At 64.8% G+C, this 52,169-nt stretch carries 61 protein-coding genes, 1 pseudogene and 1 riboswitch (2 of these 63 only partly in view); of the genes and pseudogenes, 26 read left to right on the top strand and 36 right to left on the bottom strand.

Annotated elements, in window-relative coordinates:
- From cckA to AC1RUR_RS27180, 4 genes are all read left to right on the top strand, one after another.
- On the top strand, positions 1–2,348 hold the 3' portion of the coding sequence (gene cckA / locus AC1RUR_RS27195; RefSeq protein WP_492849718.1) for a cell cycle histidine kinase CckA. 238 nt of this gene lie to the left of the window's left edge; only the last 2,348 of its 2,586 coding nucleotides appear in the window; the start codon falls outside the window, past its left edge; the stop codon is at positions 2,346–2,348.
- Between the two features lie 350 nt (positions 2,349–2,698).
- Positions 2,699–3,712 carry a Tim44 domain-containing protein gene (locus tag AC1RUR_RS27190; protein WP_492849716.1) on the top strand — a complete coding sequence of 338 codons (1,014 nt, stop codon included), beginning with the start codon at positions 2,699–2,701 and terminating at the stop codon, positions 3,710–3,712.
- Between the two features lie 148 nt (positions 3,713–3,860).
- Complete coding sequence (locus AC1RUR_RS27185) at positions 3,861–4,550, top strand: lectin (RefSeq protein ID WP_492849714.1); 690 nt, start codon at positions 3,861–3,863, stop codon at positions 4,548–4,550.
- Positions 4,551–4,760: 210 nt separating this feature from the next.
- Positions 4,761–5,465, top strand: a complete 705-nt coding sequence (locus AC1RUR_RS27180; RefSeq protein ID WP_492849712.1) for a glutathione S-transferase — start codon at positions 4,761–4,763, stop codon at positions 5,463–5,465.
- An 82-nt stretch (positions 5,466–5,547) separates the two neighbouring features.
- Here AC1RUR_RS27180 and AC1RUR_RS27175 read toward each other — a convergent pair whose 3' ends face one another.
- Both AC1RUR_RS27175 and AC1RUR_RS27170 read right to left on the bottom strand, forming a co-directional pair.
- A complete protein-coding gene (locus AC1RUR_RS27175; RefSeq protein WP_492849711.1) occupies positions 5,548–6,222 on the bottom strand; it encodes a methyltransferase family protein in 675 nt (224 codons plus the stop codon).
- A gap of 72 nt (positions 6,223–6,294) precedes the next feature.
- Positions 6,295–7,416, bottom strand: a complete 1,122-nt coding sequence (locus AC1RUR_RS27170) for a helix-turn-helix transcriptional regulator (RefSeq protein WP_492849709.1) — start codon at positions 7,414–7,416, stop codon at positions 6,295–6,297.
- Positions 7,417–7,486: 70 nt separating this feature from the next.
- On the opposite strand from AC1RUR_RS27170, the gene AC1RUR_RS27165 reads away from it, so the two are divergent.
- Positions 7,487–7,612 carry a hypothetical protein gene (locus AC1RUR_RS27165; RefSeq protein ID WP_492849707.1) on the top strand — a complete coding sequence of 42 codons (126 nt, stop codon included), beginning with the start codon at positions 7,487–7,489 and terminating at the stop codon, positions 7,610–7,612.
- Positions 7,613–7,827: 215 nt separating this feature from the next.
- Here AC1RUR_RS27165 and AC1RUR_RS27160 read toward each other — a convergent pair whose 3' ends face one another.
- Together AC1RUR_RS27160 and AC1RUR_RS27155 are read right to left on the bottom strand one after the other, a co-directional pair.
- A complete protein-coding gene (locus tag AC1RUR_RS27160) occupies positions 7,828–8,001 on the bottom strand; it encodes a hypothetical protein (protein ID WP_492849705.1) in 174 nt (57 codons plus the stop codon).
- A 155-nt stretch (positions 8,002–8,156) separates the two neighbouring features.
- Positions 8,157–8,636, bottom strand: a complete 480-nt coding sequence (locus tag AC1RUR_RS27155) for a hypothetical protein (RefSeq protein WP_492849704.1) — start codon at positions 8,634–8,636, stop codon at positions 8,157–8,159.
- Positions 8,637–8,758: 122 nt separating this feature from the next.
- On the opposite strand from AC1RUR_RS27155, the gene AC1RUR_RS27150 reads away from it, so the two are divergent.
- The 3 genes from AC1RUR_RS27150 to AC1RUR_RS27140 all read left to right on the top strand — a co-directional run bounded on the left by AC1RUR_RS27150 (position 8,759) and on the right by AC1RUR_RS27140 (position 11,048).
- Positions 8,759–8,962 carry a hypothetical protein gene (locus AC1RUR_RS27150; protein ID WP_492849702.1) on the top strand — a complete coding sequence of 68 codons (204 nt, stop codon included), beginning with the start codon at positions 8,759–8,761 and terminating at the stop codon, positions 8,960–8,962.
- Positions 8,963–8,984: 22 nt separating this feature from the next.
- Positions 8,985–9,191, top strand: a complete 207-nt coding sequence (locus tag AC1RUR_RS27145) for a type II toxin-antitoxin system RelE/ParE family toxin (protein ID WP_492849700.1) — start codon at positions 8,985–8,987, stop codon at positions 9,189–9,191.
- 201 nt (positions 9,192–9,392) lie between these two features.
- Positions 9,393–11,048, top strand: coding sequence for a fumarate hydratase (locus tag AC1RUR_RS27140; protein ID WP_492849698.1), 1,656 nt, complete (start codon positions 9,393–9,395; stop codon positions 11,046–11,048).
- 156 nt (positions 11,049–11,204) lie between these two features.
- Here the strand turns inward: AC1RUR_RS27140 and AC1RUR_RS27135 are convergent, their stop codons facing one another.
- The 6 genes from AC1RUR_RS27135 to AC1RUR_RS27110 all read right to left on the bottom strand — a co-directional run bounded on the left by AC1RUR_RS27135 (position 11,205) and on the right by AC1RUR_RS27110 (position 15,463).
- Entirely contained in the window at positions 11,205–12,125 is a 921-nt protein-coding gene (locus AC1RUR_RS27135) for an SH3 domain-containing protein (RefSeq protein WP_492849696.1), read from the bottom strand.
- Between the two features lie 15 nt (positions 12,126–12,140).
- A complete protein-coding gene (locus tag AC1RUR_RS27130; protein WP_492849694.1) occupies positions 12,141–12,437 on the bottom strand; it encodes a hypothetical protein in 297 nt (98 codons plus the stop codon).
- Between the two features lie 106 nt (positions 12,438–12,543).
- Positions 12,544–13,098, bottom strand: coding sequence for an inner membrane-spanning protein YciB (locus tag AC1RUR_RS27125; RefSeq protein WP_492849692.1), 555 nt, complete (start codon positions 13,096–13,098; stop codon positions 12,544–12,546).
- 12 nt (positions 13,099–13,110) lie between these two features.
- On the bottom strand, positions 13,111–13,686 hold the full coding sequence (locus tag AC1RUR_RS27120; protein WP_492849690.1) for a hypothetical protein: 576 nt from the start codon (positions 13,684–13,686) through the stop codon (positions 13,111–13,113).
- Positions 13,687–13,762: 76 nt separating this feature from the next.
- Entirely contained in the window at positions 13,763–14,026 is a 264-nt protein-coding gene (locus AC1RUR_RS27115) for a hypothetical protein (protein WP_492849688.1), read from the bottom strand.
- 39 nt (positions 14,027–14,065) lie between these two features.
- Positions 14,066–15,463, bottom strand: a complete 1,398-nt coding sequence (locus tag AC1RUR_RS27110) for a carotenoid oxygenase family protein (RefSeq protein WP_492849686.1) — start codon at positions 15,461–15,463, stop codon at positions 14,066–14,068.
- Positions 15,464–15,572: 109 nt separating this feature from the next.
- Between AC1RUR_RS27110 and AC1RUR_RS27105 the strand changes: the two genes are divergently transcribed.
- Positions 15,573–16,310, top strand: a complete 738-nt coding sequence (locus tag AC1RUR_RS27105; RefSeq protein WP_492849684.1) for a TetR/AcrR family transcriptional regulator — start codon at positions 15,573–15,575, stop codon at positions 16,308–16,310.
- A gap of 21 nt (positions 16,311–16,331) precedes the next feature.
- On the opposite strand, the gene AC1RUR_RS27100 is transcribed toward AC1RUR_RS27105, so the two are convergent.
- Positions 16,332–16,937 (bottom strand): hypothetical protein, encoded by a 606-nt coding sequence (locus AC1RUR_RS27100; RefSeq protein WP_492849780.1) that lies wholly within the window; start codon positions 16,935–16,937, stop codon positions 16,332–16,334.
- Between the two features lie 163 nt (positions 16,938–17,100).
- Here AC1RUR_RS27100 and AC1RUR_RS27095 point away from each other — a divergent pair, with 163 nt between their 5' ends.
- Complete coding sequence (locus AC1RUR_RS27095; protein ID WP_492849682.1) at positions 17,101–17,658, top strand: SET domain-containing protein; 558 nt, start codon at positions 17,101–17,103, stop codon at positions 17,656–17,658.
- A gap of 55 nt (positions 17,659–17,713) precedes the next feature.
- Here AC1RUR_RS27095 and AC1RUR_RS27090 read toward each other — a convergent pair whose 3' ends face one another.
- Together AC1RUR_RS27090 and AC1RUR_RS27085 are read right to left on the bottom strand one after the other, a co-directional pair.
- Positions 17,714–18,112, bottom strand: a complete 399-nt coding sequence (locus AC1RUR_RS27090) for a hypothetical protein (RefSeq protein WP_492849680.1) — start codon at positions 18,110–18,112, stop codon at positions 17,714–17,716.
- 50 nt (positions 18,113–18,162) lie between these two features.
- Positions 18,163–18,393 (bottom strand): hypothetical protein, encoded by a 231-nt coding sequence (locus tag AC1RUR_RS27085; protein WP_492849678.1) that lies wholly within the window; start codon positions 18,391–18,393, stop codon positions 18,163–18,165.
- Positions 18,394–18,494: 101 nt separating this feature from the next.
- Here AC1RUR_RS27085 and AC1RUR_RS27080 point away from each other — a divergent pair, with 101 nt between their 5' ends.
- Positions 18,495–19,316 carry a helix-turn-helix domain-containing protein gene (locus AC1RUR_RS27080; RefSeq protein WP_492849676.1) on the top strand — a complete coding sequence of 274 codons (822 nt, stop codon included), beginning with the start codon at positions 18,495–18,497 and terminating at the stop codon, positions 19,314–19,316.
- 71 nt (positions 19,317–19,387) lie between these two features.
- Positions 19,388–20,053 (top strand): DsbA family oxidoreductase, encoded by a 666-nt coding sequence (locus AC1RUR_RS27075; protein WP_492849674.1) that lies wholly within the window; start codon positions 19,388–19,390, stop codon positions 20,051–20,053.
- A gap of 7 nt (positions 20,054–20,060) precedes the next feature.
- Here the strand turns inward: AC1RUR_RS27075 and AC1RUR_RS27070 are convergent, their stop codons facing one another.
- From AC1RUR_RS27070 to AC1RUR_RS27045, 6 genes are all read right to left on the bottom strand, one after another.
- Entirely contained in the window at positions 20,061–21,230 is a 1,170-nt protein-coding gene (locus AC1RUR_RS27070; protein WP_492849672.1) for a GNAT family N-acetyltransferase, read from the bottom strand.
- 163 nt (positions 21,231–21,393) lie between these two features.
- Positions 21,394–22,833, bottom strand: coding sequence for a cytochrome c oxidase accessory protein CcoG (gene ccoG / locus AC1RUR_RS27065; protein ID WP_492849670.1), 1,440 nt, complete (start codon positions 22,831–22,833; stop codon positions 21,394–21,396).
- Between the two features lie 30 nt (positions 22,834–22,863).
- Positions 22,864–23,253, bottom strand: a complete 390-nt coding sequence (locus tag AC1RUR_RS27060) for a DUF302 domain-containing protein (RefSeq protein ID WP_492849668.1) — start codon at positions 23,251–23,253, stop codon at positions 22,864–22,866.
- Between the two features lie 41 nt (positions 23,254–23,294).
- The gene (locus tag AC1RUR_RS27055; protein WP_492849666.1) at positions 23,295–23,498 is read right to left on the bottom strand and encodes a YgaP family membrane protein; all 204 of its coding nucleotides are present in this window, start codon (positions 23,496–23,498) and stop codon (positions 23,295–23,297) included.
- A gap of 28 nt (positions 23,499–23,526) precedes the next feature.
- The gene (trxC, locus tag AC1RUR_RS27050) at positions 23,527–23,970 is read right to left on the bottom strand and encodes a thioredoxin TrxC (protein ID WP_492849664.1); all 444 of its coding nucleotides are present in this window, start codon (positions 23,968–23,970) and stop codon (positions 23,527–23,529) included.
- Complete coding sequence (locus AC1RUR_RS27045) at positions 23,967–25,253, bottom strand: NAD(P)/FAD-dependent oxidoreductase (RefSeq protein WP_492849662.1); 1,287 nt, start codon at positions 25,251–25,253, stop codon at positions 23,967–23,969. Before AC1RUR_RS27045 ends, trxC begins: the two co-directional genes overlap by 4 nt.
- A gap of 116 nt (positions 25,254–25,369) precedes the next feature.
- Between AC1RUR_RS27045 and AC1RUR_RS27040 the strand changes: the two genes are divergently transcribed.
- The 4 genes from AC1RUR_RS27040 to AC1RUR_RS27025 all read left to right on the top strand — a co-directional run bounded on the left by AC1RUR_RS27040 (position 25,370) and on the right by AC1RUR_RS27025 (position 30,371).
- Positions 25,370–25,669, top strand: a complete 300-nt coding sequence (locus tag AC1RUR_RS27040) for an ArsR/SmtB family transcription factor (protein WP_492849660.1) — start codon at positions 25,370–25,372, stop codon at positions 25,667–25,669.
- Between the two features lie 124 nt (positions 25,670–25,793).
- A complete protein-coding gene (locus AC1RUR_RS27035) occupies positions 25,794–26,783 on the top strand; it encodes an efflux RND transporter periplasmic adaptor subunit (RefSeq protein WP_492849658.1) in 990 nt (329 codons plus the stop codon).
- On the top strand, positions 26,780–30,004 hold the full coding sequence (locus AC1RUR_RS27030) for an efflux RND transporter permease subunit (RefSeq protein WP_492849656.1): 3,225 nt from the start codon (positions 26,780–26,782) through the stop codon (positions 30,002–30,004). The genes AC1RUR_RS27035 and AC1RUR_RS27030 overlap by 4 nt, the downstream gene beginning before the upstream one ends.
- Before the next feature lie 10 nt (positions 30,005–30,014).
- Entirely contained in the window at positions 30,015–30,371 is a 357-nt protein-coding gene (locus AC1RUR_RS27025) for a carboxymuconolactone decarboxylase family protein (RefSeq protein ID WP_492849654.1), read from the top strand.
- Between the two features lie 82 nt (positions 30,372–30,453).
- Here the strand turns inward: AC1RUR_RS27025 and AC1RUR_RS27020 are convergent, their stop codons facing one another.
- The 3 genes and pseudogenes from AC1RUR_RS27020 to AC1RUR_RS27010 all read right to left on the bottom strand — a co-directional run bounded on the left by AC1RUR_RS27020 (position 30,454) and on the right by AC1RUR_RS27010 (position 31,653).
- Positions 30,454–30,783 carry a hypothetical protein gene (locus AC1RUR_RS27020; protein WP_492849652.1) on the bottom strand — a complete coding sequence of 110 codons (330 nt, stop codon included), beginning with the start codon at positions 30,781–30,783 and terminating at the stop codon, positions 30,454–30,456.
- A gap of 118 nt (positions 30,784–30,901) precedes the next feature.
- Positions 30,902–31,057, bottom strand: a pseudogene (locus AC1RUR_RS27015) (PaaI family thioesterase); the annotation flags it as partial.
- Positions 31,058–31,248: 191 nt separating this feature from the next.
- Positions 31,249–31,653 (bottom strand): hypothetical protein, encoded by a 405-nt coding sequence (locus AC1RUR_RS27010; protein WP_492849650.1) that lies wholly within the window; start codon positions 31,651–31,653, stop codon positions 31,249–31,251.
- Between the two features lie 168 nt (positions 31,654–31,821).
- Between AC1RUR_RS27010 and AC1RUR_RS27005 the strand changes: the two genes are divergently transcribed.
- Positions 31,822–32,052: a hypothetical protein gene (locus tag AC1RUR_RS27005; protein WP_492849648.1), complete on the top strand. Its 231-nt coding sequence runs from the start codon at positions 31,822–31,824 to the stop codon at positions 32,050–32,052.
- 278 nt (positions 32,053–32,330) lie between these two features.
- Here the strand turns inward: AC1RUR_RS27005 and AC1RUR_RS27000 are convergent, their stop codons facing one another.
- A complete protein-coding gene (locus AC1RUR_RS27000) occupies positions 32,331–32,573 on the bottom strand; it encodes a PilZ domain-containing protein (RefSeq protein WP_492849646.1) in 243 nt (80 codons plus the stop codon).
- Between the two features lie 183 nt (positions 32,574–32,756).
- On the opposite strand from AC1RUR_RS27000, the gene AC1RUR_RS26995 reads away from it, so the two are divergent.
- Positions 32,757–33,050, top strand: a complete 294-nt coding sequence (locus AC1RUR_RS26995) for an HdeA family protein (RefSeq protein WP_492849644.1) — start codon at positions 32,757–32,759, stop codon at positions 33,048–33,050.
- 113 nt (positions 33,051–33,163) lie between these two features.
- Here the strand turns inward: AC1RUR_RS26995 and AC1RUR_RS26990 are convergent, their stop codons facing one another.
- A complete protein-coding gene (locus AC1RUR_RS26990; protein ID WP_492849642.1) occupies positions 33,164–33,628 on the bottom strand; it encodes a PaaI family thioesterase in 465 nt (154 codons plus the stop codon).
- A gap of 144 nt (positions 33,629–33,772) precedes the next feature.
- Between AC1RUR_RS26990 and AC1RUR_RS26985 the strand changes: the two genes are divergently transcribed.
- From AC1RUR_RS26985 to AC1RUR_RS26975, 3 genes are all read left to right on the top strand, one after another.
- Complete coding sequence (locus AC1RUR_RS26985; protein ID WP_492849640.1) at positions 33,773–33,907, top strand: peptidylprolyl isomerase; 135 nt, start codon at positions 33,773–33,775, stop codon at positions 33,905–33,907.
- 85 nt (positions 33,908–33,992) lie between these two features.
- Positions 33,993–34,289, top strand: a complete 297-nt coding sequence (locus AC1RUR_RS26980) for a hypothetical protein (protein WP_492849638.1) — start codon at positions 33,993–33,995, stop codon at positions 34,287–34,289.
- A gap of 116 nt (positions 34,290–34,405) precedes the next feature.
- Complete coding sequence (locus AC1RUR_RS26975) at positions 34,406–34,660, top strand: hypothetical protein (protein WP_492849778.1); 255 nt, start codon at positions 34,406–34,408, stop codon at positions 34,658–34,660.
- 9 nt (positions 34,661–34,669) lie between these two features.
- On the opposite strand, the gene AC1RUR_RS26970 is transcribed toward AC1RUR_RS26975, so the two are convergent.
- Positions 34,670–34,903 (bottom strand): DUF6894 family protein, encoded by a 234-nt coding sequence (locus tag AC1RUR_RS26970; protein ID WP_492849636.1) that lies wholly within the window; start codon positions 34,901–34,903, stop codon positions 34,670–34,672.
- A 214-nt stretch (positions 34,904–35,117) separates the two neighbouring features.
- Complete coding sequence (locus AC1RUR_RS26965) at positions 35,118–35,306, bottom strand: hypothetical protein (RefSeq protein WP_492849634.1); 189 nt, start codon at positions 35,304–35,306, stop codon at positions 35,118–35,120.
- A 907-nt stretch (positions 35,307–36,213) separates the two neighbouring features.
- Between AC1RUR_RS26965 and AC1RUR_RS26960 the strand changes: the two genes are divergently transcribed.
- A complete protein-coding gene (locus AC1RUR_RS26960) occupies positions 36,214–36,453 on the top strand; it encodes a DUF2798 domain-containing protein (RefSeq protein WP_492849632.1) in 240 nt (79 codons plus the stop codon).
- 725 nt (positions 36,454–37,178) lie between these two features.
- Here the strand turns inward: AC1RUR_RS26960 and AC1RUR_RS26955 are convergent.
- Entirely contained in the window at positions 37,179–37,346 is a 168-nt protein-coding gene (locus AC1RUR_RS26955; RefSeq protein WP_492849630.1) for a hypothetical protein, read from the bottom strand.
- A gap of 146 nt (positions 37,347–37,492) precedes the next feature.
- Here AC1RUR_RS26955 and AC1RUR_RS26950 point away from each other — a divergent pair, with 146 nt between their 5' ends.
- On the top strand, positions 37,493–37,672 hold the full coding sequence (locus tag AC1RUR_RS26950) for a hypothetical protein (RefSeq protein ID WP_492849628.1): 180 nt from the start codon (positions 37,493–37,495) through the stop codon (positions 37,670–37,672).
- Between the two features lie 87 nt (positions 37,673–37,759).
- Here the strand turns inward: AC1RUR_RS26950 and AC1RUR_RS26945 are convergent, their stop codons facing one another.
- From AC1RUR_RS26945 to AC1RUR_RS26935, 3 genes are all read right to left on the bottom strand, one after another.
- Entirely contained in the window at positions 37,760–38,167 is a 408-nt protein-coding gene (locus AC1RUR_RS26945) for a nuclear transport factor 2 family protein (RefSeq protein ID WP_492849626.1), read from the bottom strand.
- 124 nt (positions 38,168–38,291) lie between these two features.
- Positions 38,292–38,528: a DUF6719 family protein gene (locus AC1RUR_RS26940; protein ID WP_492849624.1), complete on the bottom strand. Its 237-nt coding sequence runs from the start codon at positions 38,526–38,528 to the stop codon at positions 38,292–38,294.
- Between the two features lie 796 nt (positions 38,529–39,324).
- Complete coding sequence (locus AC1RUR_RS26935) at positions 39,325–40,227, bottom strand: hypothetical protein (RefSeq protein WP_492849622.1); 903 nt, start codon at positions 40,225–40,227, stop codon at positions 39,325–39,327.
- A gap of 206 nt (positions 40,228–40,433) precedes the next feature.
- Here AC1RUR_RS26935 and recA point away from each other — a divergent pair, with 206 nt between their 5' ends.
- Entirely contained in the window at positions 40,434–41,522 is a 1,089-nt protein-coding gene (gene recA / locus AC1RUR_RS26930) for a recombinase RecA (protein WP_492849620.1), read from the top strand.
- Positions 41,523–41,773: 251 nt separating this feature from the next.
- Here the strand turns inward: recA and gcvP are convergent, their stop codons facing one another.
- From gcvP to gcvT, 3 genes are all read right to left on the bottom strand, one after another.
- A complete protein-coding gene (gene gcvP, locus AC1RUR_RS26925) occupies positions 41,774–44,641 on the bottom strand; it encodes an aminomethyl-transferring glycine dehydrogenase (protein WP_492849776.1) in 2,868 nt (955 codons plus the stop codon).
- A gap of 159 nt (positions 44,642–44,800) precedes the next feature.
- The gene (gene gcvH / locus AC1RUR_RS26920; RefSeq protein WP_492849618.1) at positions 44,801–45,169 is read right to left on the bottom strand and encodes a glycine cleavage system protein GcvH; all 369 of its coding nucleotides are present in this window, start codon (positions 45,167–45,169) and stop codon (positions 44,801–44,803) included.
- A gap of 10 nt (positions 45,170–45,179) precedes the next feature.
- Complete coding sequence (gcvT, locus tag AC1RUR_RS26915) at positions 45,180–46,328, bottom strand: glycine cleavage system aminomethyltransferase GcvT (protein WP_492849616.1); 1,149 nt, start codon at positions 46,326–46,328, stop codon at positions 45,180–45,182.
- A 145-nt stretch (positions 46,329–46,473) separates the two neighbouring features.
- A riboswitch (glycine riboswitch) is annotated at positions 46,474–46,563 on the bottom strand.
- 311 nt (positions 46,564–46,874) lie between these two features.
- Between gcvT and alaS the strand changes: the two genes are divergently transcribed.
- Both alaS and AC1RUR_RS26905 read left to right on the top strand, forming a co-directional pair.
- A complete protein-coding gene (gene alaS, locus AC1RUR_RS26910; RefSeq protein ID WP_492849614.1) occupies positions 46,875–49,553 on the top strand; it encodes an alanine--tRNA ligase in 2,679 nt (892 codons plus the stop codon).
- Positions 49,554–49,558: 5 nt separating this feature from the next.
- On the top strand, positions 49,559–50,788 hold the full coding sequence (locus tag AC1RUR_RS26905; protein ID WP_492849612.1) for a cyclic nucleotide-gated ion channel: 1,230 nt from the start codon (positions 49,559–49,561) through the stop codon (positions 50,786–50,788).
- A gap of 3 nt (positions 50,789–50,791) precedes the next feature.
- On the opposite strand, the gene AC1RUR_RS26900 is transcribed toward AC1RUR_RS26905, so the two are convergent.
- The 3 genes from AC1RUR_RS26900 to AC1RUR_RS26890 all read right to left on the bottom strand — a co-directional run.
- Positions 50,792–51,076: a DUF3303 domain-containing protein gene (locus tag AC1RUR_RS26900; protein ID WP_492849610.1), complete on the bottom strand. Its 285-nt coding sequence runs from the start codon at positions 51,074–51,076 to the stop codon at positions 50,792–50,794.
- A 5-nt stretch (positions 51,077–51,081) separates the two neighbouring features.
- Positions 51,082–51,582: a DUF3455 domain-containing protein gene (locus tag AC1RUR_RS26895; protein ID WP_492849608.1), complete on the bottom strand. Its 501-nt coding sequence runs from the start codon at positions 51,580–51,582 to the stop codon at positions 51,082–51,084.
- 98 nt (positions 51,583–51,680) lie between these two features.
- Positions 51,681–52,169: the 3' portion of an NADP-dependent isocitrate dehydrogenase gene (locus tag AC1RUR_RS26890; protein WP_492849606.1), read on the bottom strand. 726 nt of this gene lie beyond the right edge of the window; the window shows 489 of its 1,215 coding nt (coding positions 727–1,215); the start codon falls outside the window, past its right edge; the stop codon is at positions 51,681–51,683.

Raw genomic sequence — 52,169 nt, 5'->3', positions numbered from 1 at the left:
TCGTCGACCGCAATCTCGACGACCCCGTGATGGGGCGGATCGCCGATCACGCTTTCGACGGCCTCGCCGTGACCGATCCGCGCGGTCATGTGGTCTATTCCAATGCGGCCTATCTGACTCTGACCGGCGCCACCGGTCCGCAGGACGTGCGCCCCGTCGAGCGCGTCTTCATCGGCAACCCTGACGTCTCCGAGGCCGTGTTCCGGCTGCTCAAAGCCGCCCGTGAAGGCAAGCGGCAGCAGGAGGAGGTGCGCATCTCCGGCCATGACGGCAGCCAGGGCCGCTGGCTGCGCATGCGGGTGCGCCCGCTCGGCACCGGAAAGCGCGAGGCGAAATACGCGGTGTGGTCGATCGCCGACATCACGCGCGACCGCGAGCGCCAGGAGGACGTGTTCCAGGAGCTCCAGCACGCCATCGAATATCTCGATCACGCTCCGTGCGGCTTCTTCTCGGTCAATCCGGCCGGCGAGCTCGCCTATGTCAACGCGACGCTGGCGAACTGGCTCGACTACGACCTCGCCGAGATCGGCTCGGGCGGGCTGAAACTCACCGACATCGTCTCCGGCGACGGCGCTTCGCTGCTCAGCTCGATCGTGGCGGTGCCCGGCGAGGTGAAGACCGAAGTCTTCGACATCGACCTGCGCATGCGCACCGGCAAGACCATGCCGGTGCGGCTCTACCACAAGCTCGCCTTCGGCGCCGACGGCGCGCCGGGGCCGTCGCGCACGCTCGTCATCAGCCGCGCCCGCGACGAGCGCAGCGATCCGGACCGCGCCGCCGAAGTGCGTTTCATGCGCTTCTTCGACCACACGCCGATGGCGATCGCGACCGTCGACCGCGGCGGCAACGTCGTGCGCGCGAACGCGCGCTACGCCAAGCTCGCGCAGGGCCTCGGCCTCGACAGCGCCAGCAAGTCGATCTTCCGCGCCATCAATGCACGTGACCGCCACCTGGTGATCGCGGCCATCAACCAGGCCGCCGAAGGCAAGGCCGACATCGCGCCGGTCGAGGTGGCGCTGGAAGGAACCAAGGAGCGCTGGGGCCAGTTCTTCGTCACGCCGGTCGACGCGGCCGAGAACGACGCGGAAGCCGCCATCGTGCACATGCTCGAGACCACCGAGCGGCGCGCGCTGGAGAACCAGATCAACCAGTCGCAGAAGATGGAGACGGTCGGCCAGCTCGCCGGCGGCATCGCTCACGACTTCAACAACGTGCTCTCCGCCATCATGATGGCGAACGACTTCCTGCTGAACGCGCACAAGCCGACCGATCCGTCGTTCCAGGACATCATGCAGATCAAGCAGAACGCGACGCGCGCCGCGACGCTGGTGCGGCAGCTGCTCGCGTTCTCGCGGCGGCAGACGCTGCGGCCGCAGGTGCTCGATCTCGGCGATGCGCTGTCCGACCTCGCCATGCTGCTGCGCCGGTTGATCGGCGAGAAGGTCAAGCAGGAGACCATCCACGGCCGCGACCTCTGGCCGGTCAAGGTCGACGTCTCCCAGTTCGAGCAGGTGATCGTCAATCTCGCGGTCAACGCACGCGACGCCATGCCCGACGGCGGCAAGCTGATCATCCGCACCGCCAACGTCACCGCCGAGGAAGCCGCCAAGCTCGCCTACAAGGGCATGCCGGCGGCGGACTATGTGCGCATCGAGGTCGCCGACACCGGCACCGGCATCCCCGCCGACATCCGCGACAAGATCTTCGAGCCGTTCTTCTCGACCAAGGAAGTCGGCAAGGGCACCGGCCTCGGCCTCTCCACCGTCTACGGCATCGTCAAGCAGACCGGTGGCTTCATCTACGTGGACTCCGAGCCGGGGCAGGGCACCTCGTTCCACATTTTCCTGCCGCGCCATCATGCCGAGCCGGAGGTGCAGGCCGAGCAGCCGGCGGCCGTGGCCGGCGCGGCCAATGGCGCCGCGAAGGAAGCCGCGCCCGCAGCAGCGGAGGCAAAGCCGCGCACTGATCTGACCGGACAAGGCACCATCCTGCTCGTCGAGGACGAGGAGGGCCTGCGCGCCCTCAACGCACGCGGCCTGCGCTCGCGCGGCTACACCGTGGTCGAGGCCGAGAACGGCGTCGAGGCCATGGAGATGCTGGAGGAGCAGAGCGGCGCGATCGATCTCGTCGTCTCCGACGTGGTGATGCCGGAGATGGACGGCCCGACACTGCTGAAGGCGATGCGCGAGAAGAACCCTGACATCAAGTTCATCTTCGTCTCCGGCTACGCCGAGGACGCCTTCGAGAAGAGCCTGCCCGAAGGCCAGCAGTTCGATTTCCTGCCAAAGCCGTTTACGCTGAGCCAGCTCGTGGCCGCGGTGAAGGAGACGATGACGAAGCAGGGATGAGCGCGTTTGAACGAGGGACGCGCAACAACCTCCGTCGTCGTCCTGAATGCCAGGACCCATACCGCGTGATCTATCGATTGCGCACGGCGCCCATCCCGAACGACCAGTCTTCGCCAAATCGCTTCTTGAGGAAATGGGTCCTGGCTTTCGCCAGGACGACATTGGGGAGGGAGCGGAATTCCGGTCGTAAACCCGCCGGTAACCAGCGACCATGGTTCCCCGGTATATCCCGGCCAAACCCCCGCCAAATATGGGCTTTTGCCACATCCCCGCGACTGAGGGCCGCAGCTACAAGTTCCGAAACCGGCTTCACTTTTCGGGAAGTCTGCCCATCTTAGGGGCACGTCCCCATGCCGGGGATCTGGGAAACGAACATGAATTTCTCGCAACGCTCCCGCAGTCTCTTCAAGACGATCGCCGTTGTGCTGGCGCTTGCGCTGCCGACAGCGCTCGCGATCTCGTCCGCCGACGCGCGCGTCGGTGGCGGCATGTCGTCGGGGTCGCGCGGCTCGCGCACCTATTCGGCGCCGCCGTCCACCACGACCGCGCCGGGCTCGGCCTCGCAGTTCAACCGCACCTACACCCAGCCGGGCGCAGGCATGAATTCGGCTGCAGCCGCGCCCGCGCGCGGCGGCCTGTTCGGCCGTGCCGGCGGCTTCATGGGCGGCCTTGCGGCCGGCTTCCTCGGCGCAGGCCTGCTCGGCATGCTGTTCGGCGGCGGCCTGTTCGGCGGCCTCGGCGGCCTGTCGTCGATCATTGGCCTGATCATCCAGATCGCGCTCGTCGTGCTCGTGGTTCGGCTGGCGATGTCCTGGTGGCAGCGACGCCACACGCCGCAGGCGGCCTATGCCAACGCGGATGCAGGTGCCGGTCCGGGACCGCAGGCGGCCCATCGCAGCGGCCTCGCTGGCGGTCTTGGTGGTGGCCTCGGCGGCTTCGGGTTCGGTGCCAACAATGCGCCGCTCGAGATCAAGCCTGGTGACTATGAGGCGTTCGAGCGCCTGCTCGGCGATGTCCAGACCGCATGGTCGAACGAGGACGTGGCCAAGCTGCACACGCTCGCGACGCCGGAAATGGTCTCCTATTTCGAGCAGGACCTCGGCCAGAACCGCGCGCGCAACGTTGTCAACAAGGTGACCGACGTCAAGCTGTTGCAGGGCGACCTCGCGGAAGCCTGGCGCGAGGGCGAGACCGACTACGCGACCGTGGCGCTGCGCTTCGCGCTCACCGACAAGACGCTCGACCGCAACTCCGGTGCGATTGTCGCTGGCAGCGAGCAGCCGGGCGAGGCCACCGAGGTCTGGACCTTTGCCCGACGTCCGGGCGGCCCGTGGGAATTGTCGGCGATCCAGCAGACCAACTGATCGCAGGCGACATGAAGAACCAAGGCGTCGTGCTCGCGCACGGCGCCTTTTTCTTTTGGAATAAGTGGGCACGCGTCGGGTTGAATCAGGCGGCCAAGAGCAAACACAAGACCAAACACACAAGACCGCACACAACCGGGAGGACGAGATGATCCGTGCCGAGAAATCCATGACCATGTCAGGCCTCGCGCTCGCCGTGGCCTCGTTGGCCTTGCTTGCGGCGCCGTCGGCGCAGGCGCAGTCGGCTGACATGACGTTCTTCGTGACCTCCAACGGCCCGGGCAAGGGCGCCGATCTCGGCGGCCTGGAGGGAGCCGATGCGCAGTGCCAGAAGCTCGCCCAGGCCGGCGGCGCCGGCAGCAAGACCTGGCGCGCCTACCTCTCGACGCAGGCCGCGGACGGCAAGCCGGCCGTCAACGCCCGTGATCGCATCGGCAAGGGACCGTGGCAGAACGCGAAGGGTGCGGTGATCGCCAAGGACGTCGCCGATTTGCACGGTGCGGCCAACAACCTCACCAAACAGACTGCGCTCAGCGAGAAGGGCGAGGTCATCAACGGCCGCGGCGATACGCCGAACCGGCACGACATCCTCACGGGATCGCAAGCCGACGGCACCGCTTTTGCCGCGGGGGACGACAGGACCTGCAAGAACTGGACGTCGAGCACGCAAGGCGCGGCAGTCGTCGGCCATGCCGACCGGCAGGGCCTGCGCGACGACGAGCCGTCGAAATCCTGGAACAGCTCGCACCCCTCGCGCGGTTCCGACGGCGGCTGCTCGCAGGCCGATCTGAAGAGCACCGGCGGCGACGGTCTGCTGTACTGCTTCGCGTCGAATTGAGGCGCTGAGCCCTCCACTTGTAGCGAAGCAAATCCAGAGCCTCTCCGCGGAGGCCGTCTGGATTGCTTCGCCTTCGCCAGCGCTTCGGCGGACAAGTCACTGAGCTCGCAATCACCGAGTATGTTGCGCCGTCACTCCGTCCAACGCTGACGGAACCATCGGCCGCATGTTACATTGGTTCCGTCGCCCCCACGCTCACGGACCCCTCCCATGAAATACGAGCTCTACTACTGGCCCGAGATCCAGGGCCGCGGCGAATATGTGCGGTTGGCGCTGGAGGAGGCGGGCGCAGCTTACATTGACGTTGCGCGCGGCCCGCGCGGAACAGCTGCGATGATGAAGATGATGGACGCGCAGGGCACGCCGCCCTTCGCGCCGCCGTTCCTGAAAGCAGGCAAGCTCGTCATCGGCCAGACCGCCAACATCCTGCTCTATCTCGGTGCCCGCCACGCCCTCGCGCCGAAGACGGAAGCCGGCCGGCTCTGGGTGCACCAGCTCCAGCTCACCATCACCGACTTCGTGGTCGAGATTCACGACACCCATCATCCACTCGGGCCCTCGCTCTATTACGAGGACGCGCGACCCGCGGCGAAGAAGCGCACGGCCGAGTTCTGGAGCGAGCGCGTGCCGAAATATCTCGGCTATTTCGAACGGCTCCTCGCCGGCAATGGCGGCACCTACGTCACCGGCCGCAGGCTGACCTATGTCGACCTCTCGCTGTTCCAGATCGTCGCCGGGCTGCGCTACGCCTTCCCCAAGCGCATGAAGGCGTTCGAGGCGGATATTCCCGGCCTCGTCGGCCTGCACGACAGCGTCGCTGCGCGGCCGAACATCAAGGCCTATCTCGCAAGTCCGCGCCGGATTGCCTTCAACGAGCAGGGTATCTTCCGCCGCTATCGCGAGCTGGACAGTTAGCCGGTCCGGACGGTGGCTGGCGGCAGCCTCCGGTCCGGACCGACCTGGAGTTTCGGCTCTTGCACGCGACGGTAAGGCGCGCTCACCACACGCCGGGCAGCAGACGGTAGCGCACCCGCGCGGCATAGTCGGAATAGCCCGGCAGGCCCTCGCGCAGCGTGCGCTCCTCGATGGGGATGCGGACTGCAAACAGCGCGAGGAACAGCGGCACCATCGCAAGGCCCCACCACGAGCCCAGCAGCAGCGGCACGCCGGCGAAGAACAGCACCATGCCGCTGTACATGGGATGGCGCACATGGGCGTAGGGTCCCGTCGAGATCACGCGCTGCGCGCGCTCGGCTTGCAGCTTCACCACCGGCGCGGCGAACGAGTTCTCGCGGAACACCCACATCGTGAACAGCGTCGAGGCCAGGAACAGCACCAGGCCGAGGACCTGCAAGGCGAGCGGCATGTCGGAGGCAAGCTGGCGCCGGTCGAGGCCCATCGCAATCAGCCAGGCCAGCATCGCGAGCACGAACACGGCCATGAACGCCTTGTCGGCCGGGGGCTGGTCTTTCTGGATGACCGGACGGAGACGCTCGGCGAGCAGCGCCGGATCAAGCCGGTAGAGCCACCAGCCGCAGAGCGGGCCGAGCAGCGCGGAGGCGATCAGCATCACCCAGGCGCCGGGCCAATGCAGCGTGCCGGCGGATGCGAACAGCAGCGCGCCCATCGCGATGACGAAGATCGTGTTCTGCAACAGCAGTCTTGCGATCATGGTCGATCCGTTTCCATCCGACGGCGATAGTGCCCTTTCCGCCAACCATGCGGTTGGCGGGACAGGGCGGGTTCAAAGCTTGATGGGCGGCGAAAAGGCGGCCACGAGCCGAACCAGATCCGCTTGTCGTTTGGTTCCGGTCTTCGTGAAGATTCTGGCGAGGTGCGTCTTGATGGTTGTTTCGGCGATGCCCATGCTTGCGGCCACATCGGGAACGCCGCCGATCTCGACGATGGACAGGAAGACGCGCAGCTCGGTCGGCGTCAGCTTGAAGAGCTTTCGAATGAGATCGGGTGCGACGATCGTATCGAGTGCTGCCTTGCTGACGAACAGGACGGCGCAGGCCTCATAGCTGGCCCCGAATTTTTTCCGGCGCCCGGCGGTTAGCGGCAGGAGATGCCCGACAAAACGCGATCCGTCGCGGGCCATCAGGTGTAGCGAGATGCTTGCGCTCGTGATGGCCCGGTCGCCGAGAACCGTGCCCGCCAGCGCCTGCCGCAGCACACGATCGGCATTCAGGTCGGACGTCACGAGCCGGCCATGGACCGAACGAAGGACGTCGGCCTCCTCGAGAATCTCGCGCGCGCTTGCATTGGCGTGCGTGATATGACCGTCGGCATCGAGCAGCAGGACGGCGGTTCGCAGCGCATCGAGCGTGTGGGCCGACGTCGTCTCCATTGCGTTCTGCTGCTGGAGTTTCTGTCTGACGAGCATGGCCCGTTGCACGTGCGGCGTGAGATGGGAGATCACCTGATACATCCTGCGGTCGACGGGGCCGCCGGCCTTCATGATCGAGAGGCGGGATATTCCCTGGGCAGACTTGTCGAGCAGGATATTGGCGGCGTCCTCGAGGCCCTGCGGCCGGGTCCATTCGTTGTAGAACCTGGTCGTCCGGAATTCGTCGACATCGATCCAGTCCCTGATCGTCTGAATCTGGCCGACCGGGGCGTGGAGCACGCCGCGCGACGGATCGAATGGCTCGTAGGTTTCGACGTAGGACTGAATATAGGCGGGCTCGACACCGACGGCGTGCGAGATCACGGCCTCACCGGCTGCCCCGATCCAGACCAGACCGCCGCTCTGGCCGCCAGCCTGCTCGACGATGCTGCCAAGTGTCGTCGACCATCGGGAATCGTCGAGCGAAGCGTCGTAGATATCCGCGACCAGCGAGAGCAGCTTTTCGTTCAGTTCCATCGGCTTGTCCCGTTGACGCAAGGAGTGCTCGTTCGGCCTGACAGATGAGCACGTCGGATGCGGAAATTCGATGAGCCGGATCACACTTGATGTGACTGCGCAGGTGGTCGCCCGGTTCAGCGCAGCATTTGCGGACGCTGAAGACGCCGGCCTGGCGCCGGCGCGTCGGGAGGGCGAGCGTGGCGAGGAACAATAAGCCCGGTGGCCGATGGAGCGTTCCGGCCGACGCGAACAGCAGCGCGCCCGTCGCAACGGTGACGATCCATGGTCTGCAATGGAAATCTTGCGATCATGCGCGGTTCCCCGGGGCAATCTCGCGCGATATTGATCACGCTATCCGGGCAAAGATGCGGCCGGACACGCGAAAAGCCCGATCAACCGGATCGGGCGCTTCATGCTCGAGTGGGCCGATCAGGCGAGCTGATCGATCCGCGTGCCCTGGCCCGGCGGCAGCGGCGCGGGCGGCTGCGGCTTGTGGGTCGGGTCGGTATCCTCAATCTTGGCCTGATCGTCCTGCTGCTTGGTCGTGTCGTAGCTCGGAACCACGATCGCGATCGGCGGCGGCGCAACGGTTGAAACGCTCATCCACAAATCCTCACAGATGGAAACAATCGACCTTGCCCTGCGAGGAGCGAAATTTCCTTCAAGCCAATCGTTAAAATGCGAGGGATCTGGTGCGGTTTGACCGGCTGCGTCGCGACACGTTTACGTCGCGCCCGCGGTAATCGCGCAGTGTGTACCTACTCGTCCTTCGGACGCGTGATCGCGATCGACGCTTCCGTCTTGGTGCGCGAGCAATCCATGTTGAGGCGCTTGAAGCGCATCGACACCTTGTCGCCGCGGAGCAGGCCCATGCGCTTCAGGCAGCGTGTGGCGCCTTTCGCGGTGTCGTCCTTCGGCACCGTGAAGATGATCGCGGCCGCGGACGCGACCAACTCATAGAACTGCGGCGTCGGCTTGCGGTCGCCCTTGGCATAGAGCTCGTTGGAATAATTTTGCCCCTGTGCGCGGCAGCCGAGCGACAGCTCCTTCGCCGCCGGGTGGGTGAGGTAGATGATGTTGGCGGCCTTGAAGTTGACCTTCAGCTTGTCGACGCCGCTCGCAAGCTGCTTCGCAATGTCGTCGCACTGGTCTGCGCGGGCAGGCGAGGCGAGGGTCACAAGTCCGGTGATGGCGGCGGCGACCAGCATCGCGCCGCGGACGTTCAGTTTGAAAATCATGATGAAAAGCCCCTTGGAGGGCGCATTCAAGCGTCGGCGGAGGCGAAGCGCAAGGGTGGGAACGGGCCTTTCCACGTGCGACGTGGCTGTTCTGGCGCCTGCAACCTGCTTTACTGCGCCGCATGACCAAGCTCTTGGACGAGGCTATCCGTCAGGTCGTACAGCTTCCCGAAGGCGAGCCGGATGCTGCCGCCGGGGCGTTGCTCGACTATGTCAAGCACATGCGGGAAATTCAGCTGACCGACGAGCAGATTACCGAAGTGCGTCGTCGCCGCGCCGATCCGAACCGCAAATTCCTCAGCCTTGATGAAGTGCGCGCGCATTGAGCGCTTTGGTTCTTGAGGGGCGGTGGAGCTGATCTTCGACGATCAGGCCGTTGCCGATCTCGAAGGTATCTTCAACTGGATTTCGCAGGATAGTCCGGCAGCTGCCCGGAAGGTGACCGACCGGCTGCTTGAGAGCATCGGGCTGCTGACGTCATTTCCTTTCATGGGCACGTCGGGCATGATCCCGAGACATTTGAGTGGGTCGTGCCGCGTCTGCCTTATGTCGTGATCTATGAAATTGACGCTGTGCGCGCACGAGTTTGTCGTAACGGCGGTATTTCACGGCGCTCAGGCCCGCGATTCTTGAGTGTGGGGAGGGCGTATGGGTCTCTTCCATGCGATTCGCTCACTTCCCTTTGTATCAAAAATGCTTAGAACGGCTCTAATGCCGGGGCCGAGGGTTCCGGCTCCCCGAACCCGCGAGCCATCCATGAACGCTCCCACCGCCTTCCCCGACCCCGCAAAGCCCGTTCCGCCCTACAAGCACACGCCGCTGTTCCCGCTGGGCAAGGACGAGACGCCCTACAAGAAGATCTCGTCCGAGGGCGTCCGGGTCGAGAAGGTCCTGGGGAAGGACATGCTGGTGGTGTCGCGCGAGGCGCTGCGGGCGCTGTCGGAGGCGGCCTTCGGCGACATCAACCATTACCTGCGCCCCGGCCACCTGAAGCAGCTCCGCGCGATCCTGGAAGACGGCGAGGCGAGCCCGAACGACAAGTTCGTGGCACTCGACTTCCTGAAGAACGCCAACATCGCGGCCGGCGGCGTGCTGCCGATGTGCCAGGACACCGGCACCGCGATCATCATGGGCAAGAAGGGCTGCAACGTCATTACCGACGGTGACGATGAGGCGGCGCTGTCGGAAGGCGCGCGCGATGCCTACCTGCGCCGCAATCTGCGCTACTCGCAGGTCGCGCCGCTCTCGATGTACGAGGAGAAGAACACCGCCAACAACATGCCGGCGCAGTGCGAGATCTACGCCGAGGGCGACGACGCCTACAAGTTCATGTTCATGGCGAAGGGCGGCGGCTCCGCCAACAAGAGCTTTCTGTTCCAGGCGACGCCCTCGGTGCTGACCAAGGACCGGCTGCTCGCTTTCCTGAAGGAGAAGGTCCTGACGCTGGGCACCGCAGCGTGCCCGCCCTATCACCTCGCCATCGTGATCGGCGGCACCTCGGCCGAACTCTGCATGAAGACGGTGAAGCTGGCATCCGCCCGCTATCTCGACGCGCTGCCGACCCACGGCTCGCCCGACGGCAACGCCTTCCGCGATCTCGAGATGGAGCAGGAAATTCTGAAGATGACGCAGTCGCTCGGCGTCGGCGCGCAGTTCGGCGGAAAGTATTTCTGTCACGACGTGCGCGTGATCCGGCTGCCGCGCCACGGTGCCTCGCTGCCGATCGGGCTTGGCGTGTCCTGCTCGGCCGATCGCCAGGTGCTCGGCAAGATCACCAAGGACGGCGTCTATCTCGAGGAGCTCGAGCACAACCCGGCGCAGTACCTGCCGCAGGTTGAAGAGTCGCTGGGCGGCGAGGTCGTCAAGATCGACCTCAACCAGCCGATGAAGGACATTCTGGCGACGTTCTCGAAAAATCCGATCAAGACCCGCGTCTCGATGACCGGCACCATGATCGTCGCGCGCGATAGCGCGCATGCCAAGCTGCGCGAGCGGCTGGAGAAGGGCGAGCCGCTGCCGGATTATTTCAAGAACCATCCGGTGTATTACGCCGGTCCTGCCAAGACGCCGGAAGGCTATGCCTCCGGTGCGTTCGGTCCGACCACCGCGGGTCGCATGGATTCCTTCGTCGACCAGTTCCAGGCCGCAGGCGGCTCCATGGTGATGGTGGCCAAGGGCAATCGCGCGCCGGCCGTGCGCGAGGCCTGCAAGAAATACGGCGGCTTCTATCTCGGCTCGATCGGCGGTGCGGCGGCGAATCTCGCCGAGCACTGCATCAAGAAGGTCGAGGTGCTCGAATATCCCGAGCTCGGCATGGAAGCGATCTGGCGCATCGAAGTCGTGGACTTCCCGGCGTTCATCATCATCGACGACAAGGGGAACGACTTCTTCAAGGAGTTGAATCTGGGTTAGCTGCCTCACTCGCACTTGCGTGCGAGTGATTGCGCATGCGCCACACCACGACCGTCATGCCCGGGCTTGTCCCGGGCATCCACGTTCTTGGTGCCGCGAGGAAGACGTGGATGGCCGGGACAAGCCCGGCCATGACGATGCGGATGCCTCAGCGTTCTAACTGCAATTCGTGACCTGGTTCGAGCACAGCGAGCGCCACCAGCCGCGGACGCCGTCGTGGCTCTCGACCAGGCCCCAGAGGCCGCTGCAAGCGAAGATGCGCTTCGGGCCGCCATCGGTGTCGATCGCGCCGCCGAGCTCGCGTTGGGCGGACACCCACTTGGCATCGACGAAGGGGGCCTGAAACAGGCCGCCCATGCGCGTGGCGCCATTGGCGTAGGACGCGCCGACCTTGTTCGAGGCGACCCAGCCGCGTCCGGCGTAGGGTTTTGGCGCACTGCGCGGATACCGCTTCTCGTCCTCGTAGTCCTTGCCCGGCGGTTTGGCGCCATCGATCAGAAACCAGCCGTCCCTGAAACCGATGATGCGGAATTCGGTGAGCCAGCCGCCCTCGGGCGTGTTCTCGGCGCCGCCGAGCTTGAGCCGATAGGGCGGCGGCAGCGTGCCGAGCACGCGCGCCTTCACCGACGGCTCGGCGCGCACGTTGAGGCCATCAGGATCCTTGTCGATCGACCATGCGCCGAGATCGCAGGGCTCGGTGCCACCAGGGAGCGTTGCGCGCCTGGCGGCGAGCTCGGCGTGCAGCTTTGCGAAATCGGTGTCGTCGTTGCCGGTGTCCGGCCCGGTGCGCGGCTTCAGCTCTGCCGAGACCGCGCGCGTTGCATCCGGCGTCAGCGTGACCACGAGAGCCTGGCGTGCAGCGAACACGCTTGCGGGCGTCTTCGGATCGTTCGAGGTCGCCGGATAAACGGCGAGATAACCGGTCGAACCATCGGTCCGATAGGCGGTGCCGGCTACAAAGCCCGCCGGCACCATCGCGAGCGCGCTGGCGCGCCACGCCGGTTCGGTGTCATCCGCGCGCGCCGCTTGTGTCACGACGCACAGCATCGCCGCCGCGATGAGACGGAGCACGCGCATGAGTGCAGCGCGCCGTTACGCGCGGGCGCCCGTGAACGGGAAGCTGCCCATCGGGCCGATGCCCATCTCGCCGCTGATGCTGTCGCCGGCGACCGTGCCTGTGAATTCGAGCGTGAGCGGCATCGGGGTGGTGATCGAGACTTTCCAGGAAACGTTGTCGCCGCTGACGGTGCCGTCGAAAATCTCGGCGGTATTGCCTTCCGCGCCTTGCGTGCCCGTGAGCGTGCCGCCGGCGGCCTTCAGGCTCAGCGTCGCGTTGCGATCGCCCATCGGCGTCGTCATGGTCAGATTCCAGTTGCCGTCTACGGCCATTCCCTTCTCCCGAACAAATCCCGGCGGGCCACGACGATCCGCGGCCAGTCCTGAGCGAGCCTATAACCCAACTCGGCGCGCCTGCCTAACGGCTCATTGGAGACATTTAGGCGCGGGCGGCGGCGCGCCGGCGGCTGGTGACGATGAGCCGCAGAACGACATATTGCACGGCAAAGGCGAGGATCTTGGCGCCGCCCGCGACCACCGTGATGTAGAACGCCCACAGCTTCAGATCGCCGGTGGAAGCGACCGCGATCATGCCGACGCCGATCACGAACATCAGCACCGCCCAGGCATAGCCTGCAGCGGTCACATATTCCGGAACGGTCTCGATGACGATCGGCGGCATATAGCGCAGCATCCAGCCGCGCTTGAGCATGATGGCGCCGATCGCGAAATGCGCGATCGAGGGCTTTGCCAGCATGAAGCGGGGATCATTGGTCAGCAGTGTGACCGTGCCCAGCACGACGACGAGCGCGAGGCTCGCATAGGTCATGTAATTGAGCTGCTGACCTTTGACGCGGGCGTAGACCACCTGCGCGATCGCACCTGCAATCGCCACCGACGTTGCCAGGACGACGTTGTCGGTGATGAGGTAGACGACCAGGAAGACGATGGCGGAGAGAAAGTCGGAGGCGAGGCGGGCGAATACGTCCTTCATCGTCGATCCTGTTCAGCGAGCGTGGGGCAGCGCGGCGGCCGGCGTACCGTACTTGATCTGGCGATACTCGGGATACCATTTTGTGAAGTAGATCGCGCTGTTGCGGGCCGCGAAGGCGACCGCAAGGCTTGACCAGAGCGGCAGGCCGGGGACGTAGAGCAGCACGAGATTGGCCGCCGCCATCAGCAGCGCGGCCGCGGTCCACGCAGCGGTGATGACGTAATTGGCATAGAGAAAGCCGGGCATCGCCGCGGTCTCGGCCGGGACCGATTCAAGCGCATATTGCAGCGTGAAGGGACGGCGGGCCAGCATCGAGCCGAGCGAGATGAGGAAGATGCCGGCGTCGACCGACAGCTTGACGCCGAGCGTGCCCAGCGTGGAGTCGAGCAGCGCGAGGGTGAGGCCGATTGCAGCGAACACGATCGCCGAGCCCGCGGCCAGGATCTTCACCGAGCGGCCCAGCGCCACATCGATCGCAACCGTGGCAAGGCAGATCGCGCAGGCCGCGAACACGCTGACCGTGGCCGACGTCACCAGCATCAGGAAGGTGTAGACGCCGTAGGGCGCAAGGATCAGGAAAATTGTCATGGCTCGCCTCGGTCAGGCCGATCTTTACGATGTAAAGATTAGTAGTGCAGCGCCGATGCCGGGTCAAGCAAAATCTTTACAGTGTCAAAATAACGTAGGCGACCTCTAAAAAGTGAAGGGCTGCAACGGCTTGGTCGGAGGCCTCCTCGGCCAATTCCGCCCAGGGGAGGTGCGCAAGGAACGGCAGCGCGGAGGCGATCAAGAGGCCGAGGCAGAGCAGGACGCCGCCGTTGAAGAGGGTATGGCGGCTCCGCCCCAGCCGGATCATCTGGAATGCGAGCGTGGCGCCGGACAGGGCGAGGAGGGCAAGGCAACCCGCGGTGAGTGAGGGCATGTGCATGAGAGACCTCTCCGCATTCGCGATGTCGCTCGGGGCGCGCTATGCCGCGCCCACCCAATTGCCGTGAAATCCATCCGGCACGCGATGTCCGAGTTGCACCAATGCGGCGGGGCCGGCCTCGATGTCGGTGGCGTTGAACACGGCGAGGTCGCTGCGGTTCTCGCGTGCGCGCCAGACCACCGCGAGCAGCCAGCCGTCGCCTTCGGGCGCATCCTTCGACCGCTCGACGAACACCGGCTCGGAGATGGTGTCGCCGGCCGGCAGCAGATAATGGCCGAGCCGCCGGCCGTTGCCGTCGACGTGCACGATGCCGGACAGCGCGCCGAACATCGGCAGTTTTGGATTGGCGCAGGCGTACCAGCCGTGACGGCTCTTCAGCCCGGCGCGGCGATCGTCGATGCGGGGGAATTCGCCGGTGAGATCGTCCAGATAGGTCTGCTGGAAGCGATCGGTATTCCCCGCGAGATCAAACGTCCAGCGGCAGTGGCGGGCGCGCGATTTGTCCGGATCCGTCGGGCGGCCGTCGGGATGCGGAAACAGCGGAGCTTCCTCGAACTGCATGACGTCGGCGACGATGCGGCTATCGTCCTCCCACGCATTCATGATGTGGAAGACGTAGCAGGCTTCGCCGCGGAACCAGACGATGTCCTTCGCGGTGCCGCTCCGCTTCATCACGCCGACATAGGCGCCCTTGTCCGGCTCCCAGGCGTAGGGCGGCCGCCCGCTCATCGCGCGCTCCATGCTGCCTGATATCGGCAGGATCGGAAACAGCACATGGTTCGCGGTGACGATGAAGTCGTGCACCATGCTGGCGTAGGGCGCCTCGAAACGTTCGAAGCGTGTCGCCTTGCCGGAGGCATCGATCGATCCGTAGGAGAGGGCCGGCGTCAGCGGCCCCGCGGCGTTGTAGCCGAAGAACACCAGTTCGCCGGTGATTGGATCGACCTTCGGATGCGCGGTAAAGCTGCCGGCGACGCGGCCCTGATAATTGTGATAGCCGCGCGTGGCCAGCGTGCCCGGCTCGATCTCGGTCGGCAGATGGGCTTCTTCCAGCGCCAGCAGCTTGCCGGCGTGGAAGATGATGTTGGTGTTGGCGACGCCGCCGTCGGTGAGGTCTTGCGGCGCATCCGGCAGCTTGCGGCCGAAGCCGCCGAACAAGGCGCGGCCGGCATCGTGCTCGGCCAGCCATTTCGGCGTGCGGACCCAGCGGTTGCGGTAGCTGGCGCGGCCGTTCTCGAGGTGAAAGGCGTGCAGCATGCCGTCGCCGACGAACCAGTGCGCGCCGGGCGCATCGAATTGCGGGTTGGGGCCGTTGCGATAAAGCGTGCCGTTCAGCTCGCGCGGCAATTCGCCGACGATCTTGAGGAAGGGCGCGTCGGCCTCGAACGGAATCGGCGCGATATTGTCGTGGTGCTCGGTGATGGCGGCCTGCTGCACGGCGTATCCCTCCCTTTATCTTTACATCGTAAAGATGAGATAGAGCCGATCGTCGCGCCGGTCAAGTGAAATCTTTACACTGTCAATATTGCGTCATATACGTTGCCTCATGGGCAAGAGCGATCCGAAGAGCGAAACCAGGACCGAAACGGCGCGCCGCGCGCGCGCCTCGCGGAAGACATCGGCAGCGAGCGCGCAACCTGCACGCCGTCCGGCCAGTGCGAAGACGGAGACGCCATATCATCACGGCGCGCTGCGCGAGGCGCTGCTTCAGGCCGCCGAACGGGTGCTGGAGCGCGACGGGCTCGCCGGCCTGACATTGCGCGCGGTGGCGCGCGAGGCGGGCGTCTCGCATGCCGCGCCGACCCATCATTTCGGCGATCTCACCGGCCTTCTCAGCGAGCTTGCGGCCGTCGGCTTCCGCCAGTTCAACGCGGCGATGGCGTCGGCCTGCGACACCGCCACCACGCCTGTGGCACGCGCGCTGGCGCGGCCGAAAGCCTATGTCGCCTATGCGCAGGCCCATCCCGGCATGTACGGCATCATGTTCCGCACCGAACGGCTGGACTATTCCAGGCCCTCGCTGCACGAGGCGGCCGAGGCCTCCTTCGCCGGACTTGCCAATGCCATCGGCGCGATGCGCCAGGAGCAGATCAGCGGCGACGCGCTGACGCTCGAGCAGGGCGCCGCGATCGCGCGCGCCTGGTCGATGGTGCACGGCTTCACCACGCTGCTGCTCGACGGGCGGCTCTCGGATATTTTGGAGCGGCTGCCCGAGGGCACGACGGCCGAGCGGCTGCTCGAGGTGATGCTGATGGCGCCGGTGACGGCGAAGCTGCCGGTGTAGCGCCCTTCAACGATCGCAGCCCTAGCGCATCGTCGCCAGCTCGACCGCGCGGCCGCTGTTTCCGATGATCTTCACCTCGTCCTTGCCGCAGGTGAAGCTGCGGGCGACATCGTCCGCAGCCTTGCGCGCGAGCTCGTTGGCGTTCGGGTTGGCGATCGCGTCGACATAGGCAACGTGGCAGACCGGTCCTGGCGGCAGCCGCGTCACGACCAGCATGGCCTTGGTGTTCGGCCGCCCCTGTTTGTCGGGATCGCTGCCATCGGCGATGTGCCAGCGCTGGATGATTGCAAACGGTTTTTGGCCCGCGGCGCGCCATTCGACCGTGGTCTCGGATGAATTGAACGGGGCGAACCAGATCTTGGCCGCCGGTTCCTCGGCGGCTTCCTTGCGATTGCGTCCGACCGAGACGATTTCGCGCAGATCGTCCTCGGCGATCAGCACCATCAGGCCGTTCTTGCCCGGGCAGGCGCGCGTCGTGCTGCCGTCGAGCTCGCTCGGCTTTCCGACCTGTCGGCAGTCCTTCGGCGCCGTCGAGGTGTAGGTGCTGCCCACGGATTGGGCGTTTGCGCTACCGAGGACGGTGCACGCAAGCAACATGGCCAGGCACGTTGTGGTGATGCGGGTCATCATGCGGCCTCGATACACCGGGAACTCCGTACCATCAGACGTCTTGATTGTGGGCAAGGTTCAAACAGGCCTGCCTGAGACCTGACAGCGGCACGGAATCGTTCTAGAAGAGCGCCTTCGCTTGGGCTCATTCGGCCTCGTTCGCGTCCTCGTTCTCCTGATCATGCCAGCCACATCGTCGAACAAACCTTATCGCGTCGGCCGCTCCAAGACGGGGCTCGGCCTCTTCGCCACCAAACCGATCAAGAAGGGAACCCGGATCATCCGATATTTCGGACCGATCCTGGACTCGCGGATCCCTGCGCAGGACGAGATCGAGAACAAATATCTGTTCGAGCTCAACGGCCGCTGGACCATCGACGGCTCGGTGCGCAAGAACCTCGCGCGCTACATCAATCATTCCTGTCGGCCCAACGCCGAGTCCGACGTTCGCCCGCGCGAGCGCAAGGTCTTCATCCGCGCCATCAGGAACATCGAGCCGGGCGACGAGATCAATTACGATTACGGCACCGACTATTTCAAAGCCTATCTGAAGCCGATCGGCTGCAAGTGCGAGTCCTGCGAGAAGAAGCGCAGGAAGCTGCGCGCCGAAGCGCGGGCAGAAGCCGCCAAGGTGAAGGCGCGCACGGAAGCCAAGGCCAAGAAGGCGGGCACCAAGGGCGCCAAGAAGAAGCTCAACGGTCACGCCATCGGCAAGCCGAACGGCCGCGCGCGGGCGTAGCCGACCGCCGTCGCCCGGCGGGGGCCGGGCGACGACTGCGCGTGGGTGTGCTGCCTCACGCCGCCACGACACTTCCGCTCTTCCTCAATCCCACATATTGCAGCTCGGCGAACACGCCGGTCGCGACGGCCTGCGCCACGACCATCAGTTCGCCCGCAAGGTTCGGCGACACCGCGCCCGAGAGCAGCAGCGCGATACTGCCGACCGTCCAGGCCGCGTTGCCGAGCACGACCAGCAGCACGAGCGGCTTCGGCACCGCGGTGCGCGCGGCGAGCCAGCCGACCAGCGCGGTGTAGGCGATCAGGAACAGCCCGGTCTCGCGCAGCAGCGCTTCGGGCAGGTTGAACAGCGCGGCGAACGCGCCTGCGCCGAAGGTGAAGCCGAGCGCGGCCACGCCGCTGAAGATCGCGTCGGCGAGCAGGGCGCGGCGGAGGAAAGTGGATGCGTCGATCATCTGAGGTCTCCATGCTTGGGTTGGGCTTGGGTGGAGTCTTGGGGTGGAATTCAGCGCAGGCCGCGCCACCAGGCGCGGAGCAGGCGGGCGATGCGGAACGGGCAGAGGCTCCTGCCGACGCCGTGCTCGAAGGCGACGACTTGCGCGACCACATAATCGCCGGTCGAATGAACCAGCGGCTCGGGCATGTTGAGGCTGCGTGCCAGCAAGCGGGTCGCGAGCGTCATGGCCCAGGGCAGAAGGTGGTCTGCGACGGTTCGGTAGAGCAGCAGCGCGATCATGGTCATCTCCTGTTGCGACCGAAGATGCGCTGACCCGGGGCCCAATTCGATTACCTCCGGGGTAATGGAAGGGCCGAAATGCGCGTGCTAGGTTTTCGACCATGAACGCTCATGCATCCACGGCACACGCCGAACGCAGCCAGCCGGTCCATATCGGCGACCATTTGCGCGAATGGCGGCAGCGCCGCCGCATGAGCCAGCTCGATCTGGCGGGCGAGGCCGAGATCTCGGCGCGGCACTTGAGCTTCGTCGAGACCGGCCGCGCCGCGCCCTCGCGCGACATGGTGCTGAGGCTCGCCGAGCGTCTCGACGTGCCCTTGCGCGAACGCAACGTGCTGCTGGTCGCCGCCGGCTTTGCGCCGGCGTTTCCGCAGCGTCCGCTGGAGGATCCCGCCTTGAAATCAGCCCGCCAGGCGATCGACCTCGTCCTCAAGGCACACGAGCCCAATCCCGCGCTTGCGGTGGACCGGCACTGGAACCTGGTGTCCGCCAACCGCATGGTGGCGCCGCTGCTCGACGGCATCCCGCAGCGGCTGCTCGGCCAGCCCTTCAACGTGCTGCGGCTCGCCTTCCATCCCGAGGCGCTGGCGCCGCGCACGGTCAATCTCGCGGAATGGTGCGGGCATCTGCTGGAGCGACTGCACCGGCAATGCGAGGCGACGGCCGATCCGGAGCTGATCAAGCTCTACAATGACCTCAAGGGCTATCCCATTCCGGCGCGCTCGGCGCCGCTGTCGAGCGACAATGTCGCCATCCCCTTCAAGCTGCGCCACGATGGCGAGGTACTCAGCTTCTTCTCCACCACCATGGTGTTCGGCACGCCCGTGGACATCACCCTGTCGGAGCTGGCTCTGGAGACGTTCTTTCCGGCCGACGAGCGCACCGCCGAACGGCTGAAGCAGATGGCGGCAGCCATGACTTAGCGCTCTTGCCTCGGGCCGGGTTCGGCTTATCTTTGGGCAAACCCTGAAAGTGCCCGAAGGAGGCGCCTGATATGAGCACGCTGAAACCGCTCCAGATCGACGTCGTCTCCGACGTGGTGTGCCCCTGGTGCTATATCGGCAAGCACCGCATCGAGAGCGCGCTGGCGCTCGTGCCGGATGTTCCGGTCAAGTTGAACTTCCGTCCCTTCTTCCTCAATCCCTGGGTGCCGCGCGAGGGCATCAGCCGCGAGGACTATCTCACCAAGAAGTTCGGCTCGGTCGAGGCCTATAAAGGCATTGCCGGACGCGTCGTTGCGGCTGCAAGCGAGGAGGGGCTCGTTTACAAGCCGGAGCTGGTGGCGCGTCAGCCCAACACGACCGACTGCCACCGCCTGATCCTGTGGGCCGAGGCGATCGGCAAGGCGCCCGAGATGAAGCAGCGCCTGATGGAGCTCTATTTCCGCGACGGCGGCGACCTCACCGATGTGAACGTGCTGGTGCAGGCGGCCGCAGATGTCGGCCTCGACGCTGCCGACGTGCGCAAGCGCCTGGCCACCGACGAGGACGTCGCGCGCGTCTCGGCCGACGCGCAGGAGGCCGCCGAGAAAGGCATTTCCGGCGTGCCGACCTATGTGTTCGCGCAGAAATACGCCGTCTCCGGCGCGCAGGATCCGAACCTGCTCGCCCGCGCCATCCGCGAGGTGTCGGCGGAGATCAACGCGCAGGCGGCGGAGTAGCTTTCGCTTATCTGCGGAGGCGGCGGACCACGCGTCGCGCGGCCTCGTGCGCGGCGTTGAGGCCGAGCAGCGATGCGTGAATCAGCGCCACGACCGGGTCGTTCCGCCGCAGCGGAATCAGCACGTCACCGATCGCAAAGCGCCCGCGCCAGATCGGATTGATCATGGGGTGGTCGGCGCTCGCGGTGGAATCTGCGCTGGCGATGGCGGGATCGGCGCAGAGGTGACGGGTGAGGTCGTGTGTGAGCTGCACGCCCGGCGAATATTTCGCAAAGCGTTCGTCGATGCCGAGCTTGAAGAAGAAAGCGCGATCCTGATGGCGCAGCACGATGCCGGCCGCGATCGGAGTCGTGCCGGCCCGCAACGTGATGATCTCGCACTGCGCGGTGTCGGCGAGTGCAGGCACTGCGCGGCGGATGAAGGTCGCATCACCGGCATGCTGGATCAGCGCGGTGCCGCGCTTGCCCTTCCAGCCGCTGGCCTCGAGCTGCAGGAATGTCTCGAGCGCCGGCCTGATCTCGTCGGGCCTGCGCGCAACCTCGAACACGACAGGGCCGTGCTCATCGAGACGATGGCGCTGACGTCGCAGCTCCTTGAGCTTCCTGGCGCCGAGCGCCTCGCGCAACAGCGTCTCGCCGTTCTGCGTCGCATCGAGGCTGGCGCGGATGTAGGAACTGAGAATGCGCGGCTTCAGGCCGTCGCGTTGCAGAACCTGATTGAGCGACGCCATCGCCGCGCCGTCGAGCGCGAGGTCATTCAGCACGAGCGCATGGGCGCCGGCCTTGCGCGCCTGCTGCAACAGGCGGGTCGCCGCCTCGATCGGAGCGTCGCGGTCGATCAGCGGGCTGCACAGCGTGCCATAGGGATGCGCGCTCACCAGCGCGGGCAGGGGAATCTTCCAGGCACGCCACAGCGAGACCACTGGCATCAGCCCGATCAGCCGCGTTGAAGATCCATCGAATGCGGACAGCGCCGAGGCGTTGGTGCGACCGCGCGCGGTGGCGCTGACGGCGAGCTCCCAGGCGGGCAGGTAATATCCGTTCGGCTCGATCGCGCGCTGTGCCAGCGCGCGCCACTGACCGGCCTCGATCGCACCAAGCGGAACGAGGGCGCGCGTCGTCGCGGCATGCCTTGCCGACGCCGGATTGACCGCTGCCTGGTGCGCGATGTCGACCACGTCCCGTCATCCCCGTTCACGCGGGCTGAGCCCGGTTTACGCGGTCATCCTTAGCGCAAAGATTGGAAAATCCCGTTGGGACGCCGCTTCAATTCGAGCGGTAATGTTAACGTTTCATTCAGCGTCCGGCGGTCGCCGCCGGATGCGCCATGGAATCTGGGAGTCACTGCTCGCCCGGCACGAAATGATCGCGGGCGCTTGCGCGTCCGCCGCCGGTGGTATCGGTGATGGCGATGTCGACGTCGCGGGAGGTCTTAGGCACGTCGCCGGGGCCGACCTGCACCGACAGCCTGACCTCGCGGGTCTGATCCTGCCCGACCTCGATCACGGGCTTGCCGTCGGGGCTGGCTTCGATGCCGGCGACGCGCATGGTTGCGCCGGGCAGGCCGGAAACCTCGAGCGCAAACGATCGCTGCGCGCCCTTGTTGAGGATGCGGACGGTGTAGTCGTTGCGCACCCCGCCATCCGAGAGCTGGACGAAGAGGGGATTGCGCTCATGCAGCACGTTGACGTCCATCGTCGCGCGGGTAGCGAGCGTATAGATCATGATGCTGCCGACGATGGCGATGGCCGCCACATAGATCAACGTGCGCGGACGGATGATGCGGTAGATCGGCGCCTTGCCCTCCTGCCGTCGCTGCATGTTGATGTCGGTGTCGTAGCCGATCAGGCCGCGGGGCCGGCCGATCTCGCGCATCACGTTGTCACAGGCGTCGATGCACAGGCCGCACTGGATGCAGCCGAGCTGGATGCCGTTGCGGATGTCGACGCCGGTCGGGCAGACATTGATGCATTGATGGCAATCGACGCAGTCACCGGCGAGATCGCCGTGCGCGCGGGCGGCGTCCGCCTTCTTCACCGACATGCGCGGCTCGCCGCGGTCGCGGCGATAGGTGACGTTGAGCGCCCATTCGTCGGTCAGCGCCGCCTGGATGCGAGGCCACGGACACATGTAGATGCACATCTGCTCGCGGGCGTGACCGGCAAAGACATAGGTCGTGGCGGTGAGGATGCCGATCCAGAGATAGGCGATGAACGGGGCCTCGAAGGTGGCGAGCTCCTTCACCAGAGTCGGTGCGTCGGAAAAATACAGCACCCAGGCGCCGCCGGTCCACCAGGCGATCATGATCCAGAGAAAGTGCTTCAGCACGACCTTCCGGATGTGATCGAACGTCCAGTAGCGCTTGTCGCCCTGCATGCGCTCGCGCCGGTCACCCTCGACCCAGCGCTCGACCGCATAGAACAGGTCAGTCCACACCGTCTGCGGACACATGTAGCCGCACCACAGCCGGCCGGCGACCGCGTTCATCAGGAACAGAGTCATGGCCGCAATGATCAAGAGGCCCGTGAAATAGTAGACCTCCTGCGGCCACAGCTCGATGAAGAAGAAGTAGAAGCGCCGATGCGGCAAGTCGATCAGGACCGCCTGGTCCGGCAGGCCGGGTCCTCGATTCCAGCGCACGAAGGGCAGGAGATAGTAAGTCCCGAGCGTGACGCAGAGGATCGCCCATTTGATGCGGCGGAAGGGGCCGTGGACGGATTGCGGATAGACCTTCCTCCGCTTCTCGTAGAGAGGTCCCTCGATGAAAGTGTCGTCGCTCATGGTCGGCCTCTGCAATCTGTGCGAATGGTCTCACGCAATCTCGGCGACGACTTGCTTCAGCAACTCGCGAACCTGTCCGGCGACGGCGCCGAGATTCGGGTTCTCGATCGCCGCCATCGAGGCGACGGGATCCACCGCCGAAATCTCGACCTTGCCGCCCTCGCGCTGCTGAACGACGACGTTGCAGGGAAGCATCGTACCGATCTTGTCCTCGACGCTCAGCGCCTCATAGGCGAGCTTGGGATTGCACGCTCCGAGGATGAGATATGGCCGAAACTCGGCCCCGAGTTTCTTGTTCAGGGTGTCCTTCACGTCGATCTGGGTGAGCACGCCGAAGCCATGGTGCTTCAGCGCTGCGGTCGTGGCGGCGACCGCCGCGTCGAACGGCAGATCGACCGTTTTCGAGAAATGATAGGTCATGGGCTGTCTCCGTCGAATTGGGTTGTCCTCCCAGCGCCGGCTCACGAGAACGCGCAGCCGCTGGTCAGGCCCAGTTTCCTGAACACGATCGCTGCGGGGCAGAAGCCCGTGAACGAGGCCTGCAACATGTTCAGCCCGGCGAACGCCGTCAGCAGATACCAGTACGCATTCACGTAGGTGCCCAGTGCGAGTCCGAGCAGGACGACGAAACCTGCGAAGGCGAGAACGGCTTTGTCGACATTCATGGCATGCTCCTCTTTGAGTATGTTGGCGTTACGAACGGGTCAGGCTGGCTTGGGTCCAGGCCACGATGCTGCGTGCATCCATCGCGCCGGCGTGGCGGGCGATCTCGCGGCCGCCGCGCATCAGCAGCAGGGTCGGGATACCGGTGATGTTGAGGCGCGACGACAACTCGGGAGCGTTGTCCGAATTGAGCTTCAACAGCCGAATCTGCGGCTCCAGCTGCTGCGCGGCGCGCTCGAACATCGGCGCCATGGCGCGGCATGGGCCGCACCAGGGCGCCCAGACGTCGACCAGAACTGGAATGTCGCTGTTGACGACATGGCGCCCGAAGGCTTCCTCGTCCACCTCGATGGGGTGGCCGGTAAACATCGGCTGGTGGCAGGCGCCGCAGCGCGCGCCTTCCGGCGCACGCTCGGCTGGCAGGCGGTTGGTCCGCCCGCAATGCCCACACACGATCTGGCGGGTCTCGCTCATGTGCCCGTCCGGACCTCCTTGATCTTGGCGATGTTCAGCTTGTCGAGCAGGAAACGCTCATAGAACGGTTCGCTCTCGCCGCGCCGCATCTTGCGGAGGAAATACTTCTCGAAGGCGACCTTGGCGTAGTGCACCCACTCGCCCTTGGACGACCAGTTGACATTGCGCGGCGGGATCTGCGGCTGCGCCAGGAAGGCGACGCCGGAATCGCCGAAATCGGCAAGGCAGATCGCGTTCCAGGTCGGCTGTGCGCTCGGCTCCTTGCCCCGGAGCAGGGCGCCGATATTCAGCGCGGTCGCGGTCACCATGGATTCGATCATGAAGCCGGTCTTGGGCACGCCGACTGGGACAGGCGTTGCCCCGACCGGCGCGATCGCGACACAGACACCGACCGCGAAGACGTTCGGGAAAGTGGGGTTGCGCTGGTGCTTGTCGACGACGACGAAGCCGCGCGGGTTGGTCAGCTTGTCGATGCCGCGAACCGCCTCGACGCCGCGGAACGCCGGCAGCATCATCGAATACGCAAAGGGCAGCTCGTGCGTCTTGCGCACCGCGCCGTCCTCGCCGAGCTCCTCGACGACCATCTTGCCCGCTTCGACGCCCTTGACGCGCGCGTTGGCGATCCACTTGACGTGTTTTTCTCGCATCTCGCTCTCGAGAAGGCCCTTGGTGTCGCCGACACCGTCAAGGCCGAGGTGGCCGACATAGGGCTCCGAGGTGACGAACGTCATGGGGACTTGGTCGCGCAGCTTGCGCCGGCGCAGCTCGGTTTCCAGGATGAACAGGAATTCATACGCCGGGCCGAAGCAGGAGGCGCCCTGAACCGCGCCGATCACGACCGGGCCGGGATTGGTCGCGAGCTTTTCAAATGCGTCCTTCGCGTGCGAGGCGTGGTCTACGTGGCAGATTGATTGCGTGTGGCCTTGCGGGCCCAGGCCGGGAATCTCGTCGAAGGCAAGCTCAGGCCCCGTCGCGACGACCAGATAGTCGTAGTTGATCGACGTGCCGTCGCCGAGCTCGACGCAGTTCTCGGTCGGGTGCACACGCTTGGCGCCCTGCGTCAGCAGGCGCACGCCCTTGCGCTTCATGATGTCAGCGAGATCGATCTCGATCTCGTCGCGCTTTCGCCAGCCGACCGCCACCCAGGGGTTCGATGGGACGAAGTGATAGACGGCGCCCTGCGAGATCACGCTCAGGCGATCGTCCTTTCCGAGCTGGGGCAGCAATTCATAGGCCATCAACGTCCCGCTAAGACCGGCTCCAATTACGACGACTTCCGCCATGGGTTACCTCCGCTGGATGAGCGGCTCCGCCAGTTGGGCTGGCTGTTCTACCGCGATGCTTGACTATATATTCGTATATGCGTATATACGCAAGTATGAAAATAGATAGCGAAACCATGGAGCGGGCGGCGGACCAGGCGAGCGACCTTTTGAAGGCGCTTTCCAACCGGCACCGGCTCCTCATCATCTGCCAGCTCATCGATGGCGAGCGTTCGGTCGGCGAGCTCGCCGAGTTCCTGGACCTGCGCGACTCCACGGTCTCTCAGCATCTTGCGCTCCTCCGCAAGGATGGCCTGGTGTCCTCGCGCCGCGACGCGCAGACGATCTTCTATTCGATCTCGAGCGAGCCGGCCCGCGAGATCCTGAAGACGCTCTATCAGGTGTTTTGTGCACCGAAGTCCGCAAGGTCGAGATGAACTCTACGAGCGCTCGAGTCGCGGCGCGTTGAGCAAGATCAACGCCCCACTCGATAAAGCTGGCGAAATGACACAAGGACACCGTGCGCGGTGTAACGGTTCCATGATTACACGGGCAAACCCCATGCGACTCCTCGGATTGTTGGCGGTTCTCGCAGCCTCCGCCCTGCAGAGCAGTCTCGCCGCGGCGGAGAGACTCACCGTGGCGCAGCACTCCGTCGCCGACGAAAAGGCCGTGTTTGCAACGGTGGAGAGCGTCAGCGTTGTGCCCGCGCGCGGGCGCATCGGCGGAATTGTGGTCCAGCTCAATGTCAGGGAGGGGGATCCTGTGACTGCCGGCCAGGCGATCGCGATGATTGGCGACGAGAAGCTGGCCCTTCAGATGAAGGCCCTGGATGCGCAGATCGAGGCGCTTCAGGCTCAGGCCACTCAGGCGCAGACCGATTTCACGCGCATCGAAGGTCTGGTCGAGCGCGGCACGCTGCCGCGCGTCAAGCTTGACGAGGCCCGCACCGCGCTGAACGTGGCCGAGAACGGGCTGCGCGCGAAGACCGCCGACCGCGCCGTGATTGCGCAGCAGCTCAGCGAGGGGCAGGTGCTGGCGCCTTCCGGTGGCCGGGTGTTGAAAAAGCTCGTCACCGTCGGCTCCGTGGTGATGTCCGGCGACGCGGTCGTCACCGTCGCGCAGCAGCATTTCAGGTTGCGGTTGCGGGTGCCGGAGCGGCACGCGCGTCTGCTCAAAGCCGGCGACAGGATTCGAGTCGACGGCGCCGAGCTCGGTGAGGAGGCGCCCAAATGGGGCGTCATCGATCTCGTCTATCCGCAGATCGAAGAAGGTCGTGTCATTGCAGACGCCAGCGTCGAAGGTCTCGGCGAATACTTCGTCGGGGACCGGCTGCGGGTGTGGATTTCCGGCGGCATGCGGCCGGCATTCGTCATCCCGGCAGGCTACGTGACGACCCGGTTCGGCATCGACTACGTGCGGCTTCAGCAGGCGGGCGGGGTGGTCGACGTGCCGGTGCAGCGCGGCCGCGAGCTGCCGACGCCCGCGTTTCCCGACGGGCTCGAGATCCTGTCCGGCATCGGGGCCGGCGACCAATTGGTGCGACCGTGAATCTCGGACTCTCAGGCCGGCTTACCAAGGCAACGATCGCCTCGCCGTTGACGCCGCTGTTTCTGATCGCGGCGCTCGTGGTCGGCCTCATCGCCGTCGTCGTGATCCCGCGTGAGGAAGAGCCGCAGATCAGCGTGCCGATGGTCGATATCCGGGTCAATGCTGACGGCTTGCGCGGGCCTGACGCAGTCGAACTCGTCACCAAGCCGCTGGAAGCGATCGTCAAGGGCATCGACGGCATCGAGCATGTCTACAGCCAGACCGAGGACGACCGCGTGATGGTCACCGCGCGGTTCCTGGTCGGAACGAAGGCGGAGGATGCGATCCTCCGCGTCCATGAGAAGATCCGCGCCAATCTCGATCGCATTCCGGTCGGGATCCCCGAACCGCTGATCGTCGGTCGTGGCATCAATGATGTCGCAGTGACCGTATTGACACTGGCGCCGAAGCCGGCGGCCGCCGGGCGCTGGACGGACAAGGACCTGTTCGAGCTCGCCGACAAGCTGCGCTCGGAGCTCATAAAGATCGACAGCATCGGACTGACCTACATCTCCGGCGGCGCGGCGCAGCAGATCAGGGTCGAGCCGGATCCGGAAAAACTGTCCCTGTTCGGCGTCACGCTGCAACAGCTCGTGGCCAAGGTGAAGGATGCCAACCGCTCGTTCCTGGCCGGCCAGGTCCGCGATGCCGGCGTCGTGCGCAATGTCGCGGCCGGCCAGACGCTGGCGGGCATTCCCGACATCGGGTTGCTCCTGATCTCGACGCGCGACGGGCGGCCGGTCTATGTCAAGGACGTGGCCTCCGTCATCATCGGACCAAATACGATCGAGCATCGGGTCTGGAACGATGCGCGTGACGAGAAGGGGCAGTGGACGCGTGTGCCTGCGGTCAGCCTGGCGCTCGCCAAGCGCGCCGGCGCCAACGCGGTCGTGGTCTCCGCCGACATCGGCCGACGCCTCGAGGGATTGAAGGGGCGCCTCATTCCCGACGACGTTCAGGTGACGGTGACGCGCGACTATGGCGAGACCGCCAACGAGAAGGCCAACGAGCTCCTCTTCCATCTTGGGCTCGCCACGGTCTCGATCGTGGTGCTGATTGCGATCGCGATCGGATGGCGCGAGGCGGTCGTGACTTTCGTCGTCATTCCGACGACCATCCTGCTCACGATGTTTGCGGCCAATCTGATGGGTTACACCATCAACCGGGTCAGCCTGTTCGCTCTGATCTTCTCGATCGGCATCCTGGTCGACGACGCCATCGTCGTGGTTGAGAATATCGCGCGGCATTGGGGTATGCGCGACGGCCGGTCGAGATTGCAGGCGACGATCGAGGCGGTGGCGGAGGTCGGCAACCCGACCATCGTCGCCACGCTCACGGTGGTCGCTGCGCTGTTGCCGATGCTGTTCGTGTCCGGATTGATGGGCCCCTACATGGCGCCGATCCCGGCGAATGCCTCGGCGGCGATGCTGTTCTCGTTCTTTGTCGCGATGGTCGTTGCGCCCTGGCTCATGCTCAAGCTGGCGCCGAAAACCGAGGTCGCGGGGGCCGATGCCGCGCACCAGGAAGGGCGGCTCGGGCGGCTTTACCGGCGCTTTGCCACTCCCATCGTTCGGAGCAAGCGTGCGGCCTGGATCTTCCTGCTCGGCGTCGGTGTCGCGACCTTGCTGTCCATGACGCTGTTTGCGACCAAGTCGGTGACGGTCAAGCTGCTGCCGTTCGACAACAAGTCGGAAATCGCCGTTGTTGTCGACCTTCCGGAAGGGGCGAGCCTGGAGGCGACCGAGCGCACGCTGTTCGGCGCGGCGGAGATCGCGCGGCAGTTGCCGGAGGCCACCTCGCTACAATCCTATGCGGGCACGCCGGCGCCCTTCAATTTTAACGGCCTGGTGCGGCACTATTATCTGCGCGAAAAGCCCGAAATGGGCGAGCTGCAGGTCAACCTGGCCGCGCGCAGCGAGCGCAGTCGGGCGAGCCATGACATCGCGCTGGAGCTGCGGCAGAGGCTGAAGGCGCTCGATATCCCGAAGGGCACCAGCATCAAGGTGGTCGAAGTGCCGCCCGGGCCGCCGGTTCTGGCGACGCTGCTGGCCGAAATCTATGGTCCCGATGCTGCGACGCGCCGCGCTGTGACGGCCGAGCTGAAGAAGGTCTTTGCCGAGGTTCCCTTCATCGTCGATGTCGACGATTCCATCGGCGAGAGGCGGCCGAGATTGCGGCTGTCGATCGACCAGGACCGGCTCGAATTCTTCGGCGTCGAGCAGCGCGATGTCTATGACACGATCCAGGCGTTGTTCGGCGGCGTCTCGATCGGTTACTCGCATCGCGGCGAGGATCGCAATCCGATCGAGATCGCGGTGCATCTCGGCAAGCGCGGCCTGGTCTGGGACGAAGCACTGGCTTCGACGCCGGTGCCGGCCAACACGCTGCCCGGCAGCAAGACAGTGGTCGAGCTCGGCCAGGTCGTGAAGGCGACCATGGAGGAGGGTTCGCCGACGATCTTCCGTCGTGACGGCCGCTTCGCCGACATGGTGATGGCCGAACTTGCCGGACGCTTCGAAGCGCCACTCTACGGCATGCTGGCTGTTGCGGATCGCGTGGATGCCCATGATTGGGGCAAGCTGCCGAAGCCTGCGATCAGCCTGCACGGTCAGCCGACCGATGAATCCCGACCCACGCTGCTGTGGGACGGCGAATGGGAGATCACGTGGGTGACGTTCCGCGACATGGGGGCCGCTTTCGGCGCAGCCATTCTCGGCATCTACGTGCTGGTCGTCGCTCAGTTCAAGAGCTTCCGCCTGCCGCTCGTGATCCTGACGCCGATCCCGTTGACGCTGATCGGCATCCTGGTGGGACATTGGCTGCTGGGCGCACCGTTCACGGCCACCTCGATGATCGGCTTCATCGCGCTTGCAGGCATCATCGTGCGCAACTCGATCCTGCTTGTCGATTTCATCCGTCACAGCGGCGGGGAAGGCAAGCCGCTTCGTGAGGTCGTGCTTGAAGCCGGCGCCGTTCGTTTCAAGCCGATCTTGCTGACAGCCCTTGCCGCCATGATCGGCGCCGCGACCATCCTGCTCGATCCGATCTTCCAGGGATTGGCGATCTCGCTTCTCTTCGGGCTTGCGTCCTCGACGCTGCTCACCGTGCTTGTCATCCCTGCAATCTACGTCGCCCTGCGCGCGCCGCCCGGGGCGACTTCCACGACGGCCAAATCCAGTTAGCGAGGATTCGATGGACAAGAACTACGTCGATATCACCAGGAATATCTCCGCCAACATGCGCAAGCTGCGGAGCGACATTCCCGACACCATGAAGGGCTTCGCCGCGCTCGCCCAGGCCGCGACGCGTGACGGCGCGCTGGACAAGAAGACCAAGGAGCTGATCGCGCTGGCGCTCGGCGTCGCCGCGCGTTGCGACGGCTGCATCGGCTTTCACACCGAGGCCCTCGTCAAGCTCGGTGCGACGCGCGAGGAAGTCGAGGAGGCGCTCGGCATGGCCGTCTATATGGGCGGCGGACCGTCGCTGATGTATGGCGCCGATGCGATCGCAGCCTACGAGCAATTTCAGCAGCAATCGGTTGCCGCCTGACGCCCGAGATCGGATGCCATCATATGGATGAGACCGGGCGAGTAGTTGCCTCGTCCGGTCCCATCCGTCTTGGTTCTATTGATTACCAGCGGTCGCCGACACCGACGCCCACGCTGACGCCGGGCGCGCGAATGCCGACGCCGGCACGCGGGCCATCGTCCCAGTCGCGATAGGTGCGGCGTTCATAATAGCGCTCGCGCGGCATGGCGTTGTAGGAGTCGCGCACGATCACGCGCGCCCCGCCACGGGTGCGATAGCAATTGCCGGCGTCATCGCAGACGAGCCGGACTTCCTGGATGAGATCGGGGTTGGCGTATTCGCTGGTCGTGTAGATGTCGGCAGCCTTCGCGCCGCTCGCCGCAGCGAGAGCCCCGACGCCAGCCAGCAGTGCAATCGCAAATGTCCGCATCATGTCCTCCTCCGAAACTGCCCTCTGCGGGTACAAGAAGGGGAGGCGGAGATCGTTCCGGTCGATTTACAGGTTTTTCCCGGAATCGGATCTTGCAGCGGGGCGATTGTTCCCTTCGAGGTCAACTTGTGAAGATGAGGCAGGTCGTGCTCCCGTGCGCGAGCAGCCGGCCCTTGGCATCTGTCACGCGTCCGTCCGCCGTCCCAACGCGACGGCGACAGTTCAAGACCCTGCCTTCGACCCTGATCGGACCGGTTTCCGGCGTGATAGGCCGCACTCATCCGTCGCGTTGCGTCGCGGCGGCGAAGGGCGTCGTACTGTGTGTCGAGGTCGAGCATGGAGCGGCTCTAGAGGCCGCAGTATCGCAATGCGAGTCCGACGCGATGACGAGATCCGAAAACGACCGAAGGTCCCGCGACGCGTTGCGTGGATCGCGAAGCGTGAAGCGGACGCTTCGTCGACCGCCTGTCAGATCGGCTCGTAGGTTTCCGTCCCGCAGATGTCGTCGGCTTCCGCGCGGCGGCGATCGACGACCTTTCCGCCGGTGATGGTCACGATGTAGATCTGGGCGCCGAGCGCGGTGCCGGTTGCGGAGGTGAGCTGCGCGCGGACGCAGGCCGTCCAGCCCGATCCTCGTACCTCACGATGCGGCGGGGCGACGTGCACGTCGCGCGGATAGGAGGTGTTGACGAAGACGACATCGATCTGCTCGCGCACCACGCGCTTGACGTCGGGGGGCGGCTCGGGTTGCGGCTGCTCGGCTTCCTTCATGCGCATGAACTCGGGCACCGGCGCACGGCTGTCGGCAAAGCCACAGGCGCCGAGCGCGAGCGCGCTGGTCAGCAGCGCGACATGAGCAATGATCCGCAACATCCGTGAAGGTTCCCCCCGCGGGCCAAGATAGGCACGAATGCGATCCGACGAAGTCCCGGCCGATCAAAATTTGCTGAAGGCAAGTCTTACTGAAGATCCGGACCCCGCGGCATTTGCTATTACGGGATTGCAAGCTAGTTTGGACCCCAGACGAGGGGGATTGCATCAATGAGGGTTTTGGTCATAGCGGCTGCGGTGCTGGCCCTGGCTGGCGGCACGGCGCAGGCGCAGATGGGTGCTGGCGGCAAGCGGCAGGGCAACGCGCCGAAGGTCGACAACACGCCCAAGGTCGACGAGAAGGCCTACAAGGCCGCGCTCGAGCGCATTCCCGAGCCCAAGGAGAAGTACGATCCCTGGAGCGGGGCGCGTCCGCCCGAACCTGCCAAGAAGCCCAAATGACTGCGCCGGGTGCTGGCGACACGCCAGTGCCCTTTGACCGCTCTCATCGCGCCCATCTTGTCGTGGCCGCGGCCAAGCATCGCCGGGGGAGCGCCGGGCGCTGCACTGCTCGTCGAGGCCGGTGAGCTCGAGCGCCTCGATACCAACGATGGTCAGCGCGACGTCCTGCTCTCGATCATCGCGTGCGTGATCGCGAGCCTGCGCCGGCGGCGCCATCGTATCAGGCACTCATCATCATCTTGTGCATGAGATGCGAACGTTGGTTCACATCGCGCGCGCTATTGCACGAAAGCGAGACCGACGCGCCTATCGCTGCGCCACACGGCGTGGCAATTTCGTGCGAAATTGTCGCGCGCGATCGAGAGTGTGAACGATTGCGGCAATGTAACGGGGGTCTCGAGGTCGATCGCCGCGCCGCCTGCCGACATGTTTCGTACGGTACACGCGATGTCGCCGTTTTCAAAAGTGATCGTTCCACCCTTGAAAACACGGTAGCGCTGCGCTGCACGCTTCTCTGTCATTCGCGTTAATCCAATTCCACGATTGTGAAATAGTGCATAGAAATTACGTTGAACTGAATTCAATACTGGCGCTACTTGCACAGCGCTTCAGACTTCGTTTACGACGTTGAAACGGTGAGTCACTTCTCGCCGACTTTTCCCGCAAGGCCTTTCTTATGGCGTTACGCGCCGATGGAGATTCCGATGAAGACCACGCTTTCGATTCTGTTCGCCGCAGCGCTCTCGCTGTCGTCGATGCCCGCCCACGCCGTCAAGTGGGACCTCTCGACCATGAGCTGCAAGCAGTTCCTCGATAGCGGCGAAGACAACATCCAGGTCGTGCTGACCTGGATGGACGGCTGGTACAAGGGCGACGAGGACAACGCGATCATCGACACCGACGTATTCATCGAGAACGCCAAGAAGTTCGGTGCCTATTGCGGAAAGAATCCGACCGCCAGCATCGTGACGGCAGCGGACGAAGTGCTCGGTAAGTAATCTTCGGAGCGGGCCGAAGCGCGGGTGTGTCGCGCTTCGGTCGGTTGCTTCGACACGATCGTCATCGAGGGCCGCGATGCGCCTTGCGCTCATGCGGCTCTCTCGTTCCGGGATCAGCCCGGCAGCATCGCGAACGCGCTCGACACCATCGCCACCTGTTTGTTGTCGGTGGCCGAGAGCAGCATGACGCGGCCAAAGCTCATGGTGCGTCCGAGCCGCACCACGCGGGCGTCGGCCAGCACGTCCGAGGACGACACCGCACGCATGAAATGCGTGGTCTGGTCCACCGTCGTCATTGGACGATAGCCGCGATTGGCGGCAAGGTTCGCGATCACCATCGCGGTGTCGGCAAGCGCCATCAGCGCCTGGCCGCACACCACGCCACCATTGCGGCACAGCCGCTCCGAGAATGGCATGCGCAGAAGTGCGCCCGGCTGCCAGTCCGGCGCATCCGGCGGCTCTGCGTGGTCGATATGCTCGACCGAGAGGTTGAGATCCTGGATCCAGGGTGCGAAGACCTCGCCGAGGATGCGTCTGGCCTCAGTGATGCCGAACTCGGCTTCTGGCTGCGATGGCATTATTGGCATGTCCTTCCCTGTTGCCGGATGTTTCGGTCATTCTGCGCGGATCGGCGCGGCAAAGTCACCCGGCCTTGTGCCGGCCCTCTCGGCTTGAAAATGCCTGACTTCGCCCGATATGATGCCACGCTTGGGATCGGGTGGATGATGTTGCGTCGGTGTGTCCTCGTGTTTTGGCTGGTGGCGCTCGGTATCGTGCTGGACGGGTGCACCAAATGCGGCCCGATCTGGGACGACTGGCTGCACGCGCCGAAATCGTGCAGGTCGGAGCGGCTCTAGCCGGCCATCCGGCCCTACGTGGGCCGTTGACAGGGATGACGAGGCGCGGTTGATCCGCCTCTTGTGGATGATCAAGGAGTCAAGGATGAAGCTTTTCCGTATGGCGGCGGTGCTGGCCGTGTTGGCGGGACCGGCCTACGCGCAAATGCCCAATCTCAATTTGCTGCAGGAAGGCCCCGGCAAGACACCCGAAGAGAAGGCCGCGGATGCCGAGCGTGAAAAGGCCTACAAGGAAACGCTGAAGAAGATTCCGGACGCCAAGACGTCCAACGACCCCTGGGGCGGCATGCGCTCCGATCCGCCGAAACAGGCGGCGCCGAAGGCGTCGGCCGCAACCACCGGCGCGCCGAAGAAGAGCAAGACCGGAACGGCCGCCAATTGAGCCTTTCGGCCGGAGGCGGCACGCGCCTTTCGGCCGGGACTCCTCTTCGTCCGGCCGGCTCCCTACATTGCCGTCAGGTGTTGCGCAGAGGAGGGCAGAACTTGGTTCGGAAGGTCATGGCCGATCGTCCGCGGGATCTCGCCGAGCGGATGGCGCGCCGGCGCAAGATCGGCGGCAAGCCGGGCGAGCGCACCGGCGATGGCTATCTGCGCGAGACCTTCACGCTGCCGCGCGCGGCGGCACGGGCGAGGGCGCAGGCCTTCTTCGCCCGCTACCCCAAGGCCGGCTACATGAGCGCGGTCGAGGCTTGGCGCGAACTGCCCGGCGGCGACATCGAATTCACCATGCGGCGGCTGCCCAGCGCCGATTGAGGTCCGCGCCTAGTCGAGCGTCTCGGCGACGATGCGGATGCGGAATACCGGCTCCTTGGCCTCGTCCAGGAGCTCCATGTGCCATTCGGAGTTTTCCTGGAGCTTGCGGGCGATGCCGGCGGCCATGTCGGCGCAGACGCTGGTCATCTCCTTCCAGGCCAGATCGCGGTCGGCAAATTCCGACGCCTGGTCCGCACAGCCGGAATAGCGGCCGTTCCGGATTCGAAAGAAATAGAGCGGCATGGCTGGCACCGATCGCGGGACGGCCCCGCCCCAAGGCCACGGGCGCGCAGTGCAATCCCAAACCACGGGCAGATCAATTCCGGGCGGCTACGGGATACGCCTGGGACGCCGCGGCTCCCTGCCGGCCATGGCATGCCGCGGCGCACAAGGGCGCGGCGCCGCCGATCCCCGTCCGGCCGGGCTCGGCCCGTGTTGTTCAGGCCGACTTGGTTGTTCAGGCCGATTTGCGCCCGATGGCCTTCAGTTCCCGATCGATGCGCAGCTGCACCCGCCGGACCGCCAGCAGGTCGATCTTGGTCTCGGTCTTGCCGGTCTTGACCTGCTCACCGATGCGGAACTGCCACTGCCAGATTCCGGGAATGGCCGTCTTGGCGACGGTGAACTCGACGCCCCTGTGATTCATGGTCTCCTCCCCACGATTCACCCTCGATCACTGTAACATGTTGGGCGTCATAATATTCCCGCGGCAAGCAAAATCCGCTGGTAAGCCGTGGGCAGTTCACGGAAATCTCGAAAGCGTGCGCGCTCCGAAGCAAACGAAATCGCAGTCCGAAAGATGCGGGCCAGTGGAAGTGGTGCAAGACCCGTCGCGCCGGCGCGCGGATGCGGTTGTGCGGCACAGGAACTCCGTTCATGGTCGGAGAACCACGGGGCCGTTCGACGGTGATGGGTTAACGATCGGTTGCTTGAAGTTCCGGACTCCGGCTGTCGCCGGCGCTTCGCTTGCAGGGCCAATCGAACATGTGCAAGTCGCAGCGGCGGCATCGCCAGTGAGAATTATCAAGCATCCTGCGGCTCCATCGCGCATGCGCGTGGAACCGCCATTTGCGCAGGCGTGGCCGTTCGAAGCGAACATGTGCGCCTGAAACTTTTTCCACTTTTGCGTGCTGCGCATCTATGCTCTGTTGACGTCGAAGGACGGCACGAGCGCGACGTTGGGGAAGAGGAAGGCGTGAACTGGCTGAGACATCTGGCGTTGCGCTGGGGGGTACGGAAATTCTCGCTGGTCTGTCCGCATTGCCGGCATCCCGCGTCGTCACGGGTGTCGAGGCGCGGACGCTTCATGCTCGGTGACGCGACGCTCGCATGCGAAGAGTGCGGCGAGACCAGCCTCGTCACTTTCTGGCGCTTCGAAGGATTGTCGTGCTGTTCCGATCGCACCGCGCCGACGCGGCGCGAGCCGCTGTCTCATTCGCGGTCCTGATCGACGCCGGCGCTCCCGATCGAACCGACGTTCTGCAAACCAGCCTCGATGCGCGCGAACGGCATGTGCCTTGCTTGGCCATGACGGCAAGCAACATGGGCGCGTCATGCTCGGCATTCCCCGCCGCTACAGTCATTTCGTCTTTGGCGTCATCCAGTCCGGACTGACCTCGCTGATCGCGGCGGGGATCGCCAGCCTGCCCGCGGATGGCGCGATGCCGTTCGTCGGGCACTGGATGGTGTCATGGCTGATCGCATGGGCCGCGATGCTGCCCGTGGTGCTGCTGGCGGCGCCCGCGATCCGCGCCTTCTCGCTGCGGCTGACGCGGGAGGAGAGCGGGTCGTGAACCGGCCGGCAGGCATGAAAAAACCCGCCTGGGGAGAGCCAGGCGGGGTCGAAGGTTATTGGAGGCTGAGGTGCTGGGCTGCAACACCATAAGCCGCACGACACTAGCGGGCTGGGCTTACGACAGCCTGACAAGCCCGCGAATCGAATCCAGGCCCGGTGTCACGGCGTCTCCATGCCCGCAAACAGAAAACCCCGCTCGGGGGAGAGCGGGGTCGTCGGCTGGGTATGGAGGCCCGGTGTTGGTCCACCGGGCAGGACGACAATAGGCGACCAGGCTTACGGGTGCCTGACGACGGCCCCGAAACCGCTCTGCACGGGGCCGCAGACTGGCCCCGCACCCGTCCCAATTTGGCCACCCGATCGCAACACTCGAGACACAGCCGCAGGCGAGATTCCGTAAGGTCCGGTGCAGCCATGGGGGAAACGTGGCTCGCCGGCAACGGGGTGCATCATGGATAACGTAGAGCGGTCGTTTGCCGCCGCGACGGCGGTTGGCTTTGTGGTGCTGGTGATCGGCGTCGGACTGCTGGTGCTGCTGTAGGTCCGGCCGGCAGCGAGGGCCGGGCCAGCGCGCGCCGGTGACGGCGGGGCATCATGGACGGTGCCCGCATCTGTCAAGAAATCGAAAACAACCCCATGCACAGTAGGTGGCGCGGGGATTTCACCGCATCATCAAGGGCTTACAGGTAGTATTTAGATACCTTTAGTGCCCGCAGCCTGCCTCTAGTGCACCTTGATCGCGTCCAGAGGCAAATGGAGCTCGGCGGCCCGCTCCTGGCGGTCCTTCTTGCGGAACTCGTTTTCCTTCCGCTCGAACTTGACCATCTCCTCGCGCGCCGCCTCCAGCAGGGGGTTGCGCCTGACTGCATCGCGGTGCGCGTTTTCCGTCATGACCGAGATCCCCACAGTTGCGGTCCAACTCACAGAAGCCGCAGGCCGCGAAAAGGTTCATGCCGCAGGATTGGGGAATTATGACGGCGCATTGCTCATGCGTCCTTGATGCGTATCATCTTCAGTCGAGCAAGAGGAAGAGCCAAATGCCGGACTGGATTCTCGCGCCGATCTGTCTCGCTGTCCTTGTCGGCTTCATCTGGTTTGCATTCCGGCAGGGGCTGAAGGTGCGGCCCGATCGAAACAATGCCGAGGTGGGGCCGAGCCTCAACAGTGGCCAGTCGGATACGTCGCATGGCGGCGCCGATGGTCATTCCGGAAGCTAGGACCGGGGCGGCCCTCGAGACGGAGGCGGTCCTCCGATGGCGCACCGTGCCGCGGCGGGCGCGCGTCTCCCTCGGCCATCGGTGGTCTTACGTCTTCGGCGTGGTCCAGCGCTGCTGCGGCGTGTCAGCCCAGGACGTGCCGAGCGGGCGCATCGTGATCCAGGTCTCGACCAGCTTTCCGTCCGCGATCCGGTAGCTCTGCATCCCGGCCCGGCTCTGCGTCTCGCCGGTCTTGGGATCGGGCCATTGGAACGAGAACCGGAACCAGGCGCGGTCCGCCGTGAAGGAATGGTCGTAGACCACGACGCGGATACCTGGCCGGTCCTTGTGGACGCCTTGCAGCTCGGCCGCGTAAGCCTCCCGCGTCACGGTCCTGTCGCCGGTCTCGTCATGCCTGACATAGTTCGGCCCGACGCAGCTCGGGACCAGGTCATATTGGCCCTCGTGCCAGACCCGTTCCCAGCGGTCGAACAGATCGCGCACCTTGTCTGGCACTGGCTGGCTCCATTCCATCACGTTGCGATGCAGCGTAATTGACAATGAGCCACCGTGAAAATCAAAATCAGGCCACGATGAGATCCCGGAAGGCCGCCGATCGAGGCGGCCTCTCTGGCTTGTTCTACGGTTTCTTGATGCAGGTTCTTTTTCGAGGAGAGCCCTTCACGGCTTTGCCGGTGGCCATGTCGACATCGCTCCCGCCAGTCACTTTCTTGATCTTCCCCGGCCCACAGGTGCCATCGTCCACAAGCACACTCTGACCTGACGGAAGCGTTCCCGGAGCAGGCTCAGACGTCAGTTGTGCGTGCGCCGACGTTGCGATCAAAAGGATCGCCGATGCGAGAAGTAGCTTGTTCATTTAATTCAGCCCCAAGTTGAAGGATGGCTAATCTAGCAGCGGAGAGGTTCCAGTAAAGGCGCACGGGAGGATTTAGGGGAACCGGATTAGGGCGGGCTGCAAGTCGTCTTCGGACGTCGGGGCTAAGGCCAGCGCCCACATCCGGCTGCTGTCCTAATCGGGACACCCGGAACGCGCCGAATTGGGGCAGGTGACATGTTCGGCTTCAGAAGCAAAAACGCCGCCTGCTTAAATGAAGCGCAGGCGGCGGCTTTCCAGCCCCGGGAAGGAAAATGTAAAATCCCGATACCGATGTGTCAGCACGTATCGTGCCAAGGTTCAATGTAACATAGCGGGACAATCTGCGTGATCTGTTGGTGGATGACGACAGTGAGTTTGGTGAGGACCAATGAAATCGGCCGCCGACCGAGGCGGCCTTACCTTTTCACGTCCCCAATTATCAATGGGGTGTTTGGATAAGTAATGCTGCCAACGCTTTTGAGCTGATAAATGTGCGTCTTGATTCCGACATGCATCCTCGCAACCAGATCAGCTTGGGCGGATGCACTTTCTAGAGTGCGATGTATCTGCGGAGCATCTTCCCCCGGAACCCAGACGAACCACAAAAGCTCTGTTGGATCGGCCATGCTCCCCCCGAGAACGAATTAGGACACTAACAAATTCTAAATAGGACACTCGTGGTCAAATACAGCCAGCGCCTAAATCCGGGTACTGGCCGAAATAGGCCACTCGGGTTTCCAAAGTAGACCACCGAAGTGAGGCGGCCTTACCGGTCTCGCTGAGTTACTCAAAGTGATTATTTGGTTTTTTCTGCTGCGCCATCGTTGGACCTCGCCGACGTGATTGTTTGCAGTAGCCGTATGGAGTCACCCTTAAACTTGGAACGCAGTTCCGTTATCGCGGTTTCAATCCTGGAATGCTGGTAATAGAGTTTGCGAAACTCTCCGATTTTAAAATCCGCCTGATCTTGAGTGATCGCGCCATTTGCCGCGGCTTCCCGGATGCGTTGGTCAATTGGCGTCGGAACGTGCGCCTCGAACTTCGACATATCGAATAAGTCGATGTCGTTTCTGTCCATCCCCTGTCGCACGATCTGCTGGATGTCTAACGCCACTTTTTTCCATTCACCCAGCTGCCAGTTGGAATGCTTTATGGCGGTAGGTAAGTTTGCGCTAGGGTAGCCGGACATGAATCCGTTCCACCATTCACCAGCCTTAGTTTCCCGTTCATCGAGTAGTTTGTTGAGTTCTTCGATTTTCTTTTGTTGAACCAGAGCGCGCCATTCTGGGGGTGCGGTCGGCGACACATTAAGCTGGGCTGTTTCTGTCTTGTCGACCAATTCTGTTTTGGCCTCGGCAGTCTGAATCAGCACCAAATACCAAACGCCGAAGGCAGTGAAGCTGATGACACTGATCAGCATTCCAATAACCGGCAACGACATCCTGATCTCTCGTGGTTTGGTGCTCCAGTAAAACACGGCCACCATAGCAAAGAGAATGAATAGCGCTGTTCCTGGTGGGGGATTCAAGGCCATGTGCACGGCCTTTCCAACCCACCCCGGATTGTTCGCCTTCTCGTAGATGAAGTCGAATCCAGTGATTGCGCTGAGTAGGCGCTTGATCGCCGGAATCTCCTCAATAACGATCCAGAGGGAAAACAATCCGATGGCAGCGGTTCTGAAAAAATTCTTAACGGCCATGCCTGCCTCCGCCCGACTCTAGGGCTAGTTGTGGCAGACGAAGATGTACCTGATCTAGATTACATGTTCAGGTATATATCTGCTCGAAATCCGCAAAAGAACATATTGCGAACCTGGAACAAATAGGGTACATTGGTTTTATCGCCGGCCCGCCTCGCCAATCGTTTGTCCCCCTAGCGAATCCTCGCCATAAGGAGCACGACCCAATGTCCGCAACTGCCCTGCGTATCGTCGAAGGATCTTCCATGGACAAGAGTAAAGCTCTGGCCGCCGCGCTCTCCCAGATCGAGCGCCAGTTCGGCAAGGGCTCGGTGATGAAGCTGGGCAAGAACGACCGCTCGATGGACGTCGAGGCGGTGTCCTCCGGTTCCCTCGGGCTCGACATTGCGCTCGGGATTGGCGGCCTGCCCAAGGGGCGCGTCGTGGAAATCTACGGGCCGGAATCCTCGGGCAAGACCACGCTGGCGCTGCACACGGTGGCGGAAGCGCAGAAGAAGGGCGGCATCTGTGCCTTCATCGACGCCGAGCACGCGCTCGATCCGGTCTATGCGCGCAAGCTGGGCGTCAACATCGACGAGCTCTTGATCTCGCAGCCGGACACCGGCGAGCAGGCGCTGGAAATCTGCGACACGCTGGTGCGCTCGGGTGCGGTGGACGTTCTGGTGGTCGATTCGGTCGCGGCCCTGGTGCCGAAGGCCGAGCTCGAGGGCGAGATGGGCGATGCGCTGCCGGGCCTTCAGGCCCGTCTGATGAGCCAGGCGCTGCGCAAGCTGACCGCCTCGATCAACAAGTCCAACACCATGGTGATCTTCATCAACCAGATCCGCATGAAGATCGGTGTGATGTACGGCTCGCCGGAAACCACCACCGGCGGCAATGCGCTGAAATTCTACGCCTCCGTCCGCCTCGACATCCGCCGCATCGGCGCGATCAAGGAGCGCGACGAAGTGGTCGGCAACACCACGCGCGTGAAGGTGGTGAAGAACAAGCTGGCGCCGCCCTTCAAGCAGGTCGAGTTCGACATCATGTACGGCGAGGGAGTCTCCAAGATGGGCGAGATCCTCGATCTCGGCGTCAAGGCCGGCATCGTCGAGAAGTCAGGCGCCTGGTTCTCCTATGACAGCCAGCGTCTCGGCCAGGGCCGCGAGAACTCCAAGGCGTTCCTGAAGGCCAATCCCGACATCACCGCCAAGATCGAGACCGCGATCCGCCAGAACTCCGGCCTGATCGCCGAGCAGATTCTCGCCGGCACGCCCGAGCGCGACGCCGACGGCGAGGAGCCCGCGGACGAGTAAGACTTAACGCGAAAAGTTTTTCGCGAGGAGCGGGCGCTGAGGACGTTGAGTTGCCGACGTCTTCGGGGCCCGTTTCGTTTTGGGGGATGGTGCCGCGGGCACCGTGCCGTAGGGTGGTTAGCCGAATGGTCTGCGCGAAGCGCAGCCGCTCGGCGTAACCCGCCACTGTTCGTATCTGCAGAGACAGAAGTGGTGGGTTACGCAGCCGACGGCGCTTCGCGCATCCGCCCGCTAACCCACCCTACGATCCCTTACTCCGCGGCTTCCGCGTAATCGCTCACCGGCGGGCACGAGCACACCAGATTGCGGTCGCCATAGACGTTGTCGACGCGGCCGACCGGGCTCCAATATTTGTCGGTGCGCGAGCTGCCCGCGGGGAAGCAGCCCTCGGCGCGGGTGTAGGCGCGCTTCCAATCGTCGTCCGCGATGTCGTGCACCGTATGCGGGGCGTGACGCAGCGGCGAGGCCGCGATCTCGAAGCGGCCGGCCTCGACCTCGGCGATCTCTTTCCGGATCGCGATCATGGCATCGCAGAACCGGTCCAGCTCCGCCTTCGATTCCGACTCGGTCGGCTCGATCATCAGCGTGCCCGGCACCGGGAAGCTCATGGTCGGGGCGTGGAAGCCGTAATCGATCAGGCGCTTTGCGATGTCGTCGACGGTGACGCCTGATGTCGTCTTTAGCGCGCGGGGATCGACGATGCACTCATGGGCGACGCGGCCCTTCTCGTTCTTGTAGAGCACCGGGAAGTGCGCATCGAGCCTGGCTGCGATGTAGTTGGCGTTGAGGATCGCGATCTCGGTGGCGCGCTTCAATCCTTCGCCGCCCATCATCAGGATATAGATGTAGGAGATGGTGAGGATCGACGCCGAGCCGAACGGCGCGGCCGAGACCGGACCCACCGGCGCGTCCCCGTTCGTTGCAGGGTGTCCAGGCAGGAACGGCTTAAGATGCGCCTTGACGCCGATCGGGCCCATGCCGGGGCCGCCGCCGCCGTGCGGAATGCAGAACGTCTTGTGCAGATTGAGGTGGCTGACATCGGCGCCGTAATCGCCGGGCCTGCTGAGGCCGACCTGCGCATTGAGGTTGGCGCCGTCGAGATACACTTGGCCGCCATGGCCATGCACGATGTCGCAGATCTCGCGAATGTGCTCCTCGAACACACCATGGGTCGAGGGATAGGTGATCATCACAGCGGCGAGGTCGTTCGCATGCTTTTCCGCCTTGGCGCGGAGATCATTGACGTCGACGTCGCCGTTCTTCTCGCAGGCGACCACCACCACGTCCATGCCGACCATCGCGGCCGAGGCCGGGTTGGTGCCGTGGGCGGAGGAGGGGATCAGGCAGATCTTGCGATGGCTCTCCCCACGCGCCGCATGATAGCCGCGGATCGCGAGCAAGCCGGCATATTCGCCCTGCGCGCCCGAGTTCGGCTGCAGCGAGATCGCGTCATAGCCGGTGATGTCGCACAGCCACTTCTCCAGCCGCGCGAACAGCGCGTGATAGCCGCGTGCCTGCTCGCGCGGGGCGAACGGGTGCAGGGAGCCGAATTCCGGCCAGGTCAGCGGCATCATCTCGGTGGTGGCGTTCAGCTTCATGGTGCAGGAGCCGAGCGGAATCATCGCGCGGTCGAGCGCGAGGTCGCGGTCGCTGAGCTTGCGCATGTAGCGCAGCATCTCGGTCTCCGAGCGATGCGCGTGGAAGACGGGATGGGTGAGGAAGGCGGTGCCGCGCTTCAGCGCCTCTGGCAGCGCCTCGCGCGTCGTGGCGTCGATTTCGGCGTAAGACAGCGTACCGCCGAAGGCGCGCCAGACGGCCTCGACCGTCGCGGGCGTGGTGGTCTCGTCGAGCGCGATGCGCAAGTCGGCATCACCGACGCCGAGATTGATCTTTTCGGCGGCCGCGCGCGCGACGATCTCGGCGCGCCTGGCACCGGCATCGACGCTCAGCGTGTCGAAGAAGCTTTCCGATTGCGGCGCGAAGCCGAGCTTGCGCAGGCCGGCCGCGAGCACGGAGGCGCGGCGATGCACATTGCGTGCGATCTGCGTCAGCCCTTCGGGGCCGTGATAGACCGCATACATCGAAGCAATCACGGCGAGCAGCACCTGCGCGGTGCAGATGTTGGAGGTCGCCTTCTCGCGGCGGATGTGCTGCTCGCGGGTCTGCAGCGCGAGCCGATAGGCCGGCATCCCGCGCGAATCCACGGAGAGGCCGACGATGCGGCCGGGCAGCGAACGCTTCAGCGCATCGCGCACCGCCATGTAGGCCGCATGCGGTCCGCCATAACCCATCGGCACGCCGAAGCGCTGCGCCGAGCCGATCGCGATGTCGGCGCCAAGCTCGCCGGGCGAGGCGAGCAGCGTCAGCGCCAGCAGGTCGGCGGCGACGATCGCGAGCGCGCCCTTGGCCTTCAATGCTGCGATCGCGGGCCTGAGGTCGCGCACCGCGCCCGAAGTTCCCGGATATTGCAGCAGCGCGCCAAGCACGTCGGCGGTGTCGAGATCGGTGAGGGGATCGCCGACGACCAGATGCCAGCCGAGCGGCTCGGCGCGGGTGCGCATCACCGCCAGCGTCTGCGGATGCACGTCCTTGTCGACGAAAAAGGCTTTCGCTTCGACATGCGAGTGCCGCTCCGCCAGCGCCATCGCTTCGGCCGCCGCGGTGGCTTCATCGAGCAGCGAGGCGTTGGCGACGTCGAGCCCGGTGAGGTCGCAGATCATGGTCTGGAAGTTGAGCAGCGCCTCCAGCCGGCCCTGGCTGATCTCGGGCTGGTAGGGTGTGTAGGCGGTGTACCAGGCCGGGTTTTCCAGGATGTTGCGCTGGATCACTGCGGGCAGGATGGTGCCGGAATAGCCTTGGCCGATCAGCGAGGTGAAGACCTGGTTCTCGCGCGCGAGCTCGGCCATATGCGCGATCGCCTCGGTCTCGCTGAGCGCCTTGCCGAGATCGAGCGGGGCGGCCTGCCGGATCGAGGCCGGCAGCGTCTCCGCCATCAGCGCGTCGACGCTCTTGGCGCCGACGGTCTCGAGCATTGCGGTGACATCGCGCGCCGAGGGGCCGATATGGCGGCGAACGAAAGTGGCGGCGGTGTCGCCGTTGGATTTGCGGTGCGCGGTCATCATGGGTCCTCGCTCTAAGAGTTGCTGTCATCGCCCGCGAAGGCGGGCGATCCAGTACGCCGCGGCCTCTCGGCTCTAGCCGAAGCGGCTGCGTTTACTGGATGCCCCGCCTTCGCGGGGCATGACAGTGAGTATGTTGAGAGGGCTCGGCTCATATCGTCACGCCGTATGTGCCTTGTACGCGGCTTCATCCATGAGGCCGCCGAGTTCGCTCTTGTCGGCAATCTTGATCTTGAAGAACCAGGCCTTGCCTTGCGCGTCCGAGTTCACCAGCGCGGGCTCGGCGGCGAGCTCGGCGTTGGTCTCGAGCACTTCGCCGGAAATGGGCGCGTAGACGTCGGAGGCGGCCTTGACCGATTCCACCACGGCGGCGGCTTCCGCCTTCTTCAGCGCGCGGCCGAGCTTGGGCAGTTCGACGAACACGACGTCGCCGAGCTGGGACTGCGCATAGTCGGTGATCCCGACGGTCGCGACGTCGCCGTCGATGGCGAGCCATTCATGGTCGGAAGTGTACAGCGTCGTGGTCATTGTCTTGTCCTCAGCGTTTGTAGGTGTTTTTCACGAAGGGCATGGCGGCGACCGCGAGCGGCAGGCGCTGGCCGCGCACCTCGGCGAAGAGCTTGGTGCCGAGCGCGCTCGATGCGGCGGGCACGTAGCCCATCGCGACCGGCGCGTTCAGGCTCGGGCCGAAGCCGCCCGATGTGACCTTGCCGATCGGCGCGCCGCCTGCGCTATCGGCAAACAGCAGCGCGCCTTCGCGCACCGGCGCGCGGCCCTCGGCACGCAGGCCGACGCGGCGGCGGGATGCGCCGTGATCGAAATGAGCGAGGATCTTTTCGGCGCCGGGAAAGCCGCCGGCGCGGGCGCCGCCGGTGCGGCGGCTCTTCTGCACCGACCATTCCAGCGCGGCCTCGACCGGGGTGGTGGCGGTGTCGATGTCGTGGCCGTAGAGGCAGAGCCCGCCTTCCAGCCGCAGGCTGTCGCGGGCCCCTAAGCCGATCGGCATCACGTCGGGGTTTTCCAGCAGCGTCTTCGCAAGCCGTTCGGCATCGGCAGCGGGCACCGAAATCTCGAACCCGTCCTCGCCGGTATAGCCGGAGCGCGAGACGAAGCAGGCGAGGCCGGCAACCCCGTGCGGGCCGGCGTCCATGAACTTCATGCCTGATACCTCTGCACAGAATTTCGCCAGCACAGCTTCCGCCTTCGGGCCCTGCAGCGCGACCAGCGCGCGGTCGGCCAGCGAATCGATGATGCAGTCGTCCGACAGATGCGCGCGCAGATGCGCCTCGTCCGCGGCCTTGCAGGCGGCGTTGACGACCAGGAACAGGTGATCGCCGAAATTGGCGACCATCAGGTCGTCCAGGATGCCGCCATCGTCATTGGTGAACTGGGCGTAGCGCTGCCGTCCCGGCGCGATCGCCACGATGTCCTGCGGCACCAGCCGTTCCAGCGCGCGGGCGGCGTCCTCGATCCTCCCCGATTTCGGCCGCAGCGCGATCTGGCCCATATGGGAGACGTCGAACAGGCCGGCTTGGCTGCGGGTATGGAGGTGTTCCTTCAGCACGCCGGCCGGATATTGCACGGGCATGTCATAGCCCGCGAACGGCACCATCTTGCCGCCGAGGGAGACATGAAGCCCGTGAAGGGGCGTCTTTTTCAGGGAATCTTGGTCGTCGCGCACTGGCATTACGGGGCCCTCGGCGGTTCCCCGGGGACGATTCCCCGGAAGCAACCAATCGAAGCCCCATCTGTCGCTGTGCCTGAGAGTATTATCCCGTCGGCGGACGCTGTCCGGGTCTTAAGCCCGTCGGCGCCTCTTTCCAGATGTCGTCAAAGCCACGCGGTCCTTTTGCCTGAGAGTTTCCGGGGCGGTTGCTCCTTCGGCGCCGGCATCCAATGCCGGTCTCTCCCGACGTGGCCGTACGATACAAATAGGTAAAGACCACAGGGCGGCCAAGCCTGTCAACGCGGCGCCAGCGCCTTTCAACGGGATTGAGCGCCTGCGGCAACCCACTGATCACGTTGCACAGTTTCTGGACAGCGAAGCTGGCCTTGTCTAAAAGCGCTTTGGCCCGCAGATAACAGCCGAGATCACCGGTTTGGATGGCAGTAAAGCGGGTCCTAAAGCGCGATCAGAATCATCGCGCTTTAGCTCTTTGTTTGAGCATGATCTTTCCGGAAAACCGCTTCACACTTTTCCGGATCATGCTCTGGCACACCCGATTGGATGAACATGAGCGGCGTCAACGAGATCAGGTCGACCTTTCTGAACTTCTTTGCCGAGAACGGCCACGAGATCGTGTCGTCCTCGCCATTGGTGCCGCGCAACGACCCCACGTTGATGTTCACCAATGCCGGCATGGTGCAGTTCAAGAACGTCTTCACCGGCGTCGAGAAGCGGCCGTACCAGCGCGCCACCACGTCGCAGAAATGCGTGCGCGCCGGCGGCAAGCACAACGACCTCGACAATGTCGGCTACACCGCGCGCCATCTCACCTTCTTCGAGATGCTCGGCAACTTCTCGTTCGGCGACTATTTCAAGGAGCGCGCGATCGAGCTGGCCTGGACGCTCATCACGAAGGACTTCGGGCTGAACAAGGACAAGCTGCTCGTCACGGTCTATCACACCGACGACGAGGCGCACGGCCTCTGGAAGAAGATCGCCGGCTTCTCCGACGACCGCATCATCCGCATCCCGACCTCGGACAATTTCTGGGCGATGGGCGACACCGGCCCGTGCGGCCCGTGCTCGGAGATCTTCATCGATCGCGGCGAGCACATCTGGGGCGGGCCGCCGGGCTCGCCGGAAGAGGACGGCGACCGCTTCCTCGAATTCTGGAATCTCGTGTTCATGCAGTACGAGCAGGTGACGAAGGAGGAGCGCGTCGATCTGCCGCGTCCCTCGATCGACACCGGCATGGGCCTGGAGCGCATGGCCTGCATCATGCAGGGCGTCGACAGCGTGTTCGAGACCGATCTGTTCCGCCACCTGATCGACGCGACGGCCTCCGCGCTCGGCAGCGGGCCGAACGAGCAGACGGTGGCCTCGTTCCGCGTCATCGCCGACCATTTGCGTTCGTCCGCCTTCCTCGTCTCCGACGGCGTGCTGCCCTCCAATGAAGGCCGCGGCTATGTGCTGCGCCGGATCATGCGCCGCGCGATGCGCCATGCGCAGCTGCTCGGCGCCAAGGAGCCGCTGATGCATCGCCTGGTCTGGGCGCTGGTGCGTGAGATGGGCCAGGCCTATCCGGAGCTGATGCGTGCGGAAAATCTGATCGAGGAAACGCTGCGGCTGGAAGAGACCCGCTTCCGCAAGACGCTGACGCGCGGCCTTGCCATCCTCGACGAGAAGAGCGCTTCGCTGAAGAAGGGCGACATGTTCGACGGCGACGTCGCCTTCACGCTGTACGACACCTATGGCTTTCCGCTCGACCTGACGCAGGACGCGCTGAAGTCGCGCGGCATCAGCGTGGACCAGGCTTCGTTCACCGACGCGATGGAGCGCCAGAAGGCCAAGGCGCGGGAATCGTGGAAGGGCTCGGGCGAGGCGGCAAGCGAAGCGATCTGGTTCCCGCTGCGCGAGAAGCTCGGCGCCACCGAATTCCTGGGCTACGAGACCGAGACCGCTGAAGGCGTGGTCTCCGCGCTGGTCAAGGACGGCGCGGAAGTCGCCAGCCTCAAGGCCGGCGAGACCGGCGCGCTGCTGCTGAACCAGACCCCGTTCTACGCGGAGTCCGGCGGCCAGGTCGGCGATACCGGCGTGCTGCTCGGGGAAGGCGGCCTCAAGGTCCGCGTCACCGACACGCAGAAGAAGCTCGGCGATCTCTTCGTTCACGTCGGCACGGTGGAGAGCGGCGAGGTGAAGCTCGGCACCGCGCTGCAGCTCGAGGTCGACCATGGCAGGCGCTCGACGATCCGCGCGCATCACTCGGCGACCCATATCATCCACGAGGCGCTGCGCCAGGTGCTGGGCGACCACATCGCCCAGCGCGGCTCGATGGTCGCGCCGGATCGGCTGCGCTTCGACTTCGTGCATCCCAAGCCGATCACGGCGGAGGAGCTCGCCCGCGTCGAGGACATCGCCAACGACGTGGTGCTGGAGAACGACGAGGTCACCACCCGCGTCATGGGCGTGGACGAGGCCCGCGAGGCCGGCGCGCGCGCGCTGTTCGGCGAGAAATACGGCGACGAGGTCCGCGTCGTCTCGATGGGCCGGACCGCGCGCGAGCGCGGCGCCAACGCGCTCGGCTGGTCGGTCGAGCTCTGCGGCGGCACCCATGTGAAGCGCACCGGCGACATCGGTCTGATCACGCTGACCGGCGAGAGCGCGGTCGCCTCCGGCGTGCGCCGCATCGAGGCGTTGACCGGCAACTATGCGCGGCGCCACGCCAACGACACCATGGCGCTGGCGAAGACCGCGGCGAACGAGCTGCGCACCTCGATCGACGACGTCCCGGCGCGCATCGCAGCCCTGATGGAGGAGCGCAAGAAGCTCGAGCGCGAGCTCTCCGACGCCCGCAAGAAGCTCGCGATGGGCGGCGGCGCTGCTGCCAGCAATGGCGCAGCGAGCGGCGTGCGCGAAGTCGGCGACGTCAAGCTGATGGCGCGCGCGGTGGAGGGCATCGAGATGAAGGATCTCAAGAGCCTGGCCGACGACGGCAAGAAGCAGATCGGCTCGGGCGTCGTCGCCATCGTCGGCGTCACCGAGGACGGCAAGGCCGGAATCGTGGTCGGCGTCACCGCGGACCTGACCGCGCGCTTCAACGCCGTGAACCTCGTCCGCGTCGCCTCCGAGGCGCTCGGCGGCAAGGGCGGCGGCGGCCGGCCCGACATGGCGCAGGCCGGCGGCCCCGATGGGGCCAACGCGGCCGCGGCGCTCACCGCGATCGAAAAAGCGATGGCGGGCGCTTAAGCACCATGTCCCCCGTTCCGCGAGGAATTGGGCTTCGCGACCCCGGCTTGAGGGATCATCTCTACGAATTGCTGGAGCACGATCCCTTGGCCTACTCGGTCGGATCGCGCTTCATCCAGATCATCATCGGCGTCATCGTGCTCGACGTGATCGCGATGATCCTCGCCTCGGTGCCGGATCTGGATGCGCGGTTCGGCGCGCTGTTCGCAGGCATCACCATCCTCGCCGTGATCGTGTTCGCGCTGGAATATGCCGCGCGGATGTGGACGGTGGCCGGACACACCCAGCGCAAGGCGTCCGCGCTGTCCGACCGGCTCGGCTACGCCTTCTCCGCGCTCGGCATCATCGACCTCATGGCGTTCCTGCCCGCCGCGATCGTGCTCGCCACCGGCCGGCATGCGACGCTGGCAGCCCTCGGCGTGCTGCCGTTCTTCAAGATGATCCGCTATTCGCCGGCGATGCGCTCGCTGCTCGCCGCCGTCCATGCCGAGCGGCGCGCGCTGATCGGCTGCATCGTCATCCTGATCGGCGCGGTCCTGACCTTCGCCTCGCTGCTCTACGCCATCGAGCGCGACGTGCAGCCGGACAAGCTCGGCACCATCCCGCAGGCGATGTGGTGGGCGATCGTGACGCTCGGCACCGTCGGCTATGGCGACGTCGTGCCGGTGACGCCGCTCGGCAAGTTCGTTTCGACATTCGCCATCGTCAGCGGTTTCGCCATGATCGCGCTGCCGGTCGCGATCATCTCCACCGCCTTTGCCGAAGAGGTGAAGCGGCGCGACTTCGTCGTCACCTGGGGCATGCTGGCACGGGTGCCGCTGTTCTCGCACCTGTCGGCCTCCGAGATCGCCGACATCATGCGGCTCTTGCGCGCGCGCACCATCGAGCAGGGCGAGATCCTGGTTCGCCGCGGCGATGCCGCCTCGTCGATGTATTTCATCACCGCCGGCGAGGTCGAGATCGTGCTGCCGAACCAGCATGTGCGGCTCACCGACGGCACCTTCTTCGGCGAGATCGCGCTGCTGCACAAGACCAAGCGCAGCGGCACGGTGACGGCGACGCGCAAGACGCGCCTCTTGCTGCTCGATGCCCAGGATTTTCACGCCCTGATCGAGCGCATGCCGACGCTGGCCGAGCACGTCCACACCACCGCCAAGGCGCGGCTCGCCGATACCGGCGATCTCGCACTGGCTGAACTCGCACAGGCCGAACCGGAAGATGAGGGCCGCGCGTAGCCGTCACGTTCCGTCGAGGAAGGGCGCCACGACCTCGCGCGTCTCCTTGCTGGGGACAACGGGCACGATCTCGAAGGTCATGCCAAAGCCCTGGCAGTTCAAAACCCATTCCTGCAGCAGGCGGGCGTCGTCGCATTCCATCAGCTGGAAGCAGCGATCAAAATTCGGCTCGATCCAGCTGCCGAGATATTTCAGCCCTTCCGGAAACTTGACGCCCTCGTCGCGCACGCGGCGGTAGACCGGGATGGGATCGCGGTCCCTGAAGCGTTCGATCACCATGAAGAGCATTGGCCTCAACCCTTCTTCAGGAAGACATACTCGGCGGAGTAGGGCGCGCTCTTGAACTCGCCGGCCTTGTCGCAAGAACCCTCGAGCTTGCCGCCATGGGTGTTGATGCGCTGGACGGTGATAACCGGCGTCAGCGTGCCGCTGCCGCGGCGGGAGGCGACTTCCAGCTTCAGCCAGGGGATATCGGCAGCTGTGGCGCCCGGCGCGTTGCCGATGGCCTTGCCGACCACGGCGCTGCCGTCGGCGTGCTCCCAGTTCGGACCGGCATAGTGCCGTCCGATGGTCTTGCCCTCGAACAGAAGCGTCGCAATCGGTTCGCGGAAAGCCCAGGCGAGCTTGCCCTCAGCGCCGGCCTTGCACTCGTAGACCTGCGCGCCCTCGGCGTGGACGCTGAGCACGGCGATCTCGCCCGGAGCGGCGATGGCCTCGGGAAGCGGCTCCGCGGCCCCGGCCGGTCCGATCAGGACCGCGAGCAGCAGGGCGGGAGCGGCAAGCTTGATGAACATGGGGATCTCCGCAAGAGCTCTCTCAAAAACAAACGGGCCGCATCCGAAGATGCGGCCCGTGATGATGTCCGGCCCAGTCGGGCGAAATTGCGGTCGGCTCAGGCCGACAGCTCCTTGGTCAGGTTCTCGGCGACCTTGTCGAGGAAGCCGGTGGTCGAGAGCCAGCGCTGGTCGGCACCGACCAGCAGCGCGAGGTCCTTGGTCATGTAGCCGGCCTCGACGGTGTCGACGCAGACCTTCTCCAGCGTGTTGGCGAACTTGGCGAGCTCTGCGTTGTTGTCGAGCTTGGCGCGGTGGGCGAGGCCACGGGTCCAGGCGAAGATCGACGCGATCGAGTTGGTCGAGGTCTCCTTGCCCTTCTGGTGTTCGCGGTAGTGGCGGGTCACGGTGCCGTGGGCGGCCTCGGCTTCCACGGTCTTGCCGTCGGGGGTGAGCAGCACCGAGGTCATCAGGCCGAGCGAGCCGTAGCCCTGCGCGACCGTGTCGGACTGCACGTCGCCGTCGTAGTTCTTGCAGGCCCAGACATAGCCGCCGGACCATTTCAGTGCCGAGGCCACCATGTCATCGATCAGGCGGTGCTCGTAGGT

The sequence above is a fragment of the Bradyrhizobium sp. GW821-FHT12B03 genome (assembly GCF_058807535.1).
Note: the sequence above shows the minus strand (reverse complement) of the source record. Positions and strands in the feature narration are given on the sequence as shown.

Excerpts from the sequence above, each read along its gene's own strand:
- AC1RUR_RS26990 (WP_492849642.1), bottom strand. The coding sequence starts at position 33,628 with ATGCCATCGCAGCCAGAAGCCGAGTTCGGCATCACTGAGGCCAGACGC.
- AC1RUR_RS27025 (WP_492849654.1), top strand. The coding sequence starts at position 30,015 with ATGGACAAGAACTACGTCGATATCACCAGGAATATCTCCGCCAACATG.
- AC1RUR_RS27090 (WP_492849680.1), bottom strand. The coding sequence starts at position 18,112 with ATGATCGACGCATCCACTTTCCTCCGCCGCGCCCTGCTCGCCGACGCG.
- AC1RUR_RS26940 (WP_492849624.1), bottom strand. The coding sequence starts at position 38,528 with ATGAACAAGCTACTTCTCGCATCGGCGATCCTTTTGATCGCAACGTCG.
- AC1RUR_RS27140 (WP_492849698.1), top strand. The coding sequence starts at position 9,393 with ATGAACGCTCCCACCGCCTTCCCCGACCCCGCAAAGCCCGTTCCGCCC.
- AC1RUR_RS26995 (WP_492849644.1), top strand. The coding sequence starts at position 32,757 with ATGAAGACCACGCTTTCGATTCTGTTCGCCGCAGCGCTCTCGCTGTCG.
- AC1RUR_RS26980 (WP_492849638.1), top strand. The coding sequence starts at position 33,993 with ATGAAGCTTTTCCGTATGGCGGCGGTGCTGGCCGTGTTGGCGGGACCG.
- AC1RUR_RS27085 (WP_492849678.1), bottom strand. The coding sequence starts at position 18,393 with ATGATCGCGCTGCTGCTCTACCGAACCGTCGCAGACCACCTTCTGCCC.
- AC1RUR_RS27190 (WP_492849716.1), top strand. The coding sequence starts at position 2,699 with ATGCCGGGGATCTGGGAAACGAACATGAATTTCTCGCAACGCTCCCGC.
- gcvP (WP_492849776.1), bottom strand. The coding sequence starts at position 44,641 with ATGACCGCGCACCGCAAATCCAACGGCGACACCGCCGCCACTTTCGTT.
- AC1RUR_RS26960 (WP_492849632.1), top strand. The coding sequence starts at position 36,214 with ATGCTCGGCATTCCCCGCCGCTACAGTCATTTCGTCTTTGGCGTCATC.
- AC1RUR_RS26950 (WP_492849628.1), top strand. The coding sequence starts at position 37,493 with ATGCCGGACTGGATTCTCGCGCCGATCTGTCTCGCTGTCCTTGTCGGC.
- AC1RUR_RS26975 (WP_492849778.1), top strand. The coding sequence starts at position 34,406 with ATGGCCGATCGTCCGCGGGATCTCGCCGAGCGGATGGCGCGCCGGCGC.
- AC1RUR_RS26955 (WP_492849630.1), bottom strand. The coding sequence starts at position 37,346 with ATGACGGAAAACGCGCACCGCGATGCAGTCAGGCGCAACCCCCTGCTG.
- gcvH (WP_492849618.1), bottom strand. The coding sequence starts at position 45,169 with ATGACCACGACGCTGTACACTTCCGACCATGAATGGCTCGCCATCGAC.
- AC1RUR_RS27175 (WP_492849711.1), bottom strand. The coding sequence starts at position 6,222 with ATGATCGCAAGACTGCTGTTGCAGAACACGATCTTCGTCATCGCGATG.
- AC1RUR_RS27150 (WP_492849702.1), top strand. The coding sequence starts at position 8,759 with ATGACCAAGCTCTTGGACGAGGCTATCCGTCAGGTCGTACAGCTTCCC.
- AC1RUR_RS27180 (WP_492849712.1), top strand. The coding sequence starts at position 4,761 with ATGAAATACGAGCTCTACTACTGGCCCGAGATCCAGGGCCGCGGCGAA.
- AC1RUR_RS27075 (WP_492849674.1), top strand. The coding sequence starts at position 19,388 with ATGAGCACGCTGAAACCGCTCCAGATCGACGTCGTCTCCGACGTGGTG.
- AC1RUR_RS27130 (WP_492849694.1), bottom strand. The coding sequence starts at position 12,437 with ATGGCCGTAGACGGCAACTGGAATCTGACCATGACGACGCCGATGGGC.
- AC1RUR_RS26905 (WP_492849612.1), top strand. The coding sequence starts at position 49,559 with ATGTCCCCCGTTCCGCGAGGAATTGGGCTTCGCGACCCCGGCTTGAGG.
- AC1RUR_RS27160 (WP_492849705.1), bottom strand. The coding sequence starts at position 8,001 with ATGAGCGTTTCAACCGTTGCGCCGCCGCCGATCGCGATCGTGGTTCCG.
- AC1RUR_RS27170 (WP_492849709.1), bottom strand. The coding sequence starts at position 7,416 with ATGGAACTGAACGAAAAGCTGCTCTCGCTGGTCGCGGATATCTACGAC.
- AC1RUR_RS26900 (WP_492849610.1), bottom strand. The coding sequence starts at position 51,076 with ATGCTCTTCATGGTGATCGAACGCTTCAGGGACCGCGATCCCATCCCG.
- AC1RUR_RS27185 (WP_492849714.1), top strand. The coding sequence starts at position 3,861 with ATGATCCGTGCCGAGAAATCCATGACCATGTCAGGCCTCGCGCTCGCC.
- AC1RUR_RS27035 (WP_492849658.1), top strand. The coding sequence starts at position 25,794 with ATGCGACTCCTCGGATTGTTGGCGGTTCTCGCAGCCTCCGCCCTGCAG.
- ccoG (WP_492849670.1), bottom strand. The coding sequence starts at position 22,833 with ATGAGCGACGACACTTTCATCGAGGGACCTCTCTACGAGAAGCGGAGG.
- AC1RUR_RS27155 (WP_492849704.1), bottom strand. The coding sequence starts at position 8,636 with ATGATTTTCAAACTGAACGTCCGCGGCGCGATGCTGGTCGCCGCCGCC.
- AC1RUR_RS27010 (WP_492849650.1), bottom strand. The coding sequence starts at position 31,653 with ATGTTGCGGATCATTGCTCATGTCGCGCTGCTGACCAGCGCGCTCGCG.
- AC1RUR_RS27095 (WP_492849682.1), top strand. The coding sequence starts at position 17,101 with ATGCCAGCCACATCGTCGAACAAACCTTATCGCGTCGGCCGCTCCAAG.
- AC1RUR_RS26985 (WP_492849640.1), top strand. The coding sequence starts at position 33,773 with ATGATGTTGCGTCGGTGTGTCCTCGTGTTTTGGCTGGTGGCGCTCGGT.
- trxC (WP_492849664.1), bottom strand. The coding sequence starts at position 23,970 with ATGAGCGAGACCCGCCAGATCGTGTGTGGGCATTGCGGGCGGACCAAC.
- gcvT (WP_492849616.1), bottom strand. The coding sequence starts at position 46,328 with ATGCCAGTGCGCGACGACCAAGATTCCCTGAAAAAGACGCCCCTTCAC.
- AC1RUR_RS27135 (WP_492849696.1), bottom strand. The coding sequence starts at position 12,125 with ATGCGCGTGCTCCGTCTCATCGCGGCGGCGATGCTGTGCGTCGTGACA.
- AC1RUR_RS27005 (WP_492849648.1), top strand. The coding sequence starts at position 31,822 with ATGAGGGTTTTGGTCATAGCGGCTGCGGTGCTGGCCCTGGCTGGCGGC.
- AC1RUR_RS26965 (WP_492849634.1), bottom strand. The coding sequence starts at position 35,306 with ATGAATCACAGGGGCGTCGAGTTCACCGTCGCCAAGACGGCCATTCCC.
- AC1RUR_RS27020 (WP_492849652.1), bottom strand. The coding sequence starts at position 30,783 with ATGATGCGGACATTTGCGATTGCACTGCTGGCTGGCGTCGGGGCTCTC.
- AC1RUR_RS27060 (WP_492849668.1), bottom strand. The coding sequence starts at position 23,253 with ATGACCTATCATTTCTCGAAAACGGTCGATCTGCCGTTCGACGCGGCG.
- AC1RUR_RS27100 (WP_492849780.1), bottom strand. The coding sequence starts at position 16,937 with ATGACCCGCATCACCACAACGTGCCTGGCCATGTTGCTTGCGTGCACC.
- AC1RUR_RS27120 (WP_492849690.1), bottom strand. The coding sequence starts at position 13,686 with ATGACAATTTTCCTGATCCTTGCGCCCTACGGCGTCTACACCTTCCTG.
- AC1RUR_RS27055 (WP_492849666.1), bottom strand. The coding sequence starts at position 23,498 with ATGAATGTCGACAAAGCCGTTCTCGCCTTCGCAGGTTTCGTCGTCCTG.
- AC1RUR_RS27115 (WP_492849688.1), bottom strand. The coding sequence starts at position 14,026 with ATGCACATGCCCTCACTCACCGCGGGTTGCCTTGCCCTCCTCGCCCTG.
- AC1RUR_RS26935 (WP_492849622.1), bottom strand. The coding sequence starts at position 40,227 with ATGGCCGTTAAGAATTTTTTCAGAACCGCTGCCATCGGATTGTTTTCC.
- alaS (WP_492849614.1), top strand. The coding sequence starts at position 46,875 with ATGAGCGGCGTCAACGAGATCAGGTCGACCTTTCTGAACTTCTTTGCC.
- recA (WP_492849620.1), top strand. The coding sequence starts at position 40,434 with ATGTCCGCAACTGCCCTGCGTATCGTCGAAGGATCTTCCATGGACAAG.
- AC1RUR_RS27000 (WP_492849646.1), bottom strand. The coding sequence starts at position 32,573 with ATGACAGAGAAGCGTGCAGCGCAGCGCTACCGTGTTTTCAAGGGTGGA.
- AC1RUR_RS26970 (WP_492849636.1), bottom strand. The coding sequence starts at position 34,903 with ATGCCGCTCTATTTCTTTCGAATCCGGAACGGCCGCTATTCCGGCTGT.
- AC1RUR_RS27040 (WP_492849660.1), top strand. The coding sequence starts at position 25,370 with ATGGAGCGGGCGGCGGACCAGGCGAGCGACCTTTTGAAGGCGCTTTCC.
- AC1RUR_RS27080 (WP_492849676.1), top strand. The coding sequence starts at position 18,495 with ATGAACGCTCATGCATCCACGGCACACGCCGAACGCAGCCAGCCGGTC.
- AC1RUR_RS27045 (WP_492849662.1), bottom strand. The coding sequence starts at position 25,253 with ATGGCGGAAGTCGTCGTAATTGGAGCCGGTCTTAGCGGGACGTTGATG.
- AC1RUR_RS26895 (WP_492849608.1), bottom strand. The coding sequence starts at position 51,582 with ATGTTCATCAAGCTTGCCGCTCCCGCCCTGCTGCTCGCGGTCCTGATC.
- AC1RUR_RS27125 (WP_492849692.1), bottom strand. The coding sequence starts at position 13,098 with ATGAAGGACGTATTCGCCCGCCTCGCCTCCGACTTTCTCTCCGCCATC.
- AC1RUR_RS27105 (WP_492849684.1), top strand. The coding sequence starts at position 15,573 with ATGGGCAAGAGCGATCCGAAGAGCGAAACCAGGACCGAAACGGCGCGC.
- AC1RUR_RS27165 (WP_492849707.1), top strand. The coding sequence starts at position 7,487 with ATGAGCCGGATCACACTTGATGTGACTGCGCAGGTGGTCGCCCGGTTC.